The organism is Kitasatospora sp. NPDC094028 (assembly GCF_049543595.1).
Classification (GTDB): Bacteria; Actinomycetota; Actinomycetes; order Streptomycetales; family Streptomycetaceae; genus Kitasatospora.
On sequence record NZ_JBMVFA010000048.1, the window covers coordinates 1 to 47,585 of the forward strand.

Here is a 47,585-nt window from a genome sequence, read left to right on the forward strand (position 1 = left end):
ACCTGGACCCCTACGTCCACGCCTACAACGCGGACGGCAAGGAGATCTACAACCAGAAGACCCAGCCCAACGCCAAGGGCGCCCGCCAGTAGGCGTCACCCCAGACGCCCGTGCAGTCCGAGCAGCCGGGGCCCGCGGCGCGCCCGTGGCGGGAGCCGCGGGAGCCGTGCACCAGGGCGGCGGTGACGTGATCGCAACCGATCACTCCGGCCCGGCGACCGGCCGGTCGCCGGGCCCTCGGCGTCGAGTCCTTCCATGCGCGGGTCGGCGAGGCCGAACCGAAGAACCGACCGTCGCCCGTCCACTCGCCCGGACACCCATGACCGATCAGCAGGCTGCCGGTCGCTCCCTTCCCACTGCTCCCAGTTCGTTGAGCATCGAATGGACTGATGCCCTCCGGCTCAGGACGGGCAGGACCGGCGACCGGGCCGGCGACTACGGCCCCGTCCCGGTGCTGGCCTGCCGTCTGCCGTCTGCTGACGCTGGCCCAGGCCGGCTCCCTCGACGGCCAGCTGCTGGCCGAAGGGCGCTTCTACCAGACCGACTGCACCCGCCCGATGCTCTTCCTCGCCGACGGTTCCTACCTGACCGACCAGGCCACCGCACAGCACCTGGCCGGCGACCAGTGGGGCATGATGAACGAGACCGGGAACTACCCCGGGCAGGCCTGGCTGTGGCTGTACACGTTCTGGTACCGGATCGACCCGTTCAAGACCTCGAAGAACGCGGACGCGCTCATCTGGGCGATCATGGCGGTGCTCAGCCTCGCCCTCGTCCTGGTGCCGTTCATCCCCGGAGTCCGCTCGATTCCCCGCTGGACGAGGGGGTACCGCCTGATCTGGTGCGACCACTACCGCGGGCAGCCGTAACGCGACGACCGCCGCCCCGGGCGACCCGCTCAGTCGCGGAACACGACGACCGGGCAGTGCGCGTGCTGCACGCAGTGCTGGCCCACCGAACCCAGCATGGCGCCGTAGAACCCGCCGTGACCTCGGCTTCCCACCACGAGCAGCCGAGCCCCCGCCGTCCTGTCCAGGAGCACCTCCGCGGCATTGCCGAGGACGACGCTCTCCCGGATCTCCACCGGCGGGCTGTCCCCGACCACCTCGGCCACCGCCTGGGCGAGCATCTTCCCGGTGGCACCGGCGAGCTCGGGTCCGGCCCGGTCGTCCCCCAGCCGTACATCGACGGATACGCCCAGCAGGCGACCGCGTCCACGGCGGCGCCGGTCAACCGCGCCTGGTCGACCGCCCAGCGCAGTGCCTGCTTCGACGACGGCGAGCCGTCGACCCCAACCACGACCCGGCGTCCTGCCGGGATTTCGATACCCATCGCGCACCTCGCACATCGGTTGACAACGCAGGTCCATTGGACCCACCTCGCCGCTCAGGTACGGGTGAGCACCCTGCGCGCGCCGTAGGCGGCGGCGCCGAGCGTGATCACCGCGGCGCCCCACAGCACGGAGGCCGCCGGCAGGGCGAAGGCCAGGGCGAGGCACCCGACCGTGCCGACGACGGGCACGATCCTCGGCGGACGCCCCTCCTCGGCCCCGAGCGTCCAGGCGGAGGCGTTGGCGACGGCGTAGTAGGTGAGCACGCCGAAGGAGGAGAAGCCGATCGCACCGCGCACGTCGGCGACGGCCGCGAGGACGGCGACCACCGCGCCGACGGCCAGCTCGGCGCGGTGCGGCACCGCGAAGCGCGGGTGGACGGCGGCGAGTCGGTGCGGCAGGTGCCGGTCGCGGGCCATGGCGAGGGCGGTGCGCGAGACGCCGAGGATCAGCGCGAGCAGGGACCCGAGGGCGGCGACCGCCGCGCCGACCCGCACCACCGGGGCGAGGCCCGGCACCCCGGCGGCCCGGACGGCGTCGGCCAGCGGCGCCCCGCTGTGGGCCAGGCGCTCGGGGCCGAGCACCGCCAGGACGGCGAGCGCGACGACGGCGTAGACGGCGAGCGTGATGCCGAGCGCCAGGGAGATCGCGCGGGGGATCGTGCGCTGCGGCTCCCGGACCTCCTCGCCGAGGGTCGCGATCCGGGCGTACCCGGCGAAGGCGAAGAACAGCAGGCCGGCCGCCTGCAGCACCCCGTGGAAGCCGGTGTCCGCGCCGACCGTCCAGTTCCCGCTGTCGGCGTTGCCGCCGCTCAGGCAGGCGGTGACCACGGCGGCGAGGACGCCCAGCACGGCGGCGACGATCGCCCGCGTCAACCAGGCGGCCTTCTGCACCCCGAGGTAGTTCACCGCCGTCAGCGCCACCACCGCCGCGACCGCCACGGCATGGGCCTGCGCGGGCCACACGTACGAGCCGACGGTGAGCGCCATCGCCGCGCACGAGGCCGTCTTGCCGACGACGAAGCCCCACCCGGCCAGGTAGCCCCAGAACTCGCCCAGCCGCTCGCGCCCGTACACGTACGTGCCGCCCGACTGCGGGTAGCGGGCGGCGAGCCGTGCCGAGGACGTCGCGTTGCACCACGCCACCACGCCGGCCAGTGCCAGCCCGATCAGCAGCCCGGACCCGGCCACCGCAGCGGCGGGCGCGAGCGCGGCGAGGACGCCCGCGCCGATCATCGACCCCAGGCCGATCACGACGGCGTCGAACACGCCCAGGTGCCGCCGCAGTTCCTGCGGCCCGGCGGACGGTGCCGACGTACTCATTGACCTGTTGCCTCTCGACCGGGGGTTCCGACGTCGGTGCAGGCTACTGGACGGGTGCCGCGGGCTTCGGCTGCACCCGATCCGGACTGAGCAGGGTCGGATCACCGGAGCCGGCGCGAGAACGATCGGCCGGCGGCTCAGACCCCGGAGACGTGGGCGAGTTGGCCCACGGCCGCGGTGACGGCCATGGCGAGTCCGCCGCCGAGGAGGACGCGCAGGGTGGGCTGGAGGACCGCCGTGCCGGCGGCGCGGGCGGCGAGTACCCCGGCCAGGGCGAGGCCGCAGAGGGTGACGGCGACGATCAGCCACAGGCGGGCCGTGGCCGACCCGGCGAGGAGGCCGAGGAAGGGCGTGAGTCCGCCGGCGAGGAAGCTGGCCGCTGAGGCGAGGGCGGCCTGAACGGGCTGGGCGGCGGTGTGTTCGCTGTGGCCGAGCTCGTCGCGCAGGTGGGCCTGGAGCGGGTCGGCCTCGTGCAGGGCCTCGGCGACCTGCCGGGCGAGCGCGCGCGGGACCCCGCGCCCCTCGTAGATGGCGGTGAGCTCGTCCAGTTCGGCCTCCGGGGCCTCGGCGAGCTCGCGGGCCTCCTTCGCCCGGTCGGCGGTCTCGACGTCGACCTGGGAGCTGACGGACACGTACTCGCCGGCGGCCATCGCCATCGCACCGGCGGACAGGCCGGCCAGGCCGCCGGTGACGACGGTGGAGGTGCTCGCCCCGCTGGCGGCCAGGCCGACCATCAGGCTGGCGGTGGAGACCAGGCCGTCGTTGGCGCCGAGGACGGCGGCGCGCAGCCAGCCGGCTCGGCCGGCGGCGTGGCTCTCCGGGTGGGGGTTGAGCCTGTCGAAGAAGCTCATCGGGGTGGGGCTCCTGTCGGTCGTCGGGATCAGTGTCGCGGGGAAGTGCCCGGTTCGCCCGCTCGCAGCCGTTGTCGACGGCACCCGTTCGGCCTCGTCGGCGGCCGGCACGAAGCGGGGTGGCGTGCCGGCCGGCCGGCGTGCCGGACGCCAGAATGTGGCTGACTTGTCCGTGCGCGAGTCGTCACCCCAGGGAAGCGTTGAGGCGTGAGCACGCTGTCGGACGATCCGCGGACCCTGGCCCGCGAGGCGTACACCTACCTCGCGCCGAAGCCCGAGGTGCTCGACGGGACGTGGCACCCGCCCGCGGTCATCAGGGCGTGACGGGCCGGCGGAACGGAGGTGCTCCGAGGCCGCCGCTCAGGCCGTCCGGCGGCGCAGGGTGACCGCGCCGAGCGCGAGTGCCGCCACGGTGCAGCCGAGCACGACCAGCAGGTCCGTGAGCGTCCCGCCCGAGACGCCGGGCCGGGTGGTGATCCCGGTCATCGCGTCGACGGCGTAGGAGAGCGGGAGCACGTTCGACAGCGCGTGCAGCCAGCCCGCCATCGACCCCCGGGGGGTGAACAGCCCGCACAGCAGCAGTTGCGGCAGCAGGAACGCCGGCAGGAACTGCACGGCCTGGAACTCGGTGGTGGCGAAGGCCGAGACGGCCAGGCCCAGCGCCATGCCCAGCAGCCCGTCCGCGACCGCGACGGCGAGCAGGAGCCAACTCGGGCCCGCCACCGCCAGCCCGAGCAGACCGAATACCAGCAGGCCCTGGACGAGCGTCACCAGACCGAAGGCGAGGGCGTAGCCGAGCAGCAGGTCCGCCTTGCCGAGCGGCATGGTGAGGAGCCGCTCCAGGGTGCCGTTGCTGCGTTCCCGCAGTGTGGTGACGGCGGTGACCACGAACATCACCATCAGCGGGAAGATGCCGAGCACCGGGGCGCCGACGTGGTGGAACACCTGCGGCCGGTCGTCGAAGACGTACTTCAGCAGGGTGACCAGCAGGCACGGGACACCGAGCATCAGGGCCACCGTGCGCGGGTCGTGGCGCAGTTGGAGCAGGACGCGGCGGGTGGTGGCGAGCGTCCGGTGCGGGTTCATCGCGGCTCCGTCCTCGGGGAGTCGGCGATCCGGTCGGCGTCCGGGCGGCCGGTGCCAGCCACGAGCCGCAGGAACGCCTGCTCGACGTCCGCCGCACCGGTCGCCGCCAGCAGCCCGGCCGGGGTGTCGTGCGCGAGCAGCCGTCCCTCACGCATCAGCAGCAGCCTGGTGCACCGTTCGGCCTCGTCCATGACGTGACTGGAGACGAGCAGGGTCGCCCCGCCGGCCGCGAGACGGTGGAACAGCCACCACAACTCCTGCCGCAGCACCGGGTCGAGGCCGACGGTCGGTTCGTACAGCACCAGCAGCTCCGGTGTCCCGAGGAGGGCCGCGGCCAGCGACACCCGGGCGCGCTCCCCGCCCGAGAGGCGCCCCACCAGGTCGCGTTCCCTGCCTCGCAGCCCGACCAGCTCCAGCACCCGGGCCGGCTCGGTGCCGGGCACACCGAGCACCGCCGCGAAGTAGCGCAGGTTCTCGGCCGCGCTCAGGTCCGCGTACACGGAGGGGGCCTGGGTGACGTAGCCGACCCGCTGCCGCAGGCCCGGGCTGCCGGCGGCGGCGCCGAGGACCCGCACCAGGCCCGCCTCGACCTTCTGCACGCCCACGATCGCCCGCAGGAGCGTGGTCTTGCCGCAACCGCTCGGCCCCAGCAGGCCGGTGACCGAGCCGCGGGCCACCTCCAGGTCGAGCCCGTCCAGTACCGGCCGGCCTCCCCGCGACACCCGGAGGCCGCGGATCCGGACGGCCGCCGAGTCCGGCGCCTCCTTCCCGGCGGCCCCGCCGCCTGCGGGAAGTCGTCCCGTACGTCCCATCCCGGTGGCTCCAAGTCCTGGTGTGCGTGGCGGGCTGTCGGCGTTCGCGGCGCTCGTCGTGCCCGGCGCGCCGACCGGGGTCAGTGTCCGGCCGGCTGCGTGAAGTCGCACGGCACGGCGCGGGGCAGGCCGAGCAGCTTCAGCACCTTCGCGGGCTGCCGGGCGATGCTGCGCAGCAGGAGGCGGGTGCCCGCCGCCAGCTGCCGGTTCACCTGGAGGAAGCTGCTCGCGCCCGAGCTGTCGCAGAAACTGACGTCCGACAGGTCGAGCACCAGCTCCCGGTCGCCCTCCTGCGCCAGGCCCAGCAGGGCGGGGACCAGGTCGGAGGTGGTGAGCACGTCCAGTTCGCCGTGCAGTCGCACCACCGTGGTACGGGCCCGTGGATCACGGGTGATCGAGCGGATCACGCTCGCCGGCACCTGGGCCGACGCGGGAGTGACCGTCTCCGTCGTCCTGCTCACCACAACCTCCTGGAAGCTCCGCCGTCCGTGGTGTGCGGCCCGGCCACCCCGTTCTTGGCAGGAGGGCGGTCCGTGTCACACCGAAGCCAATCAACTGCCGGGCGCTGCGGAGCAGGTCCGTTCGGGCCAGAGTGGGCGGGCCAGTGGTCCCGGGCGAACGCCGGTTCGATGCCGGTGCGGTTCGTCGGCGACACGGCCGGACGGCCCGCGTCGCGCGGGGACGGGGACGGGGACGTGGACCGGGACGGTCGGCCGAGGCGTCGGTGGCACGGCCTGCGGCGGCGTGTCGGGACGCCCACGGGGCCGTGGCCGACCCGCAGCAGCAGCTGGGGTGTGCCGCGATGCGGGAGGGACCGGGCCAGCCGGTCGCGCAGGTCGGGCCACTCGACGGTCTGGTGGAGCATCGACGCGCGCAGCCCGTGGAGGGTGAGGATCAGGAGGGCGTGCTGCAGGGCCTGGCCCGCGCGTAACCAGTCGGCGGGACGGTCGCCCGGGGTGGCGAGCGCGAGGAGGTCCGGGCCGTCACCGTGCGCCGCCTCCTCGCCGAGGGTGCAGCGGTCACCCGGCCGGCGGACCCGGGTGCTGCGCTCGGGCACCCAGAGCGTCGCACCGTCCTGGTGCGCGGCCTCGGTGAGCTCGGCGAGGACGGCGGCGGACACCGGCTCGGCGGTGAACGGGAACGGGCCGCCGCGGTCTCGCCAGACGGCCTGGTACAGGTCCGGCCGGCGGGTCAGCGAGGCCCGGGGCCGCCCGGCGAGGCGAACGGTCGCGAGCAGGTCCGGGGCACCCGGGTCGGGCAGTAGCCGGACCACTGGTTCCCGGCCCAGCTGGACGGCGGCGACCCGGAGGTTGAACAGGGCGGCGCCGACCGACAGGTGCAGGGCCTGGCCCCGCGGGTCGGCGCGCGCCGGCCCCCGCACCGGGAGCGACACCACCTCGACGGTGTCGGCCTGCGTGCCGGTGCGGAACCGCCAGGGCCGGGTGGTGTGGACGGACGGGGCGGCGCACGCGGCGGCGAGGAGGACCCGGTGGACGGGGTCGCTGACCTCGGGGCTGCCGGCGGACTGTGCGGGCATGGTGTCCTCTCCTTCGGAGTTGTCCGAGCTGTCCGAGCTGTCCGAGTTGCCGGGGCGGCCGAAGCGGCCGGGGGTGGCCGGCACGCTCAGCCCGTCCGGTGGTCACGTGAGGCGCGGCCGCTCCACACGGGCTCCGTTCGGGCCCAGGAGCGCTGCCAGGCCAGGTCGGCTCGACGGTCCAGGACGTCGAGGCGGATGTTCAGGACGGCGACGGCGAGGACGCCGAGGCCGGTGAGGACGAACAGCCCCAGGCAGACCGCGTCGGCGGCGACCGCGGCCGTTCCGAGCGGCGGAGCCGCGGCGCGGCCGGCGTCGTCGATCCAGATGCCGACGGTCGAACCGGGGGCCGTGCCGCCCGGCACCCGGACGTCGCCCGTGGTGCGCTGCCCGGTGGGGGAGACCCAGGCGGCGCCGGCCTCGTACCGGCGTCCGCGAGTGTCGGCGCCCGATCGTCGCCGGGCCGGGGTGAGGACGACCGCTTGGACCTGGTGCAGCCGGGCCGCCGTCACCGAGGCCTGGTGCCCGGGGACGGCGAAGTCGGCCGCCGCCGCGCCCGCACCGCCGAACACGGCGAGTCCGATGCCCAGCACGGCCAGCACCAGGGCCCGGCTGCGCGAGCGGTCGATCGAGCGGCCCAACGGATTCCGGTCCTTCCCGAGCGCCTGCCGCAGGTGGCGACGGACGGGCGGCACCGGGCCGGCTTGCTCGGGCGTGGTGGTCATGTCCGGTTACTCCTTCGTGGACGGTCCGGCAGCCGGACGGCGCCGGGCGGCGGGAGGATCCGTCTGCGGGCCCGGGCCGGGGCGACCAGGCGGATCGTCACAACCCCTCCCCGCTCGGCGCGTCGGGCCGGCCCGGTGCCGCCCGGCTGCCCACCAATCTGGCGGCTGGCCCCGCCGGAGCCCAGGGGCCGACCGGTCCCCCCGTTGGGCCACTGGTCCCGACCGGGCGCGTCCGGCACTGCGTCACGCCCGGTGCGCGCCGGGTCTCCCCGGGGCCATCGGGCGGGTGGAGCAAGCATCGCCGACTCGGGGTCCTCGGCGAGCACGGGCCGCACCACCTTGAGCGCGACCGGACGCCCGGCGGGGGTGTAGGCGAGGTAGATGCGGCCCATGCCGCCCGCGCGGGTCATGCGATGGGGGCGGGCGCGGCCCGTCCCGTGCCCGTGTCAACTCACGCCCGATCAAGCCGCTTTGGGAACCGCTACCCAGCGGCGGGGTGAACCAGCCGGTCTGGCTGTGGTGGTCGCGCACCGGCGCCGCACCGGCCGACGTGGACCGCTGCTGGCAGGCGTTCCTGCGCAGGTTCGACATCGAGCACACGTTCCGCCTGCTGAAGCAGACCCTCGGCTGGACCCGGCCCCGGCTGCGGGAGTCGGCTGCGGCCGACCGCTGGACCTGGCTGGTGATCGCCGTCCACGCCCAGTTCCGCCTCGCCCGCCCGCTCGTCGCCGACCTCCGTCGGCCCTGGGAACGACCGGCGGAACGGAACAAGCTCACCCCCGCCCACGTCCGGCGCGGGTTCAGGAACCTCCACACGAAGGCCCCTCACCAGCGCGAGTGCCGAAACCCACCCGCCCCGGCTCGGGGCGCCCGCCCGGCTCGAAGAACAAGCGACCCGCCACCCGCTACGAGGTGGGCAGAACCTGGCCACCGGCGAGGCGTACGCCCGGCCCGCCCACCACAAGAAGGGCACCAAACCGGGAAGGACCGCGACGAAGTGCTGAATGCGGTGTTCAGCGCACCGGAAGAGGGGTCTTCGCAAGAACGCCGACGCCGCGTACACGCATCGACTCCGTCAGCGCGAGCGGGCTGATGCCCAGGGTGGTGGCGATCTCGGGGGCCATGTCGAACGCCCGCCACTTCCACTCCTCCTCGGCCTCGTCGTTGCGCTCGCTTTCGTTCCAGGTCGGTGGCAGCCCCATCCGCTGCCGCTCGGCCTGTTCCTGTGCAAGGGGCTGTCCCAGTGTGAGGAGTCCGTCGTCGATCTCGCCGGTCTCGCAGTACCGCCGCACCACCACACCGTGCTCTGCGATGAGCCAGGCCGAGCCGTCGTTCCGGGTGCCGAAGTAGTAGGCCTGGGCCACTCCGTAACGGGAGCTGAGATCGGCACACAGGCGCAGGACCTCGTCACTTCTGTCGGTGTCGCACGGGTCGCACCACGGGCCGATCACCAGAGTCCATCCCTCGATCTCCGGACTCACGTACACCCGGGCCAGTCCGTCCGGATTGTCCTCGGCCTCTCCGTGGCCGTCCTCGTCGATGACAGCCTCGGCCTCGGCGAACGTCACGGGTGCGGGTCGGGTGAGGCCCAGGGACGCCATCACTCCCGCTTGGTCACCGGTCGGTACGGCGATCCAGTAGAGCCAGCACGTCGACAGCGGCCTTGGCCGGTCGTCTCTCGCGATTCTCACGGCCACAGCCTGCCACGTCGGGGCCCGCTCGTTCGGAGCCGGACGTTAAACGACAAGCTCAGAGCTTGTAGCCGATCTGGCGCAGCAGGCTGTGGCGGTCCGCGGCGTCCTCGTCGCTCTCGACCCCGACCGGGGGCGCGCCGTCGATCACGCCGAGCACGCCGCGGCCCCGATCGGTGACGGCCAGCAGGACGTCGACCGCGTTGGCGGTCGCGCAGAAGACGCCGCACAGCTCGGGAACGAGTTTGACGGCGTTGAGGATGTTGACCGGGTATCCGCCTCGCAGCAGGATCACGAAGGAGTGGCCGGCGCTGATCGCCTGTGCGTTGCGTACCGCGAGCGCTACCAGCTCGTCGTCGTTTCCGGACCGGCGGACCAGGCAGGCGCCGGAGGCCTCGCAGAAGGCGATCCCGAAGCGCAGGTGCGGGCCCGCCCCTGCCATCGCCTCGTGCAGGTCCTCCACGGTCTTGATGAAGTGCGACTGCCCGATGATCACATTCACGTCATCAGGCTTCTCGACGCTCACGACGTCGAAGGACAATCCGGCAGCGGCCATGAGGAACCTTCCGTTCTCGCTGGTCAGCGGGCGGTGCGCGTCGTGCCGATCATGTCCGTCGGACCGGCGTGCCGTCTGGACGGCACGCCGGTCGCGCCGTTGCCGAGTCAGCGGGAAAGGGGTCCCACCAGGGCCGCCGAGCTGCTCCGGGTAGCCGTCGCAGTGGGTCGACACGTCGGCGCGATCCGCTATCGGCGGCCGGTGCTCGGACGGGAACTCCGCCGTCTCCTCTCGTGCGCGCTCATGAGGTGGGCCTCCCTGCGGGCTCCCGGCTTTCGCCCGGTGGGTTGCCCGTGCTGGTGCCGGTCGCCCTCACCTGGCCGGCGGACGGCCCAAATTCGGGGCGACAGCCCGTCGCACCGGCCGGATGCTGGAGGAGGGGCGCGATCATCTCCAGGCCCTACCGGGCGACGGTACCCCGGACGATGTGGATGGAGCCCGTCACGGACGCGGCCCGCTGACGCCCCCGCGCCACCGGCTGACGCTCACTGCTGCGCTTCGGCGGCCTGTTCCTCGGCGGCGCGGCGGATGGCCGAGGTGCAGCGGGCGAGCAGCGTGCGGAGCTGCGCGCGCTCGTCGGGCGTGAGATCCTCGGCCATCGCGCGTTCGATCGCTGTGGCGCGTTCGTCGGCGAGGTGCAGGGCGGCTCGGCCCTGCTCGGTGAGTCTGGTCTCCAGGACGTTGCCGTGCCAGGGGTGCGGCGCGCGCTCGACGAGCCCGCGCTCGTTCAGGTTCCTCAGCACCACGGCCATGGCCTGCGGCGTGACGTTGCAGGCGCGGGCGAGCGCGGCGCCGCTGATCCCGGCGTTCTCGGCCAGCACGAAGAGCGTGGCGTACTGCGGCACGGTGAGGCCCGCCGGCTCGACCGCCGCTCGCTTGGCCGCCATCAACTCCTGTTCGGCCCCCCGGATGTCGACTCCGAGGCGCTCGCCGATCGGCATTCCCATGGCGTGATCGTACAAGCCCACCATGTCCGGCAACTTCGTTGACAGTCATCAATACTTTGATGATGATCGACGTACTGATCATCGTGACAGCCTTGATGAGGGGGAGTCATGCCCATGCCCGCGTCCACGCCTACGCCGCACGTACTCGACCGTCCGAACGCCCGAATCGCCTACCACGCGACGGGGGAGGGGCCGGTGGCCGTCTACGCCCACGGTGCCCTCTCCAGTCGCGACCACGAAGGCCGGATGGGCTTCATGGACTGGTCGCCCGTGGCCGCGTCCGGCCGCCGCCTGGTCGAGTTCGACGCCCGCGGGCACGGCGGGTCCACCGGGCGGGCCGTCGAGGCCGACTACACGTACCCGGCGCTCGGGGACGACCTGCTGGCCCTCTGCGACCATGTCGCCCCGGGGAGCCCGATGGCTGCCCTGGGCTCCTCGATGGGCGCGGCGACCGTCCTCTGGGCGGCGGTGAAGGCGCCGCAGCGCTTCGACCGTCTGGTGCTGGTCATCCCGGGCCCCGCCTGGCAGGCGCGGGCCGAGCGCCGGTCGGGCCTGGAGGCGGCGGCGGACCTCGTCGAACGGGAGGGCGGGGCGGCGCTCGTCGCCGCGATGCGGCAAGTCGGCCCGCCGTCCGCGCTGGCGGGGGTCGAGGACTTCCCGCCGGAGTTCGACGTGCCGGAGCCCCTGATGCCGACGGTCCTGCGCGCGGCAGCCGCGAGCGACCTGCCGGACCCGGCGGTCCTGCGTGCCCTGCCTCACCCCGCCCTGATCCTGGCCTGGGAGGGCGACCCGTCCCACCCTGCCGAAACCGCAGAGGCCCTGGCGGATCTGATGCCCGCCGCCCGGCTCCACGTCTCCCGTGACCTGGCGGACATCCGCACCTGGGGCTCTCGGGCGGCGGCCTTCCTCTCCTAGATGATCAATTCCAAGGAGTCGGTGATCGTACGAAGTCAGCGAACGGAGGGTGTCTTGTCCGGTGTGGTCGTTGTGCCAGATCACGGCGGTCAGCGCGAGTATTCGCTGCATGGCGCGGGCGATGACACCGCGAGGTGTGCGCCCTCGGTGCTGTTCGAGGTCGAGCCGGCCCTTGAAGATCGGGTGACCTGGCGGAGCAGGTCGGCGGCCTTGCGCAGCCGCTTGTTGTAGCCGGGTTGCTGCGGCAGGTACGGGAAGAGGTGCCGCAGGTGGGCCCGGGCATGCCGGAGCCATCCGGCCGCGGAGGCGAAACCGAGCATGGCCTGCATCATCGCGAGTGTGACCAGTTCGGCGTCGGTGAGCTGTGGCGCGATCCCCACTGCCGGCCGCCACGGCGCCAAGTCCGGATGTTCCTTCAGCAGATCGTCGGTCTTCGCACAGAGTGCTGTCGCGAGGGTGTCCAGGTTGTTCGTCACGCAACGACCTTGGGCGCCCTCGTTTCTCGTCTCCACAAACACATGACTGAGCGCCATGCAGTTGGCCGTTTGAACACTTCTGGCATCTCCCTTGGTCGCGAGGAAGATCCCGCCGGTAGAGTCGGCTTGAGGACAGTGTCACCTGGGGGACTGATGACAGCAGCGAATGCAGTGCCCATAGTCTTCGTTCACGGGACGCGCTTCAGCGCGGGACAGTGGAGCATGCAGCTCGCCGCACTCCGGGACGAATTCCCGGTAGTCGCCATCGACCTGCCCGGCCACGGAGAGCGCTCGGCTCAGGCCTGGAGTCTGAGCACCGCGACGGAGATCATCGCTTCGGCGGTCGACTCGCTCAACCGCGGGCCTGCTCTGGTCGTCGGGCACTCGCTCGGCGGATATGCCTCGCTGGAGTTCGCGCGACGCCGTCCGGAACAACTGCGCGGGCTGATCCTCGCGGGAGCCAGCGCCTCAACCCGCGGCCTCCGGGCAGCACCCTATCGGGGGGTCGCCCGGCTGGTCCCTCGCATGCAGGCGGATCGCCTGGCCCGGTGGAACGACCGGTTGCTGCGGCGGCTCTACCCACGGGAAGTGGTGGAGGCGACCATCCATGCCGGCTACGCCTTCCATACCCTGCCAGCAGCCTGGGACGAGGTACTCGGACGCTTCGACGCGAGTGCGATGCGTCATGTGAAGGCTCCGGTTCTCATCCTGAACGGCGAGAAGGACGCTGTCTTCCGCGCCGGGGAGGCGGACTTCGCCCGCGCGCATCCGCACGCTCGCGTCGAATTGATCCCGAGGGCACGACACCTCGCGAACTTCGACGACCCCGATGCCTTCACTGATGCCGTCCGCCGCTTCGCCCGCCAACTCCCTGCCGTCAGCTGAGGACGCCACGGCCGGGATCACCTGGCGCCCCTGAACACCTCGACAGCGACCGTGCACTCAGCTGTGATGCTCAGTCACAAGACACCCCTTGGACTTGATCATCCAGGCAATTTCAGCGCAGTCTGATCACCCAAACCTGTCAGAACATCGAAAGTCGGGTCAGCCGGCGAAGTGGACCCGGCCGCCGAGCGCGGCCACCCCGGTCAGGCCCAGGCCCATGGTCGTCAGGAAGCGCCGACGGTTGAGGCTGTGCAGCCTACATTGAGGCAGTGATGGTTCATAGACCGACCGAGGATAGGGCTTATCTCAGGCGGCGTGCTGTTGTGCGATGCGGCCACCGATAGAGGTTTCTGGCCCGCCGAATCAGCGCGCGTATGGTGACGAATACGGCGGCCAGGTAGAGGTAGAAGTCGACTACTCGACCGTCTCGCTCAAAGCACCGCCGGATCTTTCCGTAGCCGTTCATCCAGGACTGGGTGTGTTCGACCACCCAGCGTTTGCCGACTTGGATCGGGGCGGGCACGCCTTTACGGGCGATCTCGCCGGTAAGGCCCTGCGCACCCAAGACCTGGCGACTGGGCTTGCCGTCGTAGGCGGAGTCGAGATGCACGGTGGCGTCGGCGGGGAGGTTCCCGACCTGGCGCCTCGCCGCGTCGATGGTCGGTCCGAGCAGGACGGATTCGTGTCGGTTCGCGCCGGCTGAAACCAGGCCGATCGGTATCCCGCCGCTGTCGACCAGGGTCGAACGCTTCAGGCCCTGCTTGGCGCGGTCGACCGGGGAAGGCCCCGCCTTGTCGCCTCTGCAAGGCGCTTTGGTCTGACAGCCGTCCACGGACAACTCGGAGAGGCCCAGGCCGATCATCTTGTCGTAGGCAGCCAACGCGATACGGTGCAGCTCCTGCGCCAGTCCCAGAGCGGACCAGTGCTTGACTCGGTTTCGGATGGTCCAGTCCGAACACCTGGTGGTGGCGACCCGCTCGTAGCCGGAGCCGTGCACCAGCGCCTCAACGACCAGGCGGAACACGGTTTCATCGGGTACGCGTCGGCGGTGGCAGCCCAGCGGGTGCGCAGGATCGAACTCGGGTCGCTTGGGCAGTAGCGCTGAGAATTGCTGCCAGAGCGGCTCAAGCAGGGATGACGGCATGGCAGGCATGGACCCTCCGACATGGCCACGATGGCAGGAATAGCGGAACCCGTGCTGTGCCTGCGCAGCACATGGCATAGAGCGGTTCCTCGGATACCGCCTACGGCAGGCTGCAGCGTGGGAGCCGCGGCAAGACCGCGGCTCCCACGTGGACGGATCCGGTCAGGGCAGCAGGTGGGTGGCCATGTGCTCCCACTGGCGGATGGGGGCGATGCCCGGTGCGGGGGTCATGAGGTGGAGGCTGACGTGGTCGGCTCCTGCGTCGAGGTGCTCGTGGACACGGCGGGCGATGTCCTCGGCATCGCCGTGGGCCACAATCGCCTCAACGAGCCGGTCGCCGAGCGCGTCCACGTCCTGGTACCCCAGGTCGTGCAGCAGCGTTCGCCGGTTCGGCAGGGCCGCCGCAGCCGTGGCGGCGGCCAGTTCGGCAGTGCGGGTGCGGTCGGGGCTCAGCACGCACAGTTGGGTCACGGCCAGGAGCGCGTCAGGTCCCAGCACCGGCCTCGCGGTGCGGGTGTACTCGACGGGCATGCCCAACACGGTGGCGCCCCAGGTGCGTTCGGCGGCGAGTGCGAGCATGCCCGGCGCCAGGGCCGCGAGCACATGGTGCCGCGAGGCTGTTGTGGCGGGCGGCCCGAACGGGGCGGCGTCGAGAGTGTCGAGGTAGGCGCCCATCGTGGCCGGCGGTGAGCCGAAGCGGTGACCGCGGATGTCCTCGGCGAGGCTCGGGTGGCTCTCCCACAGTCCGAGCAGGAATCGCCCGGGGAACGCCTCCTCCAGGGTGCGCAGGGCAGCGGCGGCGGTCACCGCGTCGCGTGCGTAGATGTCGGTCATGCCGGCGGCCACGGTGATCCGCCGGGTGGCGGACAGCAGGATCGCGGCCTGCGCCATGGCCTCCCGTCCCGTGGTCTCGGCGAACCAGAGGGTGCCGTAGCCGAGATCCTCGATCGCTGTCGCGGCCTCGCGAATTCCTGCCGCAGGGTAGCTGTCGAGGTCGCCCGCCCAGATCCCGATGCGCCCGAGATCGGGTGTACGGGCGCTCATGCGCGATGCCCGGCGGTGGGCTGGGTGGCCAGGAACGCGGCGATCTGGGCGGCGCCGGTGCGCTCCAGCCAGGTACGGAGATTCATCGCCCCGGGGTGGATACGGCGGGTTGCGGGGATGTCCGCGCGGTAGCCGCGTTCATTGAGCCACTCGTAGGCGAACGCGAAGTCCTCGCTGAGCGCCCGGATCGCTTCGATCGGGATCCGGACATACGGCAGCTGACGCCCGAGCACGCTCTCGATGGCCGCCGCGATCTGCACCGGCGTGAGTTCGTCCGCCGCCAGGGCCACTGCGCGTCCGATCCACTCCTCGGGCCGGGAGAACGCCAGCGCGGTGACGAAGCCGACGTCGTCCACCGCCATGATCTGCTGGGGAACCTCGGGGGCGAGGGCAGTGGTCAACGCCCCGCCTTGCAGGGCGTATTCGCCGGTGAAGTTCTCCATGAAGGAGACCGGTCGCAGGATCGTCGCGGGCAGGGCGAGCCCCGCGATGTGCTGCTCGATGCGCCACTTGCTGACCAGGTTCTGCGGCAGCGTTTCACTGCCGTGACGGTCCGCGCCGGCGACCGAGGTGAAGACGAGGTGCTCGACGCCGGCGGCACGTGCGGCTTCGGCGACGTTGATCCCCCAGCGGACCTCGTCCTCGGTGCTGAAGCCCGGTGCGGTTCCGGGGGAGCCGACTGTGGGCTGGACGCTGAACATGCCGTATGCGCCGTTGGTCGCGGCGATCAACGAGGAGACGTCCTCCATCTGCGCGCGCACGATCTGCGCGCCTGTGCTCGCCAGTGCCCGGGCCGGCTCCCCGTTCGGGTCGCGGGTGAGTGCGCGTACCTGCCAGCCGCTGCTGAGCAGGTGCCGTGTGACTGCCCGGCCCTGCAGGCCGGTCGCCCCCACCACGACGACGGTCTTTCCTGTCGGTTCCACGAATCTCCCCGTATCGCATGCCGACGAGGGGCCACACCCAGTAACTGGGGTGCCCCTCCGGTTATCGGTCGATACAATATGGAGGGCCACCCCAGTTAGCAAGCCGTCAGGAGTTCCCGTGCCCAAGAGTGCAGCTGGCCCTGCTCCGCGGCCGATGCGTGCCGACGCGCGCCGCAACTACGACCGGATCGTGGCCGCCGCCGAGAGCCTGGTCGCCGAGCACGGCGCCGAAGCCTCGCTGGAACAGATCGCCCGGCACGCTGGAGTCGGCTCAGCCACACTCCACCGACACTTCCCCTCCCGGCAGTTGCTCTTGGAAGCCGTCTTCAAGGGCCGGGTGGAGGCCCTCTGCACCAAGGCCCACGACCTGCTGCCCGCGCCCGATCCCGGGGCCGCACTCGTCACCTGGCTCCGCGCCGTCGGCGCACACGCCGTCGCCAACCGGGGCCTGGGAGCATCTCTCATGCACGGCGCCCGCGACGGCGACCCGACACTGGGAAGCACCTGCCACGCAATGATCACCAGCGCCGGCAACGAACTCCTCGACCGCGCCCGCCACATGAATGCCGTACGCCCCGACGTCACCATCACCCAACTGCTCAAACTCGTCAGCGCCATCGCTTTGGCCACCGAGGAGGAACCCGACGGCCCAGGCGAGGCCGACCGGCTGCTCAACCTGGCTATCGACGGCGTGCGCGCACGCTGAAGCTCCCATCCCGCAGCCAAGGAGCGCAGCGCCTATCCTCGGTCGGTCATAGGAGGCATCGATGGCTTAGGCGCCTGTGTGCGTGCGCCGGCTGTGGATCGCAGTGCTCCGGGCGTGGCAGTGGTGCGGCAGCAGGCCTCCCCCCTGCCAGTGGCGGGCGGGGAGGCCTGAGACCAGTCGGACCGCTCCACCGCGCGCCCGGTCCCGGAAACGGTCAGACCAGGGAGGCGCCCCAGCTGCGGGCGCGGTCGAGCTCGCCCGTGCGCAGCGGGCCATCGGTGCCCTCGACGATGAAGCCCTGCGGTTCGGCGACCACGTCGTAGTGGTGGCGGGAGAGCCGGTGGGCGATGCCCTCGGCGGCGCCGCCCGCCCGGGGCATGTCGACGCGGGTGTCGAACGCGGCGGCGTAGGTGCCGGATTCGGTCTGCGGCAGGTCGTGGAACCAGGCACGCAGGCCCGGTCCCTCGGCGGTCTCCCGGGCTTCGGCGGCGGCGTCCTCGTGGCCTTCCTTGTGGCCCTCGGCCGTGGCGGCCATCCGGCGACTGAGGCCGGAGGACATGCCGCGCATGTGGGTCGGTCCGCCGACCACCAGCAGGTCCGCCGTGCGGGTCGTCTCGGTGTCGGCCTCAGCCACCGGGAGACAGTCGACGGACGCGGCGGGGTCGGCCTGGTGGACGCCTTCGGCGATGGCCTCGGCGATCTCGCGGGTGTTGCCGTACATGCTCTCGTACACGATCACGGTGTGCATGGTCTCCACCTTTCGTTACCCCCCAGGCTCGCGCCGGAAGTGCGGTGCGGGTGCGGGTCGTTCGGCCCGGATCGCGGGCCCGTTCGGTCCGGATCAGCCGTGCGGGACGACGACGACCGGGCAGTGCGCACGGTGCAGGAGGCCGTGCGGGACGGAACCGAGCCGCATGCCGGTGAAGCCGCCGCGCCCTCGGCGGCCGACGACCACGGCGAGGGCGTGCTCGGAGGCGGCGCCCAGTTCCTCGACCGGGTGGCCGTGCACCAGCTCGTGGCTCACGACCACGTCGGGGTGGCGCTCGTGGTGGCCGGCGGTGGACTCGAAGAGCAGGCGGCGCAGGGTCTGCTCGGTGGTGCGCTCGTCCAGGTTGCCGATGAACGGGCGCTGCCAGGCCCAGACGGCGCGCAGGGCGGCGTGCCGCTCGGCGGCCAGGTCGAAGGCGAAGTCGACGGTGGCCGTCGCGGTCGGGCTGCCGTCCACGCCGACCACGACGTACGGCGGGTCCTGGGTGACGTGCTCGGGGTCGCGGACGACGACCACCGGGCAGTGGGCCTGGGCGCTCACCGGGACGGCCACCGAGTAGGCGCTGAGCATCTCCTCGGCCCGGCCGAGTCGGCGGGAGCCGAGCACGACGAGCGCGGCGTGCCGGGACTCCTGGCACAGTGCGGGCGCCGGGACGTCCTCGGCCACGACGCTGGTGACCGTCAGCCCGGGGTGCCGGTCCCGGGCCACGGCGGCGGCCCGGTCGAGCGCGCGGTCGGCGCGCTCGCGCAGAGCCTGGTGATAGCGGCCCTGGTCGAAGGCTCGGAACTCGCGGTACAGCGAGGGGACGGCGTGCACCAGTCGCAGCGGCAGACCCCTGCGGTCGGCTTCGTCGGCGGCCCAGGCGGCGGTCATGCTGCCGGTGTCGCGCGCGTCGACGCCGAGGACGACGGGACGGGCCCCGTCGTGGGAACTCGCGGATGTCATGGCCACTCCTCGGGTACGGCAGCCGGACCCCTGTTCTCACGCTAGGCGGGCCCGGCAGCCGTCACGAGGGTCGACCGGCCCTGGAGCCCGAGCCGTACGGCCCCGCCCCGGACACTCCGACCGGCGGCCGGCCAAGGCCCGGCCGCCCCTGGGGCCCGGGTGCCGTAGGCGGCAGGTTGGAGGTCGAAGCGAACGAGGAGGTGGCCACGATGGTCCGGAACAAGGTCGTCACCCGGCCCACCCGCCCGCACGAGCCCCCGCCGCTGGACCTGCGCACGCCGTCCGGCCGCCGACTGCCCTACTGAACGGCGCGGACCCTCATGGGGCCGGCGCAGCGGATTCAGGTAGCTGCTCACTGGGCGCTGTCGAGCGCTACCCAGCGCTGACGTTGGTTGGCGTCATTGCACTGGTGCGTGGAGACATCGGTGCCGTTGGCATCCAGGCACAGGTTGGTTCCCGGATTGATCACAACGCCATGAGGATTGGGCGGACCAACAGTCACCGCTGGGCGGCTGGGGTGTGTCCGGCGGACCAGGCGTGCGTGTGATCCGCCGGATTCCAGGACGTCAGGCGACAGTGAACTGGGCGATGTACTCGGCGTAGGGTGGGATTCCCACCTCTGCACGGCGCTCGTCCATGTGCTCGGGTTCCTCGCAGGGCCACGGGATCGGCGAGCCGTCCCCCACGCCGGCGATCTGCGTGCCGTAGATCTGCTCCCGCCCCTCGTTCACCAGCGTGCGATCCCGCAGGAAGGCGAGGTCTCGCGGGCTGGCGGCGCCGTCGGCCACGGCCTGCTCCATCAGTCGCAACGCGCGCCGCTGAACGTCGAGCTGCCGGTCGGCATGTTGCGCGATCAGCCACGCGGCCCGGGCCGCTTCCTCGCCGACCAGTTCCGCGGTCGGCCATCCGTGCGCGTCCATGATCTCGCTGAGACGGTCCGCGTGCCGCGCGGTCAAGCGCCGCCAGGCCAACTGCTCCGCCGGGTCATCGCTGTTCGCATCGCGAGCGGCCTGGTGATCGGCCGCAACCATCATGTTGAGCTCCGCAGCCACTGCGGCAGTGTCAGATGCCATCCCGACTCCAAGTCAGATCGAGTTTCTCGCTGGTCATCCGCAACCTTAGGTGTGCAAATCACGACAAAATCTCCTCCCGCAGGACGGTGACAGGCACGTCCGGATCTTGAGATACTTGATCTACTCACGGAGCCGGAGCCGGATCGGCGCGACGCTGAAAGTCCGGTGGAAGACGTGGGCCCGTTCGCCGGAGCGCGTCGCAACGGCGCGGAAGTGCTTCAAGTGATTGATCGTGTGCTCGACTTCACTGCGGCGCCTGTACACCTCCTTGTCGAAGCCTGCCGGCCGACCACCCTGACCGCCTCGACGTCGCCCGCCCAGCGCGCGCAAGGCGTTCCCGTCGTCCTGGCGGTCGGCGGAAGGCACGTGACGCATGGCTCGGCAACTCGGAGGACGTCTCGGTCGGGAGCCCGGCGGGGGAATAGCCTTGAGTCTCCAGTGACTGGAGACAGCAGAGTGGGGGACATGGACGGTACGACCCTCTACTCGATCGGGGAGCTTTCCCGGCGAACCGGCTTGCCCGTGAGGACCATCCGGTTCTACTCCGATTCGGGGGTGGTAGCGCCGACCACCCGAAGTCCCGCCGGTTATCGGCTTTACGACCTCGACGCATTGCTTCGTCTGGAACTCCTGCGCACACTGCGCGAGCTGGGCGTGGACCTGGCCACGATTCAACGCGTCCTGGACCGCGAACTCTCGGTGGCGGAAGTCGCCGCGGCGCACGCCGACGCCATGGACGTCCAGATCCGGATGCTGCAACTGCGTCGGAGCGTTCTGCGAGTCGTGGCCAGACGCGGGGCCAATCCCGAGGAGACCAAGCTCGTGCACAGGCTCACGCAGTTGTCCGGCGAGGAACGCCGACGTCTGATCGACGATTTCATGGATGGCACCTTCGGCACGGTGGGTGCCGACCCGGCCATGGCGGCCATGGTTCGCGCTGCCACTCCCGACCTCCCCGATGATCCGTCCAGCGAGCAGGTCGCCGCGTGGGTGGAGCTCGCCGAACTGGTCGGCGACGAGGACTTCCGGGCCCGGATCCGCCGAACGGCCATGTGCCAGGCCGCCGGGCACACGCCCCAGATCGAGAGCGAGGTTGGCGAGGAGCTGATGGAGTTCACCCGTCAGAAGGTGGCCGAGGCCCTGGAATCGGGCATCGACCCACTCGGCGACAGAGTCGCACCCGTCATCGACGACCTCGTACACCGCTTCGCCGAGGTGTTCGCACGCACCCCTGACACGGAATTCCGGGACTGGATGGCCCAGCAGTTCGAAGAGGCGCACGATCCCCTGGTGGATCGGTACTGGCGGCTGGTGTGGATCGTCAACGGCTGGCAGGTAGTACCGAACCTGATCCCGGTGTACTCCTGGCTCATCCAGGCCCTGCGAGATGACCGCGACGCATAGTCACCGCAGTGGAAACCACCCCGGAGCCCAGAACGAGTCCAAGGGATTGCATGCGGACATGAAGCGAGGGCGTCCATGATCCGTTTGTGACGACAGACCTGGACACCCTCGCAACCGCACTCTAAGCCAAGATCGATGACGCTTTGAAGGCATCGCCGAACCTGGCGCCGTGGCGCCCCGCGATCGGGATCACATCCACGCTCAGTGACGCCGAACTTGTCACTCGCGGACACCTCCCTGTGGAGCGACGACGTATGGGTGGTCGACTCCACGCCGGTTGGCTGCGGCTGCTCCCGTGAGACCGTCAAGCGATCGCTGACCGCCTACGGTCACTGACCGCGACAGCACCCCTTGGACTCATTCATCTAGGATTCCCAACCGTGCCTACCACCTTGATGACGTATGCCGGTCCGGTCGACGACCAGGCGCTGGTGACACGCACCGGGGGCGTGCCACTGGTGCCAGCCGGGTTCACCTGGCCGCAGTGCGAGGCGTGCTCGGGGCCGATGCAGTTCCTCGCGCAGCTGCTGGTCGACGCTCCCGGAGGCCAAGGGGCCGTGCCGGCCGAGCGCGTGCTCTCGCTCTTCATGTGCCAGAACGATCCGGGGGCCTGCGACGAGTGGGAATCGGGCGGGGGTGGCAACCGGGCACTGCTGTTCCCCCGGGCCGGACTCAGCGCCGCCCCGGTGCCGTCGGAGGGCGTGGCCCTGCTGCCGGAGACCTCTGGCGTCGACTTCACGGTGGTCGAGACGGTCCCCTACGGGGAGGCGCGCATCGGCTGGGCAGAGGCGAACGGCCGATCCCCGCGGGACGTCCTCGGCCAGCTGGGCGGCGCCCCGTCCTGGCTGCAACACGACCAGACGCCGGCCTGCCCGTCCTGCGCGCAACCGATGAGCTTCGAGGCCCAGCTCGAACAGGGCCACGACTACGAGACGGAGATGAACTTCGGCGGAGGCGGCTGCGGATACACCTTCACATGCCAGCCCTGCGCGCAAGGGTCATTCCTGTGGCAATGCTGATCATCAGGCTATCCGGCTGAGAAAACCTTAGTGGCCGACAGTCGCCTTCCCCGGTCAGATGGACTTTGCTCGTCGGACCGCCCCGGGGGCGCCCGAGTCTCTCGTCGGGGCGGTGCTGCCGAGGCGTCGATCCTTTCCGGGTGGATGCCGGTAACCGCTGGTGTCGAGGTGAGGCCCTGCGCAGCTCCCGCCGGTGACGGTCGACAGATCGACGCCTACGTCTACGCGAACGACCCGATCAAGGTCCCTGCGGAGGAGTGTGCTCAGTTTCGCCAAGTCGACCAGCAGCGCCGCGGCCTCGGTGAGCCGGGCGTCGGCCGGCACGATGTCCCCCTCCGCGAGCGCGATCACGTCGCCCGGCACCAACTCGGCGGCCGGCAGCCGGTGTTGATCGCCGTCGCGGAACACCCGCGCGGCCGGGGCGGAGAGCCGGGAGAGCGCCGCGACGGCGCTCTCCGCGCGGACCTCCTGGACGACCCCCACCGTCGTGTTGACCACGATCACCAGGGCGATCACCACCGCGTCGGGGTGGTCGCCGATGGCCAGCGTCAGCGCGGCGGCCGCCAGCAGCACGGTGATCAGGGGGTCGCGCAGCTGGGCGCCGACCCGGGCCCACAGCGGGACCCGGCGGTCGGCGGCGACCTCGTTCGGCCCGTACTCGGCGAGCCGCCGGGCGGCCTCGGCCGAGCTCAGGCCGGGCGTCGTGGCACAGGCGGCGGTGGCCACGGCGAAGGTCCGTCAGTCCGCGAAGAGGTGCGGGCCGGGCGGTACCGTCACGCCCTCGGGCTCGTGGCCGTAGTGGTGGATCCGGGCGTCGGGGCCGGGGAAGTACTCGGTCACCCGGTCGTCGTCGGCCCAGCGCACGTCGTACGGCGGGCTGCCGTCCGGATGGTGCAGGCTGACGATCTCGCCGTCCCGGCGGGCCGCGCGCGGCCGGGTGCCCTGGACGATGATGCGGTCTCCCACGGCGGCTTTCATGCCGTCCTCCCTGGGCCGATGGGGGCCGGGCGGGGCTCGGCCGTCCGTACCTCCAGGGGACCACCGGGGAGCGGACCCCGGCAGGGGCCGGATGGTCCCCGACCGGGGGCCCGCACGGCCCTGGGGCGGCAGCCGGGCCGGCGAAACACTGGCTCCAAGGCCCCCGGGCACCGAGGAGGCTGCCATGTCCGCCACCGCCACCACGCACCGACCACCGGTCTCGCGCACGCTCCTGAGCCAGCACGTCCGCCGGGCCGTAGGCCGGGACCGCAACCCGCTCTGCCGCCCGCTCGACCGGGCGTACAGCCGCCTCGTGTCCGCGCTCGCGCTGACGATGCTCCTCACCCTCGCCGCGGCCACGGCGGTCGCGCTGCTGGTGTACCGCGCGGAGACGCACACCGCGCAGCTGGCGGCCCGGCACCGGCACGTCGTCACCGCCGTCACCACCGGCCCGGCCCTGCCGGACGACTCCCGGACGGGCAGCACGCGGGCGCACGCCCCGGCCCGCTGGACGTACCCGGTCGGGCCGGGCACCGGGACCATCCCGATCGCGGACGGCACCCCCACGGGAACGGCCGTCCCGGTCGGCCTGGACGACACCGGACGCCCGGTCGGCGCGCCCAAGCCGACCGATCTGATCCTCTCCGACGCCGTCCTCGCCGGCCTCGGCACGGTCACCGTGCTCGGCTTCGGCGCGGAGGGCGCCTTCGCCCTGCGCCGCCGCGCCCTGGACCACCGGGCGGAGCAGGGGTGGGAGGTCGCCTGGGAGCAGGTGGAGCCGCGCTGGTCGGGGCGGAGGTAGCCGCCGGGCGCGGCACGGTTCAGTGCTCGCCGAAGAAGATCTCGCGGACCTCGCGGGCGGCGTAGTAGACCAGCACGTACCCGGCGGCCGGGTCCGCCCACCACCAGCCGAGGGTGCTGTTGAGGACGAGGCCGAGCAGGACGGCGGCGGCGAGCAGGCCGTCGATCAGGGTGACCCGGCCCTCGGTCCTGAGCACCGGGTTGTCCAGGGCCGCGCCGGTGCGGGCCTTGCCGTAGGCGAGCGCGAACATCACGGCGGCGGTGACGGCGGTCCAGGCGATCCCGAGCGGCGAGTGGTGCGGGTGGAAGCCGCTGACCAGGACGATCGTCGACTGCGCCAGCAGGTAGAGCCCGAGCAGTGCGAAGCCGGCCCCGATCAGCTTCAGTGCCCGCTTCTGCCGGTCCTCGCCGGTGCCGGACAGTTCCCAGATCACCACGGTGGAGGCGCCGATCTCGATCAGGGAGTCCAGGCCGAAGCCAGCCAGCGCGACCGAGCGGGCGGCGATCGCGGCGAACGCGAGGACCACGATGCCGATCACGTTCCAGCCCAGGGTGGCGTATTCGAGGGCGAAGCCACGGCGGAGCAGGGTCTGGCGGGAGGTCGTGTTCACGGTGTCCACCGGGGGATCCTCCCAGACCCGGACGGCGGCGCTCCGCGCGTCCGGGGGAGTCATCCGCAGGAGTCAGAGGTGGAAGCGTCGGGTCTCGCCCGGCCGGCACCCCCGGCCGCGTGGGATCGGAGGATGGTCCCCTCGGTGCCGCGCGGCCGGATCCGCACCGGCCCCTGGCGGTCCTCGCGCAGACTCACCGTGACCGTACGGCGGTCGACGGCGATCGCCAGGCCCCGGTGGCCCCGGTAGCGCAGCTCCAGCGCCAGCCGGCCGAGGGCGGAGGGCAGACGCGGATCGAGCCAGAGGGCTCGAGTTCGGTGAGCCGTTCGTAGCCGGCGAACTGGCTGAGCACGCTGTCGTGGAAGGGGACGTGCAGGTGGCGCCCGACCTCCTGCCAGCGGTCCAGCTCCGGGCCGTCGAGAGCCAGCCGCTCGCGGAGTTCGTCGCGCCGGTAGCTGGGCAGGGCCTCCAGGGCGTCCTGGGCGCGGGCGAGCACCCAGGACGCCAGCACGTTGGTGCAGGCGTTGTCGTCCAGGCCCGGAAGGGCGGCCCACGGGTAGGCGTCGTGGCACTCGTCGGGGCCGAGCACGCCGCGGATCGACCAGCGTTGGCGTCCCGTGTCGTAGGCGGCGGCGGAGGACCAGAAGCGGGCGATCTCCAGCAGGGTCTCGGCGCCGGCCTCGGCGAGGAAATCCCGGTCGCCGGTGGCCTGGTAGTACTGCCAGACGTTGTACGCGACCGCCGAACCGACGTGCCGCTGCAGGCTGCTGTGGTCGGGCAGCCAGCGGCCGGACAGTGGGTTCAGGTGCAGCTGCTGGGACTCCTCGCGGCCGTCGCTCGCGCTCTGCCACGGGTACATCGCGCCGTGGATCTCGGGAAGCCCGACTGCTTCGTCCGCTGCCACGGCGTGACCTCCGTACCGACTGCCCCGCCTCCAGTCCGCGCACGGGGTGGCTGAGGCGCCCGCGCATTCCCGTGCGGGCGTGCGCCGCCGATCGGCGGGCCGGTCGGGGCCGGTCGGCCCTCGCGGGGTGCGGTGCCGGCGGAGACGCTGGAGGGGTAGCACGGCGACGGCCGAGGAGGCGCCATGTCCACCGTCCACCCGCCCCGCAGCACCGCCGAGGCCCTGCTCGCGGACGGCACCACGGTCGTGATCCGGTCGTTGGGGCCCGCCGACCGCCAGGCGGTGCTCGACCTGCACACCGCCGGGATGTCCGAGCAGAGCCGCCGGATGCGGTTCTTCGGGGTGAGTCGCAACGCGCCGCGGCAGGCCGCCGACCGGCTGTGCGGGCCGTCGCACCCCGGCCTGCTGGCCCTCGGTGCCTGGGCGGGGGAGGAACTGGTCGGCGAGGCGGACTGCGAACTGCTGGACGACCCTCCGGAGACGGCGGAGCTGGCGCTCGCGGTCGCGGACTGCTGGCACGGGAGGGGCGTCGCCACCCTGCTGCTGGAGCACCTGGTGCACGCCGCGCGGGCGGCCGGCATCCGCTTCTTCGAGGCCGACACCCTGTTCGGCAACCGGGCCGTCCACCGGGTCTTCGCCGACCTCGGGCTGCCGGTCGAGCGCCGCTTCGGGCAGGGTGAGGTCAGGGTCCGGGTGCCGCTGGAGGAGGCGGACGAGCGCTACCGCTCGGCCGTGGACGAGCGCGGGCGCCGGGCGGACGTCGCGAGCCTGGGGGCGCTGCTGCGTCCCGCGTCGGTCGCGGTGGTGGGGGTGTCCCGGCGGGCGGGCTCGGTCGGGCGGACCGTCTACGGGAGGATCCGGCGCGGCGGCTTCGCGGGCGCGGTGTGGGCGGTCAACCCGCACACCAGGGAGATCGACGGCGAACCGGTGTACCGGTCCGTCCGGGCGCTGCCCGGTGTGCCGGACCTCGCGGTCCTGGCCGTGCCCGCCGGCGCCGTGCCCGCAGTGGCCGAGGAGTGCGGCGCCGCCGGGGTCCGGGCCCTGGTGGTACTCGGCTCCGGGCTCGGGGCGGACGAGGCCCGTGGGCTGATGCGGGCCTGCCGCCGGCACAGCATGCGGCTGGTCGGCCCGAACGCCCTCGGGATCGCCCAGACCGATCCCGCCGTCCGGCTGGACGCCGAGTTCGGCGGGGCGTTCCCGAGGCCCGGAAGCGCCGGTGTCGCCGTCCAGAGCGGCGGCGTCGGGATCGCGTTGCTGCAGCGGTTGGCCTGGCTCGGGATCGGGGTGTCGAGCTTCGTGTCGCTCGGCGACAAGTACGACGTCAGCGGCAACGACCTGCTGCAGTGGTGGGAGTCGGACGGCCGTACCGACCTCGCCCTGCTCCACCTGGAGTCCTTCGGCAGTCCGCGCGCCTTCGCCCGCACCGCCCGCCGCGTCACCCGGACCATCCCGGTGCTCACCGTCGACGCCGGCCGCTCCGCCGCCGGGCGCCGGGGCTCCGCCTCGCACACCGCGGCCGCCGCCACCCCGACCGTCACCCGGGAGGCGCTGTTCCGGCAGGCCGGCATCACCGCCACCCGCAGCATCGAGGAACTCGTCGAAGCCGCCGCCCTGTTGCACGCCCAGCCGCTGCCCGCGCCGCGCGGGGCGGTCGCCGTGGTGTCGAACGCGGGTGGCATCGGCATCCTGGCCGCCGACGCCTGCGTCGAGGCCGGCCTGGTGCTCCCCGAACTCCCCGAGCAGCTGGCCGGGTTGCTGCCGCCGGGTGCGTCCGTCCGCAACCCGGTGGACACCACGGCCGCCGTGGGGCCGGTCGAACTCACCCACGTCCTCCGAGCGTTGGAACGTGAGGAGGCGGTCGACGCGATCCTGGTCTGCCTGGTGCCCACGGCGCTGTGCGAGACCCCCGGGCAGGATCCGGTGCGCGCCCTGCTGGAGGGCCCGGCCCGGCGGCGCGTCCCGGTCGCGGCCGTCCTGCTCGACCAGCAGGTGCCCGTCCGCTACCGCGGCTGCGCGGACGGAGGCGCGCTGCCCGTCTACTCGGACACCGCCGCGGCCGCCCGCGCCCTCGGCCACGCCCGGGACCGCGCCCGGTGGCTCGCGGAACCGCCGTCCGCGCCGGCCCGCGCCGAGGACTGCGACACGCGGACGGCCCGCAGCCTGGTCGACGGCTACCTCACCGCCCACCCCGAGGGCGGGTGGCTCGACCCGCTGTCCACCGCCGACCTGCTGGAGGCCTACGGGCTGCCGCTGACCACCACGGTGTGGGCCCGCGACGAGCACACGGCGTCCGTCGCGGCGGCCGGCCTGCGGCGGCTCGGGCACGAGGGCGAGGTGGCCCTGAAGGCGTACTGGCCCGGGCAGGTGCACAAGAGCGCGGCCGGCGCGGTGCGCACCGGCCTGGCCACCGACGCCGACGTGCGCGTCGCCTACCGGGAGTTCACCCAGCGGTTCGGCCGCGAGCTGGCCGGAGCGGTGGTCCAGCCGATGGCCGCGCCCGGGGTGGAACTGCTCGCGGGCGTCGTCCAGGACCAGGTCTTCGGCCCGCTCGTCGTCCTCGGCGCGGGCGGCACCGACGCCGACGTCCTGGCCGACCGGGCGGCCCGGCTCGCCCCGCTCAGCGAGCGCGACCTGACCGCCATGGTCGCCGAACTCCGCAGCGCGCCACTGTTGTTCGGGCAGCAGGGCGGCCCGGCCGTGGACCTCGCTGCGGTACGGTCCGTGCTCACCCGGCTGTCCCGGCTCGCCGACGACTTCCCGGAACTCGTCGAGGCCGACCTCAACCCCGTGATCGTCCGCCCGGACGGCGCGCTCTGCGTGGACGCCCGCGTCCGGCTCGAACGCCGCCCGTCCTTCGACCCCTACCTGCGACGGCTGCGGTACCCGGCGGCCGCCGAGGGGGAGTGAGCACCGTGAAGCACAGCATCCTCGACGGCACGCCGGCCGACACCTTCCCCGCCGCCGACCTCGAACGACGTCCCAGCCTGGTCCGCGACTGCATGAGCCGGCCCGGCGCCGCCGTCGTCCCCGGCACCGACTTCGCCACCATCGCCGCCGTGCTCAGCGCGACCCAGCGCGGCATCGTGCCCGTGGTCGCCCCGGACGGCACGGTCCTCGGCGTCGTCGCGGCCTCCGACCTGCTCACCGCCTACGCCGAGCAGGACCCGGAGCGGGAACTGCTCGCCCGCGACCTCATGACCACCCCGGCGGTCACCGTCACCGAGGACACACGCGTCACCGAGGCGCTGTCCCTGCTGAACGAGAATGCCCTGCACCACCTGCCCGTCCTGGACGACGACGGCCGCCTCGTCGGCCTGCTCACCACGCACGACCTGCTCGACGCCCTGCGCCGCGACGACGACGCCCTCCGCTCCGACGCGCTCGCCCTCACCCCCGGCAGCGGCCTCGCCCCGAACTCGCTGCACATCCGCTGCGAACGCGGCCTGCTCTCGATCACCGGCCGCACCCGCACCCGCACCGACGCCGCCGCCCTGATCCTCCAACTCGCCCGCCTCGACGGCCTGGTCGACCTCGCCGACCACCTCACCTGGGACCTGGAGGACGTGGAGCAGGCACCGTCGCTCTGACAGCGCGTCGGCCGAGCGAGAGCGCCCCCTCGACCATGCCGTTCGCAGCGTGGCCGCGGAGCGCGCCCGCGCTCGGCCGGGCATCGGCCCGGCCGGACGCCGGCCCGGCCGGACCGAGTCAGCGCACGAGCACCCGCTCGCCCGAGCGCGGGACCACGGCCGTCCACCCCAGCTCGCGGTCGATCCGGTCACGCAGGGCCTGCGAGCCCTCGGGTTCGCCGTGGACGAGGTAGACCGCGCTGGGCGGCGGGGCGGCGCGCAGCCATTCGACGATCTCGGTGGCGTCGGCGTGTGCCGAGAAGGCGGGGACGTTGACGACCTCGGCGCGCACCGGCACGTAGCTCCCGTACATCTTCAGCGTGCGGGCGCCGTCGACCAGGTCGCGGGCGCGGGTGCCCTCGGCGGCGTAGCCGACCACGACGACGGTGTTGCGGGCGTCGGGCAGCAGGCGGGCGAGGTGGTGGACGACGCGGCCGCCGGTGGCCATGCCGGAGGCGGAGACGATGACGGCGGGGCCGTGGGCGCGGTCGAGGGCGAGCGATTCCTGCAGCGAGTGGATGAGGGTGAACGGTTCCGGGTCGAGGGCGGTCGGGCCCTCGGCGAGGACGTCGGGGCGCAGCTGGTCGGAGCCGGCCGCGAAGGCCTCGCGGTAGATCTCCAGGGTGGCCATCGCCATCGGACTGTCCACGTACACCGGCACGTTGGCCGGCAGGCGGCCCGACCGGCGCAGCTCGGTGAGCTGGTGCAGCACCACCTCGGTGCGGTCGACGGCGAAGGACGGGATGACGACGGTGCCGCCGCGCGCGAGGGTGCGCTCCAGCGCCCGCGCGAACCATTCGCGGGCCGCCGTCTCCTCGTGGTGCCGGTGGCCGTACGTGGACTCCATCAGCAGCACGTCGGCGCCGGTGAAGGGCTCGGGCGGGCGCAGCAGCGGGTGGACGGGCCGGCCGAGGTCGCCGCTGGCGGCGATGGTGTGGCCGTCCTCCAGCGTGAGGTGGGCCCAGGCGGAGCCGAGGATGTGCCCGGCGCGGCGCAGCCGCAGCACGATGCCGGCGGCGATCTCGACGTCGGTGTCCAGTGGGACGGGGTCGAACATCCGCAGCGCGTTCTCGACGTCCTTGTCGTCGTAGAGCGGTTGCGCGGGGCGGTGTTTGGACCAGCCGTGCTTGTTGGCGTGGTCGGCTTCCTCCCGGAGCAGGTGGGCGCTGTCGCGCAGGATCAGCTCGGCGATCCGGGCGGTGTCGGGGGTGGTGAGCACCGGGCCGCGGAAGCCGTCGCGCACGAGGCGGGGCAGGTAGCCGCAGTGGTCCAGGTGGGCGTGGGTGAGCACCACCGCCTGCACGTCGGCGGGGTCGAGCGGCAGCGGACGCCGGTTGCGGCGGCGCAGTTCGGCCAGGCCCTGGAACAGGCCGCAGTCGATCATCAGCCGGGCGTGGTCGGTCTCGACCAGGAACTTGCTGCCGGTGACGGTGCCCACGCCGCCGAGGAAGGTCAGCAGCCCGGGGCGGGGCGTGGGGGTTTCCGTACTCATGGCCGCCTCCAACGATGGACCGGATCCCTCCCATGCTCCCGCCGTCCGGACACGGCGGGACAGGGCCGGACCGGCCCTGGCGGCAGGGACCGTACGGCCCTGTCCGGAGTCCTCCGGCGGGCGGACAGTGAAGGCGGGACCATCCGAGGAGGAGTGAGGACGATGCAGCACCGCAGCGTCAACGACGTGATGACCCATGAGGTCGTCACCGCCCGCCCCGACACGCCGTTCAAGGAGGTCGCGGAGCTGTTCCACCGCAACGACATCACCGCGATCCCGGTGATCGACGACCAGCGCCGCCCGCTCGGCATGGTCTCCGAGGCGGACCTGCTCCGCAAGGAGGCCGTCCTGCCCGACCCGGAGGGCCGCTTCCCCGGCCGCTGGCTGGACGCGAAGGACCGCGCCCGCGCCGAGGCCGAGACCGCCGGCGGGCTGATGACCAGCCCCGCCGTCACCGCCCGCCCCGGCTGGTCGGTGCCGGAGGCCGCCCGCGCCATGGACAAGCACAAGGTCAAGCGGCTGCCCGTGGTCGACGAGATCGGCCGCCTGGTCGGCATCGTCAGCCGCCGCGACCTGCTGCAGGTCTTCCTGCGCCACGACGCGGCCATCCGGGACGAGATCAACCACGACGTGCTCGGCCAGACCCTCTGGCTCGCCCCCGGTGACGTCCAGGTGGCGGTGCACGACGGCGTCGTCACGCTGAAGGGACGGCTCCCGCGCCGCAGCCTGATCCCGGTCACCGAACAGCTCTGCCGCGCCGTGGACGGCGTGGTCGCCGTCCACCACACCCTCGACTGGACCGAGGACGACACCGACCCGGCCCTGGAACACCCGCGCGCCTACCGCGCCGCTTCCTAGGAGGCCGCCGTGACCCCCACACCGAGCACCGTCGCCGACGTCATGACCCACGCGGTCGTGGCGGTCGGCCGTGACGCCGACTTCCGCGAGATCGCCGAGACCCTGCAGCGCTGGCGGGTCAGCGCGCTCCCCGTGCTGACCGGGGACGGCCGCGTCGTCGGGGTGGTCTCCGAGGCCGATCTGCTCCTCGCCCGGGACCGGGACGGCGAGCGCGCCGAAGCCCTGACGGCCGGGCGGATGATGACCGTCCCGGCCGTCACCGTGCACCCCGGCAGCCCGCTGGGCGAAGCCGCCCGGGCGATGGCCCGCGGCCACCTCAAACGGCTCCCGGTGGTGGACGGGGAGGACTACCTGGTCGGCATCGTGAGCCGGGGCGACCTGCTCAAGGTCTACCTCGGCGACGACCGCGAACTCGCCGACCGGGTCCGCTTCGAGCTGGTCGCCACCCTCGGCCCGGAGGCCGGTCTGGGCACCGACGTCCGCTCCGAGAGCGGCCGGATCACCCTGACCGGCGGCCTGCCGGACAGCGTCTCCGCCGCCGTCCTGGAACGCCTGGTGCGCTCCGTGCCCGGCGTCGCCGACGTGGAACTGCGGCTCACGGCCCCGGCCTGACCGGGGCCGTACCCGTCGGCCGGCCGGCACCGGCGGACCGGCCCGCTCGTGCACCGTGCTGCGGACGAGCACAATCGGTGGTGTCACCGCCCGCGCACCCCAGGGAGCAGGCCAGTCATGGACACGCCCCGGCCCGTACGGCTGTTCCTGCTGGACGACCACGAGGTCGTCCGGCGCGGCGTCCGCGACCTCCTGGAGGCCGAACCGGACATCGAGGTCGTCGGCGAGGCGGCCAGCTGTGCGCAGGCCCTCGCCCGGGTACCCGCGTTGCGCCCCGACGTCGCCGTCCTCGACGTGCGCCTCCCGGACGGCGACGGGGTGAGCGTCTGCCGGGACCTGCGGGACAGGATGCCCGAACTCGTCTGCCTGATGCTCACCTCCTTCGACGACGACGACGCCCTGCTCGACGCGATCATGGCCGGGGCCGCCGGCTACGTCCTGAAGCAGGTCAAGGGCGCCGACCTGGTCAGCGCGGTCCGCACGGTCGCCTCGGGCCAGTCCATGCTCGACCCGGCGACCACGCACAAGCTGATGGAGAGCCTGCGCCACCACGAGGAGAGCGCGACCGACGCCGCCCTCGCCGCTCTCACCCCCCGCGAACGGGAGATCCTCGCCCTCGTCGGGGAGGGCAGGACCAACCGGCAGATCGGCCAGGAGCTCTACCTCGCCGAGAAGACCGTGAAGAACCACGTCTCCCGCCTGCTCGCCAAACTCGGCGTCGAACGGCGCCTCCAGGCCGCCGTCCTCGCCGCGCACGCCGGGGCCGAGCCCGAGCCGCACCAGCATCAGCAGGCGCACCCGCGCTGAGCCCGTCCGGCCCCGGACCTTGAGCCGAACGGCCCAAGCGCGGCCCCCGGCCCCGGGCGCACGGTGGAAATGCCCCCATTCCCCTCCGGCCGAGGAGCCCGCGATGATGTACTGGAACGACGGCATGAACGGCTGGGGCATCGGCCTCATGACCGTCAGCATGCTGCTCTTCTGGGGCCTGGTGGTTTTCGGCGTGGTCGCGCTGGTGAGGCACCTCGGGCGCACCGAGCAGCACCACCCGGCGGGCCGGCCGCCGGCCGTGCCACCGCCACCGATGACACCGCCCGAGCGGCCCACACCGGAGCGACTGCTCGCGGAACGCCTCGCCCGCGGCGAGATCGACCCCGACGAGTACCGCAGCCGCCTGGCCACCCTGCGCGGCTACGGCCCGCCCGCCTCCGGCTGACGGTGCACTCCGGAGGCGGTCATGCCCACCCTCGCCCTCGACGCCGACGCCCTGGAGAGGCTCGTCTCCGCAGCGGTCGCCGCGCCCTCGATCCACAACAGCCAGCCCTGGCGCTTCCGGCTCCAGCCGGCCACCTCGACCCTGGAGGTCCGGGCCGACCGGGCCCGGGCCGTCCCGGCCGCCGACCCGCAGGGCCGGGCCCTGCACATCTCGGTCGGCGCGGCCGTGCTCAACCTGCGGGTCGCCGCCCGCCACCTCGGCTGGGCGCCCGAGGTACGCCTGCTGCCCGATCCGGCCGAACCCGACCTGCTCGCCGCCGTCCGGCTCGACGAGGTGGCCGCCGCGCCGCTTCCGAGTACCGACAAGCTGTACCAGGCGATCTTTCACCGGCATTCCATCCGCACCCCGTTCACCAGCGAACCCGTCCCGCCGGCCGTCCTCGACGAACTCGCCACCGCCGCCCGCGCCGAGGACGCCACTCTCCACCTGCCCGATCACACGGAGACCGACCGGCTGCTGCACCTCACCGCCGAGGCCGAACGCCGCAACACCACCGACGAGGGCCAGCGCACCGAGAGCCGCAGTTGGATCCGCACCGGCGACGCCCCGCCCTACGGCATCCCGCTCGCCGCGCTCGGCCCGCAGGACCTGGCCGGCCGCCTGCCGATGCGGGACTTCGCCGCCATCCACGCCGCCGAACACCAGGCCCCTGCCCGCTTCGAACGCGAGCCGCGCATCGCCGTCCTCATCACCGCCCACGACACGCCCGCGGACTGGCTGCGTGCCGGGCTCGCCCTGGAACACGTCCTGCTCGTCGCCACCGTCCACGGCGTCCGCGCCTCCCTGCTGCACCAGGCGATGGAATGGCCCTACCTGCGCTGGGAGACCCGCGACCCGCACCAGGGCCCCGGCTACGCCCAGATGCTCATCCGCCTCGGCTACGGCCCCGAGGGCGCGCCCGTACCCCGGCTGGCGGTCGGTGACGTGCTGGACCGGCCTTGACCGGTCACGGACGGTCCGCCAGGAACTCGCCCCGGCAGTACCAGCCGTGGCCAGAGCCCGGTACGACCTCGACGGCCGGGCCCGGGCACGAGATCGCGCACAGCGGAGACCTGACGCCTAATCGTCGGGCAGCAGGACCCGCCAGACCAGTTCGGCGCCGCCCTCGGGGCGGGTGCGGGCGGTGAAGGCGCCGCCCAGGGCGGCGGCGCGGTCGGCGAGGTTGGCGAGGCCGCTGCGGCGGCCGTGCTCGGGCAGGCCGACGCCGTTGTCGGTGACGGTGAGGGCCAGCTCGGTGTCGGCGATGACGGACACCTCGACGGAGGTGGCCTCCGCGTGCCGGGCGGCATTGGACAGGGCCTCCTCCAGGACGGCGACGGCGGCGTCCGCGAGCTCGGCGGGGACGGTCGCGTCGAGCAGGCCGGTCATCCGCAGCGCCGGGGTGAAGCCGAGGGCACGGGCGGCGCGCTCGACGACGTCGACGAGCCGGGCGCGCAGGCCGCTCGCGACCGGGCCGGACTCGCGCAGGCGCAGGCCGAAGATGGTGGCGCGGATGGTCCTGGCGGTCTCGTCCAGGTCGTCGATCGCGCGCAGCACCCGGTCGGTGGCCTCGGGGTGCTCGATGAAACGGGTGGCGCCCTGGAGGGTCATCCCGGTGGCGAAGAGGCGCTGGATGGCCAGGTCGTGCAGATCGCGGGCGATCCGGTCCCGCTCCCGCAGCAGTGCCACCTGCTCGGAGTCGCGGCGGCGCTCGGCGAGTTCCATCGCGACCGCCGCCTGGCCGGCGAACCCGAGCAGCGGCCCGGACTCGCCCTCGTCGAAGAGCGGCGCGCCGGCCGCGCGGGCCAGCATCAGCACGCCGCGGATCCCGCGCTCGGCGGTGCCGATCGGAACCGCGACCGCCGGGCCCAGACCCTCCCAGCGCGGCGGACCAGCCGTGATCCGGGGGTCCTTCTGGACGTCGGGGCTCACCACCAGGCCGCCGGTGCGGACGGCCGCGCCCACGAAGGAGCCCTCGACCGGCAGCACCAGGCCGCGGTGCCGCCGATCACCGAGGCCGGTGGCGATCCGCACCTCCAGCTCACCCGTGCCCGGCAGCGGGACGGCGACGACCGCCAGGTCGGCGCCCGTGATCTCGGTGGCCAGGGCGAGCAGCAGGTTCAGCACCTCCTGCTCGTCGCTTCCCGACAGCAGACTGCTGGTGATCTCCGCGCTCGCCTCCAGCCAGCGTTGCCGCCGCCGGGCCCGGTCGTAGAGCCGGGCGTTGTCGATCGCCACCCCGGCGGCGACGGCGAGGGTGGCGAGCACCGACTCGTCCTCGGCGTCGAACTCCCCGCCACCCCGCTTCTCGGTCAGATAGAGATTGCCGAACACCTTGTCCCGGATCCGGATCGGCACCCCCAGGAAGGAGCCCATCGGCGGGTGGTGGGCCGGGAAACCGTAGGAGGCCGGATGCTCGGAGATGCGGGGAAGCCGCAGTGGCTCGGGACGACGGATCAGCTCGCCGAGGATGCCGTGCCCGGACGGCAGCGCACCGATCCGCTCGACCTGCGCGTCCGTGACACCGACCGGGATGAACTGGGACAGCCGCTGGTCCTCGCCGATCACCCCGAGCGCGCCGTACTCGGCGTCCACCAGGGCGACCGCCGCCTCCACGATGTGCCGAAGCGCCTGGGACAGCTCCAGGTCGCGCCCGACCGCCAGCACGGCCTCCAGCAGGCTGTGGACCCGGTCGCGCGTTCCCCGGGCCGCGTCGAGGCGGGCTTGGAGCTCCTCCAGCAGCTCGTCCAGCCGGAGCTTCGGCACGGGGGCGCCCGGCTCCGGTGCGGCCGGGTCCGGTGCGCCCGGCTCCGGTGCGGCCGGGTCCGGTGCGCTCGGCTCCGGTGCGCTGGCCAAGGGATCCTCCACGGCTCGCTCGATGCCCCTGACCAGCGTAGGCGCGGGGCCGGTGTCGCGCCGGGCGCGAAGGGGCCCATCGGCCCAGCGGGAGGACCTACCGGACCCCTGGCGGGCGGCGAAGCCGAGCCGGACCCTGGAAGGGCAAGCGGAACATCCGGCTCCGCCGTTCCGGGGCTCCGCTCTACCCGAGGAGTGATCGCGGCATGAAGGCGCTGACCTACCACGGACCCGGCCGCCGCACCTGGGGCGACGTCCCCGACCCGGTCGTCCGCGACCCGGAGGACGCCGTCGTCCGGGTGGACGCGGTCACCATCTGCGGCACCGACCTGCACATCCTCAAGGGCGACGTCCCCGAGGTCACCCAGGGCCGCGTCCTCGGCCACGAAGCGGTCGGCACCGTCACCGACACCGGACCGGGCGTGCGAACGGTCACGGCCGGCGACCGCGTCCTGATCTCCTGCATCTCCGCCTGCGGCCGCTGCGCCTACTGCCGCGCCGGGACGTACGGCCAGTGCACCGGCGGTGGCGGCTGGATCCTCGGCCACCTGATCGACGGCTGCCAGGCCGAGTCCGTCCGCACGCTCTTCGCGGACACCTCGCTCCACAAGCTGCCGGCCGGCGTCGGCGACGAGGACGCCCTGCTGCTCGCCGACATCCTGCCCACCGCGTACGAGGTCGGCGTCCGCAACGGCCGGGTCGGACCGGGCGACACCATCGCCATCGTCGGCGCCGGCCCGATCGGCCTCGCCGCGATCCTCACCGCCCGGCTGTACAGCCCTTCCCGCGTCATCGCCGTCGACCTCGCCCAGAGCCGCCTCGACGCGGCCGGACGCTTCGGCGCCGACACCGCGCTCACCGCCACCGAGGCCACCCCGGAGGCCGTACGGGAGCTGACCGGGGACGGCCTCGGCGTCGACGTCGCGATCGAGGCGGTCGGCGTACCCGACACCTTCGAACTGTGCACCCGCCTCGTCCGCCCCGGCGGCCGCGTCGCCAACGTCGGCGTCCACGGCAAGCCTGCGGTGCTCCACCTGGAAGACCTCTGGATCCGCGACGTCACCATCACCACCGGCCTGGTCGACACACACAGCACCCCGATGCTGCTCGACCTGCTGGCCGCCGGCCGGCTCGACGTCGCCGGGCTCGTCACCCACCGCTTCGGCCTCGACGAGATGCAGGACGCCTACGACGTCTTCGCCGACGCCGCCGACACCGGCGCCCTCAAGGTCGCGCTCTTCCGGACGTGACCCCCCACCCCTGGAGGAGCCGTGACCATGACCGAACGCCCCGACCCCGCCGCCATCGCCCGCCGGATCGTCCAGCGCCGCGACCAACTCGGCATGACCGAAGAGATGCTGGCCTACCAGGCGAACATGGCCCCGGCCTACCTGCGGCAACTCCTGCGCGCCGGACCGGAGTTCGACGAGGAAGCCTTCCTCCGGATCGCCTTCGCGCTCGGGATGCCCTGGCCCGAGCTGCTGTCCGGCCATCGCCCCGACGCCCCGCCCGGACAGGCCGACGCCGCCGCGCGACCGCTGCTCCTCCACCTGACCGAACCGCAGTGCTGGGACCTTCTCGGCACCCACGGCGTCGGCCGCATCGGCCTGCCCGCCGTCCCGGCACCGGTCGTGCTCCCGGTGAACTACGCGGTGGACGCCCGGACGATCGTCTACCGCACGGCCCCCCGGGGCGCGGCCGCCCCGGAGGACGGCTCGCCCGTCTCGTTCCAGGTGGACCACATCGACGACCGCCGCAGCCGCGGCTGGAGCGTCCTCATCCGCGGCGAGGCCCACCGCATCGACGACCCGGGGGAGGAACAGCGCCTCGCGGAACTGCCCGGTGCGGTCCCGTGGGCAGGCGGGTCCCGCCCGCTCTGGGTGCGGATACGCCCCGGCGAGGTCACCGGCCGCCGGATCGGCACCGGGTGAACACGCGCCGCCACAGGTGTCCAACTCGATCGCCGGGAACGGTGGTTCGCGACGCGATCGACGAGGTGCCGGTGGCAGGGTCTGACGGGTGTTCCGCTTGGTACTGCGGCCGAACCCGCTGACCGTGGCACCGCAGTCGGTGTACGACGCGAAGGCCGAGCGGTGGACGGGGGAGTGGCCGCAGCTGACCAAGCCGCCCCGGGCGGAGCCGGTCGGCTCCGCCCGGGCACGGTCCAGCACCGCGGCGGGCAGCCCGACCCCGAGGAGCTGTCCCGCCTGACCGGCGTGGCGCAACCGGCCGGCCCCCGGCCGGCCGTGTTCCTGGCCACTGTGCTGGACCCGGCGCGAGGAGTCCTCCGGCGGGGCGCGAGCCGCCTCCCGGCGGTAGGCGTGTCAGGCGGGGTCAGGGGGCCCCGGACAGGACCTCCACCGCCCCCGTGTCCAGCGAGTAGTAGGCGCCGACGACGGCCAGGGCGCCCTTCGCCACGAGGGGGGCCAGGTCGGGGTTCGAGCGCAGGTCGGCGGCCGTCAGGGTGACCTGGGCGCGGGACATCGTCTCGACCGGGTCGGCGCCGCCCTCCCGGACCGCCTGGTCGTACGCCGGCCGCAGGGCCTTGGCGATCGCGTCCAGGTTGCCGGGCAGCGGCTTGCCGTCACGGAAGGACCCGTACGCCGCTTTGACCGCGCCGCAGCGCTGGTGCCCGAGGACCACGATGAGGGGGGTGTCGCTCGTCATGGGCCCGTACTCGACGGATCCGGTGACGACCGGGTCGACCGCTTCACCGCCCGTGCGCATCACGTACAGGTCGCCAAGGCCGGTGTCGAAGAGGAGCTCGGGCGGGACCCGCGAGTCGATGCAGGAGAGGATCGACCCGAACGGCTCCTGCTCCTGGGACACCAGCTGACGCCGGTCCGGGTCCCGGTCGGGGTGTTGCAGATTTCCGCTGACCCAGCGCCTGTTGCCGTCCATCAGCCTCGTGAACGCAGCGGCAGGCGTGGTGGGCCGTGCTTCCGGTGTCGATGACTGCGTGGCACTGCGCGTAGGCGGCGCGGGCGAGTCCGCCCTGGTCGTCGTGCATCCCGCGAGCGCGAACGCGGTGCTCACCAGCCCACCGGCGAGCAGCGCTCGACGATTCGGGCGACCGGCTCCGTCCATCGGTTCGTTTCCTTCACTGCCGCTCGGATTGTCCCTGTGTCCAGACCAAGCCGATTGTTCGCGCTGAGACGGATGCCGTGGCGGCAGGCGCACACGGGCGCGGGGCGAATTGCTGCGGACGGCCCATTGGCCATCTGAGAGCTCACACAAGGCCCGGACGGGTCGGTGGGCGTTCACACAGCCGGCCGGTCAGTGTGATCGCCCAGTGACTGTGGCCCGCACAGAGCAGGGCCTCCTGGCAGCTCGAAGGTTGTCTACGCCAACAGGCTGTCCAGAAGGCCCTGCTGCCCCGCTCCTACGCTCCCGCCGCCGATCGCGACACGTGCTGCGGCGTGTCGTGCGACCCGACGCGGCTCAGGTCGGTGCGCACGGCGGTCGGAGCGCCGAGGACGTTCGAGTGCTTCGCGGCATCGACGGAACCGAGATCGTGGACGGTGAGCTCGAAGTCACGATGCGCCTTGGCGTCCAGGGCCAGCGGCAGGTGGATACGTCCGTCCCTGACCATGCGTTGTATTCCACTGCGGCTGAGACCGAGCCCGAGCATGAGCAGTCGTTCGACCCGGACCGGCGCGGGCAGCTCGAAGCTGACCAGGACCTTGAGCGGTGCCGGGTCGTCGAGTGCGTAGAGGGGCGTGCGGGTCTCCACCTCCCACGTACCGGTCCAGTCGAGGCGGTATCCGTTCCTCGCGGCCAGCGACGCACTCATCGTCAGCTCCCGTACCACGGCCGGGTCGTTGTTCTCGTACGCCACCAGGCGAGCGGGATCCAGCGACGAGACGTGGGCGCGCTCGTGGACGGGCACCTTCGAGGTCCGGTCGCATCCCGCACAGCTCAGGAGAAGCCAGACGTCGAGGAGTTTGCCGCTCGCGTTGACACGGATCTTGCCCGAGGGACGGTGCCGGCTGCCGGAGCAGTCCGGGCAGGGGCGCACGACGGTGGGCAGCGCGGACTCACGCACGGCCCACAGGGCCTTGCGGTCGGTATTCATGGAAGTGTTTGCTTTCAGGACTGGCCAGGAGCTCTCGCCGGCGAGGCTGCGGCTCCTGGGCTATGACGGATGCACACGAGGGCGCGAGTCATCGCCTCGGGGCCGATTCGTCAGGCTCCGGGGTCAACCGCGCGACAGGTTGGGCTTTGCTACGTGGCAGCCGTTACAGGTCCATGCAGACGATCATGATCGAGGCCACGGCCGGCGAACAACTCGTTTTTCCGGCTCGCACAGGGAGTCGCGACGCCTTGACAGCGCGTCATCGGCTGAGAACCCTCGTTGCTGTACTCCAGGGACGAGAGGGGCACGGAATGCCATGGGTTGACGAGAGCGGGAGCCACCGGGGTTTCCCGGCGGCGGTGTTGGCGGACGGCAGCGAGCCGGCGCCGTTGCCGGACGGGCGCACCACCTGGTGGCTCTACAACGGCGCGGACGGTCCTCGGGCCGCTGCGGTGCGCGGAGGATGCAGCTGTGGCTGGCGGGGTGAGCGGGTGCACCAGTTGGACTTCGGCAACGACGTGGCGACCGAGGCGGTGGGCGAGGCCACCGGGCCGTTCGCGGACTGGGAGTGGCACGTCGACCTGGCCGAGGGAGTGGTGCCGCGCGAGGTCGAGGAACTGGTCGCGGCGCTGGTGGACCGGATCTGCGACCTGATGGAGAGCAGGCCGTACGCCGCCGCCCGTGCGGCCGCCCGGTTGGAGCGCGCCGCGGGTTCGACCGCACTGCTGGCCGGCCGCAGGGCCCGTAGCAACATGATGACCTGGGAGTACATCGGCCGCGCCTTCGGCTGCGAGCCTCAGGAAGCGCTGGAGAGGTTCGGGGAGACGCTGCCCGACATCGACCTGGGCGACGAGGCGTAGGTCGTGAGCCTTCACGCGCCGCGCAGGCGGCCGGAGGCGGGCACCGACTGACCGATCGCAGGCCCGGACGCCGGTCCGGGCCCACCAGAACCTTGTCGAGCAGCTCGGCATCGCACCCGCCGGGGCAACGGCCCGGGCACCGCGGAATTCCATCACCGCAGGCCAGGCAAGGAGAGCCGAGCTCCAGTACCGCCGTCGCCGTCGCCCCGGGCCCGTGACAATCTCGACCGCCCCGCACTGGGGTTGGGGACCGGAGCCCGATACCCGGTGCCCCTCGGGCGAGAAGGTGCTTCGGCTCGTGTCCGTGACGAAGGCCGGCCGGCTGTCGCCGACACGGCCTTGGCGGAAGCGGTGACCACGGGAGCCGGGCCGAGGTCGTCGTACGTCGGCCCGTGCAGCGCCTCGGCCGTGGCCCGGACCAGGCGCGGGACGAGGTGAGACACCGGGCCGGCCTCCCAGGAGCGGTCGCGCACCAGCCGGGCGAGGTGATCGGGCACGGACCTCCCGTCGTCCTCCAGCCGCGCCATCCGGGCGGCCAGCAGGGGCCACTGGCGGGCGTTCACCAGAAGCGCCGCCTCCCGCCCCCTGCCCGGCAACGCCTGGTGGAGCCGGCGAACACAGCGGGCGTTCTCGGCCTCGCTCACACCCAGCTGCGCCAGCGCCCTTCGGCGGTTGCCGAGGTCGAGGTCCGGCGGCAGGTCCAGTCCTGCCGTCAGCGGACCGTAGGAGCGCACCGAATCGCGGCTCGCCGCGACCACTGGACGGTTCCCGGCGTGGACCACGCGGTCGACCGCCCGGTCGACGCCGACGCCCTCGGCGTGGGCGGCCGCCAGAATCCGCCGGACGTCGACGCCACGTTCGTGCAACGCCTTCATCGCGGCGGCGAGCCCGGGCCAAGCGGGGGAGGACAGGATCGCCTCGCGCACCGGCCCGGCCGGCATCGTCGAGCGCAGCAGACGCGCCCACTCCTCCGTCCCCTCAGCCGCGGTCCGCGCCGCGTCGGCGGCGACGGAGTCCCGCACCAGGACCGCGATCTCACCCACCCGCGGAAGGAACTGCTCCAGATCGACACCCGCCTGCCGCAGCGCGACCAACTGCTGCGCCATGATCGGCCAGTCCGCACCGGACATCAGGGCCCACGCCACATCGGGAGCGACCGACGCTTTGAGATCGCCGGCCGCCTCCGGCACGGCCCGGTCCGGCGGCGGCAACGGCAGCCCGACGCCCGCTCTCCGCTGCGCCGCGCGCCGCACCGCGTCCGCGACGGCCAGGACCAGGCGGACGGCCATGGCGGACGTCTGCACCGCCTCGCCGACCGCCTCCGCGAAGGGCTCGCCCGGATAGGGCATCGTCATCCCGCTCTCCCGTCCCTCAACGGACCCGCCTGGGCCCCTGCTGATCACTCCGAAGGTTCGGTGCTGCCTCGGCCGCACGACGCGAGGTCGCATTCGGCCGCGAGGGCGGCGCCCCGGCCGGTGCCGCAGACGGCGAATCCAGCGGAACGCCATGAGCGGCAAACCAGCCGTCCAGGCGCCAGACCAGCACCTGAGCGACGGACCCCGCCGAGCGGAGCTCGCGCCGAGCCACGACGGCCGTCAGGACCGACCCGGCGTCGACGCCCAGCCGCTCCAGCGCGGCAAGACGCAGACACAGGGCCGGCCACGCGGGATCCACCAGCACCGTCGACGCATGGGCAGGAAGCACCTTCGTCACCACCGCGGCCCGCAGGACCGACCGGTCCGACTCCGCCGCGCCCGACCCAGCCCGCCGGGCACGCGGCAGCGCCCCGGTAGCCGCTGCCGCTCCCGTGCTCACCTCCGCGGCCTCCCGCAGCACCCGCCCGGCCTTCGCCGCGGCCTCGGCCTGCAGCCCGAACCCCTGCTCCTCATGCCAGCGCTGCGCCTCCGCGACCGCCGTGACCAGCGCGAGAAGGAAACCGAGGAAGGCAGCGGCGTCGTTGCGACCCGACTGCGCGGCCGCCGAGGAGAGAAGCCGCGCCGACGAACGGAACAGTGTCCGCGCCTGTCCGTCGAGGTCGCGCCTGCCCGGAGCGCGAGCGGCCCGCTCGAACGCCGTCGCCGAGTCGCGCAGGTGAGGCCTGGCGAGGGCGGGCGCGGCGCCGGGCGCCACGACGAGAAGATCGCCGAGCGCGGCCACGTCGCCGGCTCCCCGGGCCGCGCCGGTCCGGCCGAGGCGTTCGGAGGCCGCGCGCACGTCGCGTTCGAGCGTCCGCCAGAGCGCGGAAGGCGGCACATCCGGCGTCGGGACCGGCTCCTGCCAGCGCTCGCGGACCCGGGGGAGCGACAGGTCGTAGGCCAGACTCGAACCCCCGAACCACACCGCCCGGTGCCCCCGATCCCGGTCGCCCGGCAGCGCCACCGCAAAGCCCGTGGGGGAGCCGCCGCCGGAGGCGGCACGGCGCGCGACGCGGACCCCGGCGGAACGGAGCCGGGCGAAGAAGTCCTCCTCGTCCGCCGCGGAGGCGGCAGCCACCCGGACGGTCCGTTCGAGCTGGTCGCGCACGCTCTCGGACCGCCGGCGGCGCGTCGCCTTCCGCGTCTCGCCGGTCGTCGGCCACCGCTTGGCCGTCCGATCCCCGGACGCCAGACGACGCAGACCCCACCTCACCTCGAACCGCCGGGCGAGCTGCTGCATCCGTACGATGTCCTGCCGCAGATTCGGCTGGATCCCGTCCTGCCGGGCCTTCGTCGCCACGATGTGGATGTGGTCATCCGCGTGACGAACCGCCACCCAGCGGCAACCCCACGCATCGCCGCGCGGGGCGATGCCCGCCGCATCCATCATCTCCCCGGCCACCTCCGCCCACTGCTCGTCCGTCAGCAGAGGATCACCGGGCGCGACCCGCACGGCGACGTGGTAGACGTGCTCGGCCGGCACACTGCCCCGCAACGCCCGCACCGGAGCATCGAGCAGCAGCGCCAGATCCCCGATCGTCACGTCGCCCGACCGCGCCGGATCGGGCACCCACGGCGCCCAGGACGCCACCATCCGAGGGTCCTCGTGCTCGTCCCGCTTGCCCGGTCCGTACAGGTAGGACAACAGCCCCGCGGTGTCACTCCCACCCCTCGCCCGCTTGGGAATCACCAGCGCGCCGCCCGCTCCCGCATCACCTGAAGGGTGGCGCGATCGATCCGCCGCACAGCCTCCTCGACGAATCCCACGACGGAACCGGCACCGGCCTTTGCGTCCGCCAGGCCCGCTACGTCCGCCCCGATCGACTCACCGATGCGGACCAGCTCGCCACGCGAACGGATGAGCTCCGCGAGCACGTCGCGGGCATCCGCCGACACCGGCACGAGCTCGTCCATGGCCACGGCCAGAGCCTTACGAGCGGCCCACGCCGAAACCGCCATCCCATCGCGCTTCGCAGCCTCCTGCACGATGGTCAGCTCCGCCTCGTTGTACGCCAGATTCACCCGGCGCGACCGCGGCGACTCCATCTGCCGCTCCCGTCGCCGCGCTCCCTGCCTCGCAGTCACCCCGCCCCTCCTCCGCCTCGCACGATCGGTGTACGGAAGAGCCGTCGACGCCAGGCCCTCCCGCTGCGCCACTCTGCTGTGTCGTCGAATTGATCGGCGGCAGATACGCCGCTGGGCCAACCGAAAATCGCTGACACGAGTGACCCCGGTGGAGTCGGTCCGTGATCGGCGCGGATCGTGTCCGTACGATCCGCGCCATGACGAGAGAAGACGAGTTCCTGCAGCGGATGCGCGAGATCCAGGCCGACCGGGAGAAGGCCATTGTTCCGCTCGCCGCCATCATCTCCGAGCGCCGGCGCCTGAAGGACCTGCTGGCCGAAACCGAGGCGCCGTACGGGCGAGCCTATGCGGCCGCCGAAGCCGCAGGCTGGAGTACGGAGGAACTCTCCAGGCTGGGTGCGGAAACGCCCGCCCGCCGACCCAAGGGAAGGCCTCGGAAACACGCCTCGGTCACTACTCACGCGATCCCGGGCCCCTTGTCCGGCGGCACGCAGAGCGCGCCGGCGCAGGCGCACGCCGCGGCCGACTGACGACGGAGCGGTCGGAGCGGACAGGGCAGGGGAGAGGAGAGAGCGAGTTAGTGGTATTTGATGCATCGGCCATCGGCTGGAGGCCGGTCAGGGCATGGCAGACGTGGAGCGCGAGGCCCGTTGACGGGTCGCTCAACTCGGCGGCGGCGATGAAGATCCAGGAGCGGCGCTGCCAGGGCTGTCGGGCATTCGGTGGCGACAGGCAAGGCGGGCAGGCCGATCGGCGGAGGTGGATGACGACGGCCGGAGCGGGCCTCAGCCGGTGCTCGCCCGGCCGTTCGAAGTCCCTCCGGGGCCCCGGGGCCCGCTCTGGGACAGGCTCGTACCCCCGCGCTATGCGGGAAGGGAGGCCAGCGCGGTGAGTTCGGCCGCGGACAGGCGCAGGGCGCCGGCGGCCACGTTCTGGGTGAGGTGGTCGGGATCCCCGGTGCCGGGGATGGCCAGGACGTGGGGCCCGCGGTGCAGGGTCCATGCCAGCCGAATCTGCGCGGTGCTCACTCCGCGGGCGCGGGCGAGGGAGTGAAGCATGCTGCTGTCGTCGCCGGTGGCGCCGACGGTGCGTCCGGTGCCGGCGATCGAGTAGAACGGGACGAACGCGATGCCCTGTTCGCCGCAGGTGAGCAGGAGCTCTTCCTGCTCGGGTGAGGCCCCGATGCCGTGCATATTCTGGACGCAGACCACCGGTGCGATGGCCTGGGCCTCGGCGAGGTGGTGGGGACGGATGTTGGACAGGCCCAGATGGCGGATGAGCCCGGCATCCCGCAGATCGGCCAGTGCGCCGAAGCGCTCGGCGATCGAATCGGTTCCCACGATGCGCAGGTTCACCACGTCCAGGTGGTCACGGCCGAGTTGGCGCAGGTTCTCCTCGACCTGCCCGCGCAACTGCTGGGGGGTGGCATGGGGCAGCCAGTTGCCCGAGGGGTCGCGGCCCGGCCCGACCTTGGTGACGATGACGAGATCGTCGGGGTAGGGGGACAGCGCCTGGTTGATCAGTTCGTTGGCCGACCGGAGCGGTGAGAAGTAGAACGCGGCGGTGTCGATGTGGTTCACGCCGAGCTCGATCGCGCGGCGCAGCACGCGGATCGCCTGGTCGCGGTCGCGTGGAGCGGCGTCGGGTACCAGTGCCTCGCCATGCTGCGGCAGCCGCATCGTGCCGAAGCCGATGCGGTTGACCACCAGGTCGCCGAGTGTCCAGGTGCCCGATGCCGCTGCGGTGATCGTTTCCGAAGTCATGCAGGAAGGATCTCCACTGGCTAGAGTGGCTGCCATTCATTCAACTATGTGTGAATCCTGGGGGTGGTCATCCTGGCGGAACTCGCGTTCTCGGCGAGCGATCTGGCGCAGGTGCGGTTCGCCGTCTCGCCGATGTGGCAGGTGGTGACCAGCTTTCGGCTACTGTCCAACCCCGCCTCCGCATCGCCTGTCCACCGCCCCTGGATCGAGCAGGTCCTGCCACGGGCGGCTGCTGCCGGGCTGGATCGGGGCCGGCTTGCGGAGCTGATCCCGCAGGCGGGCTTCTTCCCCTACTTCCTCAACCCCGCCCCCGCCGGGCCGGCTCCGGCGCTCGCCGCGGAGCTGGCCGCCATCGAGGACACCCCCGCCGAGCGGGTCCGCCGCGACCTCGATCACCTGGAGTACCACCAGGGACGTCTCAGCCCCCGGCTGCGGTCGCTGCACCACGACCCGCACACGGGCTTGGCCCGCCTCACCCAGGAGATCCGCACCCACTGGGAGCTGGCCCTCGCCCCCTACTGGGCACGCATCCGTGCGGTGCTGGACACCGACGTCTTCCACCGGGCCCGTCAGGTCGCCGAACACGGCGCGGGCCACGTACTCAACGACCTGCACACCGCGCTGACCTGGGACGGCAGCGCGCTGCACCTGAACCGCCGGACCAGACCCCTGTCCCGCAGCACAGCGGGACCGGGGCTCCTGCTGATCCCCTCGGCCTTCACCGGACCGCGGCTGCCCACCCGAGTCGCACCGCCCGAACCACCACAACTCGTCTATCCGGCACGCGGCATCGGCTCACTGTGGGCCCCTGCGCCCGCCGGCGGCACCGACGCCCTCGCCGCCGTCCTCGGCCGCTCACGAACCCGCCTGCTGGCCGAACTGGACACGCCGGCCTCCACCACCCAGCTGGCACACCGCACCGGCCTGTCACCGGCCGGGGTGTCCCAGTACCTGACCGCGTTGCGCGGCGCGGGCCTGGTCAGCGCCCACCGAGCCGGTCGCGCCGTTCTCTACGCCCGCACCGCCGCCGCCGAAACCCTCCTCGAAGCCGCCTCCACCACCTGAGGCCCGGTCACCCCCGAAGGACTTCCGCAGCCGACCACCAACGACGTGGGGAGCGATAGAGGTGGGTCCTCGGTCATGACGTCAACGACCCGGGACTAAAGTCCCGGGCTTGAGGTTAACCATGTGTCCGATGAGTCGCCCCACCGGTGGTCACCTCGTCTCAGCAGCGCGAGGC

The 47,585-nt window shown here is 72.8% G+C and carries 48 protein-coding genes and 7 pseudogenes; 23 read left to right on the forward strand and 32 right to left on the reverse strand.

Annotation, left to right across the window (positions count from 1 at the left end; translation table 11 throughout):
* Positions 1–389: 389 nt before the first annotated feature.
* On the forward strand, positions 390–869 hold the full coding sequence (locus ACPC54_RS38700) for a hypothetical protein (protein WP_498971842.1): 480 nt from the start codon (positions 390–392) through the stop codon (positions 867–869).
* A gap of 29 nt (positions 870–898) precedes the next feature.
* On the opposite strand, the pseudogene ACPC54_RS38705 reads toward ACPC54_RS38700, so the two are convergent.
* The 8 genes and pseudogenes from ACPC54_RS38705 to ACPC54_RS38740 all read right to left on the reverse strand — a co-directional run bounded on the left by ACPC54_RS38705 (position 899) and on the right by ACPC54_RS38740 (position 7,660).
* Positions 899–1,332: pseudogene (locus ACPC54_RS38705) on the reverse strand (universal stress protein).
* A 54-nt stretch (positions 1,333–1,386) separates the two neighbouring features.
* Positions 1,387–2,652: an APC family permease gene (locus ACPC54_RS38710; protein WP_498971844.1), complete on the reverse strand. Its 1,266-nt coding sequence runs from the start codon at positions 2,650–2,652 to the stop codon at positions 1,387–1,389.
* A gap of 137 nt (positions 2,653–2,789) precedes the next feature.
* Positions 2,790–3,503 (reverse strand): VIT1/CCC1 transporter family protein, encoded by a 714-nt coding sequence (locus ACPC54_RS38715; protein ID WP_498971846.1) that lies wholly within the window; start codon positions 3,501–3,503, stop codon positions 2,790–2,792.
* A 360-nt stretch (positions 3,504–3,863) separates the two neighbouring features.
* Positions 3,864–4,589, reverse strand: a complete 726-nt coding sequence (locus ACPC54_RS38720; RefSeq protein WP_498971848.1) for an ABC transporter permease — start codon at positions 4,587–4,589, stop codon at positions 3,864–3,866.
* Positions 4,586–5,401 (reverse strand): ABC transporter ATP-binding protein, encoded by an 816-nt coding sequence (locus ACPC54_RS38725; RefSeq protein WP_498971850.1) that lies wholly within the window; start codon positions 5,399–5,401, stop codon positions 4,586–4,588. The genes ACPC54_RS38720 and ACPC54_RS38725 overlap by 4 nt, the downstream gene beginning before the upstream one ends.
* 80 nt (positions 5,402–5,481) lie before the next feature.
* Positions 5,482–5,862: an STAS domain-containing protein gene (locus ACPC54_RS38730; RefSeq protein WP_498971852.1), complete on the reverse strand. Its 381-nt coding sequence runs from the start codon at positions 5,860–5,862 to the stop codon at positions 5,482–5,484.
* Positions 5,859–6,938: a hypothetical protein gene (locus ACPC54_RS38735; RefSeq protein ID WP_498971854.1), complete on the reverse strand. Its 1,080-nt coding sequence runs from the start codon at positions 6,936–6,938 to the stop codon at positions 5,859–5,861. Before ACPC54_RS38735 ends, ACPC54_RS38730 begins: the two co-directional genes overlap by 4 nt.
* 86 nt (positions 6,939–7,024) lie before the next feature.
* Positions 7,025–7,660, reverse strand: coding sequence for an Rv1733c family protein (locus ACPC54_RS38740; protein WP_498971856.1), 636 nt, complete (start codon positions 7,658–7,660; stop codon positions 7,025–7,027).
* 481 nt (positions 7,661–8,141) lie between these two features.
* Between ACPC54_RS38740 and ACPC54_RS38745 the strand changes: the two are divergent.
* Positions 8,142–8,584: pseudogene (locus tag ACPC54_RS38745) on the forward strand (NF041680 family putative transposase); the annotation flags it as partial.
* An 89-nt stretch (positions 8,585–8,673) separates the two neighbouring features.
* On the opposite strand, the gene ACPC54_RS38750 reads toward ACPC54_RS38745, so the two are convergent.
* The 3 genes from ACPC54_RS38750 to ACPC54_RS38760 form a co-directional block, all read right to left on the reverse strand.
* Complete coding sequence (locus tag ACPC54_RS38750; protein WP_498971858.1) at positions 8,674–9,228, reverse strand: hypothetical protein; 555 nt, start codon at positions 9,226–9,228, stop codon at positions 8,674–8,676.
* Between the two features lie 181 nt (positions 9,229–9,409).
* Complete coding sequence (locus ACPC54_RS38755; protein ID WP_498971860.1) at positions 9,410–9,907, reverse strand: adenosine-specific kinase; 498 nt, start codon at positions 9,905–9,907, stop codon at positions 9,410–9,412.
* 485 nt (positions 9,908–10,392) lie between these two features.
* Positions 10,393–10,854 carry a MarR family winged helix-turn-helix transcriptional regulator gene (locus ACPC54_RS38760; RefSeq protein WP_498971862.1) on the reverse strand — a complete coding sequence of 154 codons (462 nt, stop codon included), beginning with the start codon at positions 10,852–10,854 and terminating at the stop codon, positions 10,393–10,395.
* A 108-nt stretch (positions 10,855–10,962) separates the two neighbouring features.
* Here ACPC54_RS38760 and ACPC54_RS38765 point away from each other — a divergent pair, with 108 nt between their 5' ends.
* Positions 10,963–11,769: an alpha/beta fold hydrolase gene (locus ACPC54_RS38765; protein WP_498971864.1), complete on the forward strand. Its 807-nt coding sequence runs from the start codon at positions 10,963–10,965 to the stop codon at positions 11,767–11,769.
* Positions 11,770–11,790: 21 nt separating this feature from the next.
* On the opposite strand, the pseudogene ACPC54_RS38770 reads toward ACPC54_RS38765, so the two are convergent.
* Positions 11,791–12,245 (reverse strand): annotated as a pseudogene (locus ACPC54_RS38770) (hypothetical protein); the annotation flags it as partial.
* A 153-nt stretch (positions 12,246–12,398) separates the two neighbouring features.
* Here ACPC54_RS38770 and ACPC54_RS38775 point away from each other — a divergent pair.
* A complete protein-coding gene (locus ACPC54_RS38775; protein ID WP_498971930.1) occupies positions 12,399–13,130 on the forward strand; it encodes an alpha/beta fold hydrolase in 732 nt (243 codons plus the stop codon).
* A gap of 301 nt (positions 13,131–13,431) precedes the next feature.
* On the opposite strand, the gene ACPC54_RS38780 is transcribed toward ACPC54_RS38775, so the two are convergent.
* The 3 genes from ACPC54_RS38780 to ACPC54_RS38790 form a co-directional block, all read right to left on the reverse strand.
* Positions 13,432–14,283 (reverse strand): IS5 family transposase, encoded by an 852-nt coding sequence (locus tag ACPC54_RS38780; protein WP_498971866.1) that lies wholly within the window; start codon positions 14,281–14,283, stop codon positions 13,432–13,434.
* Positions 14,284–14,436: 153 nt separating this feature from the next.
* The gene (locus ACPC54_RS38785) at positions 14,437–15,318 is read right to left on the reverse strand and encodes a TIGR03620 family F420-dependent LLM class oxidoreductase (RefSeq protein ID WP_498971868.1); all 882 of its coding nucleotides are present in this window, start codon (positions 15,316–15,318) and stop codon (positions 14,437–14,439) included.
* Positions 15,315–16,331, reverse strand: coding sequence for an NmrA/HSCARG family protein (locus tag ACPC54_RS38790; protein WP_498971870.1), 1,017 nt, complete (start codon positions 16,329–16,331; stop codon positions 15,315–15,317). Before ACPC54_RS38790 ends, ACPC54_RS38785 begins: the two co-directional genes overlap by 4 nt.
* 28 nt (positions 16,332–16,359) lie before the next feature.
* Between ACPC54_RS38790 and ACPC54_RS38795 the strand changes: the two genes are divergently transcribed.
* The gene (locus tag ACPC54_RS38795) at positions 16,360–16,947 is read left to right on the forward strand and encodes a TetR/AcrR family transcriptional regulator (protein WP_498971872.1); all 588 of its coding nucleotides are present in this window, start codon (positions 16,360–16,362) and stop codon (positions 16,945–16,947) included.
* Between the two features lie 214 nt (positions 16,948–17,161).
* Here ACPC54_RS38795 and ACPC54_RS38800 read toward each other — a convergent pair whose 3' ends face one another.
* Both ACPC54_RS38800 and ACPC54_RS38805 read right to left on the reverse strand, forming a co-directional pair.
* Positions 17,162–17,695: a flavodoxin family protein gene (locus tag ACPC54_RS38800; protein ID WP_498971874.1), complete on the reverse strand. Its 534-nt coding sequence runs from the start codon at positions 17,693–17,695 to the stop codon at positions 17,162–17,164.
* A 93-nt stretch (positions 17,696–17,788) separates the two neighbouring features.
* Complete coding sequence (locus ACPC54_RS38805) at positions 17,789–18,661, reverse strand: universal stress protein (RefSeq protein ID WP_498971876.1); 873 nt, start codon at positions 18,659–18,661, stop codon at positions 17,789–17,791.
* A gap of 176 nt (positions 18,662–18,837) precedes the next feature.
* On the opposite strand from ACPC54_RS38805, the gene ACPC54_RS38810 reads away from it, so the two are divergent.
* A complete protein-coding gene (locus ACPC54_RS38810) occupies positions 18,838–18,966 on the forward strand; it encodes a hypothetical protein (protein ID WP_498971878.1) in 129 nt (42 codons plus the stop codon).
* A 261-nt stretch (positions 18,967–19,227) separates the two neighbouring features.
* Here ACPC54_RS38810 and ACPC54_RS38815 read toward each other — a convergent pair whose 3' ends face one another.
* Positions 19,228–19,734 (reverse strand): DUF6624 domain-containing protein, encoded by a 507-nt coding sequence (locus ACPC54_RS38815; RefSeq protein WP_498971880.1) that lies wholly within the window; start codon positions 19,732–19,734, stop codon positions 19,228–19,230.
* A 465-nt stretch (positions 19,735–20,199) separates the two neighbouring features.
* On the opposite strand from ACPC54_RS38815, the gene ACPC54_RS38820 reads away from it, so the two are divergent.
* The 3 genes and pseudogenes from ACPC54_RS38820 (at position 20,200) to ACPC54_RS38830 (ending at position 22,157) form a co-directional block, all read left to right on the forward strand.
* Entirely contained in the window at positions 20,200–21,138 is a 939-nt protein-coding gene (locus ACPC54_RS38820) for a helix-turn-helix domain-containing protein (RefSeq protein ID WP_498971882.1), read from the forward strand.
* 131 nt (positions 21,139–21,269) lie between these two features.
* Positions 21,270–21,453 (forward strand): annotated as a pseudogene (locus tag ACPC54_RS38825) (IS982 family transposase); the annotation flags it as partial.
* A gap of 65 nt (positions 21,454–21,518) precedes the next feature.
* The gene (locus tag ACPC54_RS38830; RefSeq protein WP_498971884.1) at positions 21,519–22,157 is read left to right on the forward strand and encodes a DUF1963 domain-containing protein; all 639 of its coding nucleotides are present in this window, start codon (positions 21,519–21,521) and stop codon (positions 22,155–22,157) included.
* A gap of 28 nt (positions 22,158–22,185) precedes the next feature.
* Here ACPC54_RS38830 and ACPC54_RS38835 read toward each other — a convergent pair.
* From ACPC54_RS38835 to ACPC54_RS38845, 3 genes and pseudogenes are all read right to left on the reverse strand, one after another.
* Positions 22,186–22,293: pseudogene (locus ACPC54_RS38835) on the reverse strand (IS5/IS1182 family transposase); the annotation flags it as partial.
* 191 nt (positions 22,294–22,484) lie between these two features.
* Positions 22,485–22,883 (reverse strand): annotated as a pseudogene (locus ACPC54_RS38840) (cation-transporting P-type ATPase); the annotation flags it as partial.
* A gap of 12 nt (positions 22,884–22,895) precedes the next feature.
* Complete coding sequence (locus ACPC54_RS38845; RefSeq protein WP_498971886.1) at positions 22,896–23,135, reverse strand: DUF1918 domain-containing protein; 240 nt, start codon at positions 23,133–23,135, stop codon at positions 22,896–22,898.
* A 184-nt stretch (positions 23,136–23,319) separates the two neighbouring features.
* Here ACPC54_RS38845 and ACPC54_RS38850 point away from each other — a divergent pair, with 184 nt between their 5' ends.
* A complete protein-coding gene (locus tag ACPC54_RS38850; protein WP_498971888.1) occupies positions 23,320–23,937 on the forward strand; it encodes an Rv1733c family protein in 618 nt (205 codons plus the stop codon).
* A 19-nt stretch (positions 23,938–23,956) separates the two neighbouring features.
* Here ACPC54_RS38850 and ACPC54_RS38855 read toward each other — a convergent pair whose 3' ends face one another.
* The 3 genes and pseudogenes from ACPC54_RS38855 to ACPC54_RS38865 all read right to left on the reverse strand — a co-directional run.
* Complete coding sequence (locus ACPC54_RS38855; RefSeq protein WP_498971890.1) at positions 23,957–24,556, reverse strand: cation efflux transmembrane domain-containing protein; 600 nt, start codon at positions 24,554–24,556, stop codon at positions 23,957–23,959.
* A 50-nt stretch (positions 24,557–24,606) separates the two neighbouring features.
* Positions 24,607–24,945: a glycosyl hydrolase family 65 domain-containing protein gene (locus tag ACPC54_RS38860; RefSeq protein ID WP_498971932.1), complete on the reverse strand. Its 339-nt coding sequence runs from the start codon at positions 24,943–24,945 to the stop codon at positions 24,607–24,609.
* Positions 24,846–25,412: pseudogene (locus tag ACPC54_RS38865) on the reverse strand (glycoside hydrolase family 65 protein); the annotation flags it as partial. The pseudogene ACPC54_RS38865 and the gene ACPC54_RS38860, both read right to left, overlap by 100 nt.
* A 222-nt stretch (positions 25,413–25,634) precedes the next feature.
* Between ACPC54_RS38865 and ACPC54_RS38870 the strand changes: the two are divergent.
* Positions 25,635–28,358, forward strand: coding sequence for a bifunctional acetate--CoA ligase family protein/GNAT family N-acetyltransferase (locus tag ACPC54_RS38870; protein WP_498971892.1), 2,724 nt, complete (start codon positions 25,635–25,637; stop codon positions 28,356–28,358).
* A gap of 5 nt (positions 28,359–28,363) precedes the next feature.
* Complete coding sequence (locus ACPC54_RS38875; RefSeq protein WP_498971894.1) at positions 28,364–29,038, forward strand: CBS domain-containing protein; 675 nt, start codon at positions 28,364–28,366, stop codon at positions 29,036–29,038.
* 118 nt (positions 29,039–29,156) lie between these two features.
* Here the strand turns inward: ACPC54_RS38875 and ACPC54_RS38880 are convergent, their stop codons facing one another.
* Positions 29,157–30,569, reverse strand: coding sequence for an MBL fold metallo-hydrolase RNA specificity domain-containing protein (locus tag ACPC54_RS38880; protein ID WP_498971896.1), 1,413 nt, complete (start codon positions 30,567–30,569; stop codon positions 29,157–29,159).
* A gap of 162 nt (positions 30,570–30,731) precedes the next feature.
* Here ACPC54_RS38880 and ACPC54_RS38885 point away from each other — a divergent pair, with 162 nt between their 5' ends.
* The 5 genes from ACPC54_RS38885 to ACPC54_RS38905 all read left to right on the forward strand — a co-directional run bounded on the left by ACPC54_RS38885 (position 30,732) and on the right by ACPC54_RS38905 (position 34,254).
* Positions 30,732–31,427 (forward strand): CBS domain-containing protein, encoded by a 696-nt coding sequence (locus ACPC54_RS38885; RefSeq protein WP_498971898.1) that lies wholly within the window; start codon positions 30,732–30,734, stop codon positions 31,425–31,427.
* Between the two features lie 9 nt (positions 31,428–31,436).
* Positions 31,437–32,039, forward strand: a complete 603-nt coding sequence (locus tag ACPC54_RS38890; protein ID WP_498971900.1) for a CBS domain-containing protein — start codon at positions 31,437–31,439, stop codon at positions 32,037–32,039.
* A gap of 117 nt (positions 32,040–32,156) precedes the next feature.
* Positions 32,157–32,846: a response regulator gene (locus ACPC54_RS38895; protein ID WP_498971902.1), complete on the forward strand. Its 690-nt coding sequence runs from the start codon at positions 32,157–32,159 to the stop codon at positions 32,844–32,846.
* Positions 32,847–32,949: 103 nt separating this feature from the next.
* Entirely contained in the window at positions 32,950–33,252 is a 303-nt protein-coding gene (locus ACPC54_RS38900; protein WP_498971904.1) for an SHOCT domain-containing protein, read from the forward strand.
* 21 nt (positions 33,253–33,273) lie between these two features.
* The gene (locus ACPC54_RS38905; RefSeq protein WP_498971906.1) at positions 33,274–34,254 is read left to right on the forward strand and encodes an Acg family FMN-binding oxidoreductase; all 981 of its coding nucleotides are present in this window, start codon (positions 33,274–33,276) and stop codon (positions 34,252–34,254) included.
* Between the two features lie 117 nt (positions 34,255–34,371).
* Here ACPC54_RS38905 and ACPC54_RS38910 read toward each other — a convergent pair whose 3' ends face one another.
* Positions 34,372–36,057: a GAF domain-containing sensor histidine kinase gene (locus ACPC54_RS38910; RefSeq protein ID WP_498971934.1), complete on the reverse strand. Its 1,686-nt coding sequence runs from the start codon at positions 36,055–36,057 to the stop codon at positions 34,372–34,374.
* A gap of 296 nt (positions 36,058–36,353) precedes the next feature.
* Here ACPC54_RS38910 and ACPC54_RS38915 point away from each other — a divergent pair, with 296 nt between their 5' ends.
* The 3 genes from ACPC54_RS38915 to ACPC54_RS38925 all read left to right on the forward strand — a co-directional run bounded on the left by ACPC54_RS38915 (position 36,354) and on the right by ACPC54_RS38925 (position 38,358).
* On the forward strand, positions 36,354–37,397 hold the full coding sequence (locus tag ACPC54_RS38915; RefSeq protein ID WP_498971908.1) for a zinc-dependent alcohol dehydrogenase family protein: 1,044 nt from the start codon (positions 36,354–36,356) through the stop codon (positions 37,395–37,397).
* 27 nt (positions 37,398–37,424) lie between these two features.
* Positions 37,425–38,078 (forward strand): helix-turn-helix domain-containing protein, encoded by a 654-nt coding sequence (locus ACPC54_RS38920; protein WP_498971910.1) that lies wholly within the window; start codon positions 37,425–37,427, stop codon positions 38,076–38,078.
* 88 nt (positions 38,079–38,166) lie between these two features.
* On the forward strand, positions 38,167–38,358 hold the full coding sequence (locus ACPC54_RS38925) for a hypothetical protein (RefSeq protein ID WP_498971912.1): 192 nt from the start codon (positions 38,167–38,169) through the stop codon (positions 38,356–38,358).
* Positions 38,359–38,481: 123 nt separating this feature from the next.
* On the opposite strand, the gene ACPC54_RS38930 is transcribed toward ACPC54_RS38925, so the two are convergent.
* Entirely contained in the window at positions 38,482–39,048 is a 567-nt protein-coding gene (locus tag ACPC54_RS38930; RefSeq protein WP_498971914.1) for a carbonic anhydrase, read from the reverse strand.
* 481 nt (positions 39,049–39,529) lie between these two features.
* On the reverse strand, positions 39,530–40,222 hold the full coding sequence (locus ACPC54_RS38935) for a DUF1062 domain-containing protein (RefSeq protein WP_498971916.1): 693 nt from the start codon (positions 40,220–40,222) through the stop codon (positions 39,530–39,532).
* 311 nt (positions 40,223–40,533) lie between these two features.
* On the opposite strand from ACPC54_RS38935, the gene ACPC54_RS38940 reads away from it, so the two are divergent.
* Positions 40,534–41,082 (forward strand): hypothetical protein, encoded by a 549-nt coding sequence (locus ACPC54_RS38940; protein ID WP_498971918.1) that lies wholly within the window; start codon positions 40,534–40,536, stop codon positions 41,080–41,082.
* 152 nt (positions 41,083–41,234) lie between these two features.
* Here ACPC54_RS38940 and ACPC54_RS38945 read toward each other — a convergent pair whose 3' ends face one another.
* The 3 genes from ACPC54_RS38945 to ACPC54_RS38955 are packed head-to-tail and all read right to left on the reverse strand — an operon-like array spanning position 41,235 to position 44,543.
* A complete protein-coding gene (locus tag ACPC54_RS38945) occupies positions 41,235–42,437 on the reverse strand; it encodes a hypothetical protein (protein ID WP_498971920.1) in 1,203 nt (400 codons plus the stop codon).
* Positions 42,438–42,453: 16 nt separating this feature from the next.
* Positions 42,454–44,142: a relaxase/mobilization nuclease domain-containing protein gene (locus ACPC54_RS38950; RefSeq protein WP_498971922.1), complete on the reverse strand. Its 1,689-nt coding sequence runs from the start codon at positions 44,140–44,142 to the stop codon at positions 42,454–42,456.
* Positions 44,143–44,183: 41 nt separating this feature from the next.
* A complete protein-coding gene (locus ACPC54_RS38955) occupies positions 44,184–44,543 on the reverse strand; it encodes a hypothetical protein (protein WP_498971924.1) in 360 nt (119 codons plus the stop codon).
* A 236-nt stretch (positions 44,544–44,779) separates the two neighbouring features.
* Between ACPC54_RS38955 and ACPC54_RS38960 the strand changes: the two genes are divergently transcribed.
* Positions 44,780–45,112, forward strand: coding sequence for a hypothetical protein (locus ACPC54_RS38960; protein WP_498971926.1), 333 nt, complete (start codon positions 44,780–44,782; stop codon positions 45,110–45,112).
* 333 nt (positions 45,113–45,445) lie between these two features.
* Here the strand turns inward: ACPC54_RS38960 and ACPC54_RS38965 are convergent, their stop codons facing one another.
* Complete coding sequence (locus ACPC54_RS38965) at positions 45,446–46,345, reverse strand: aldo/keto reductase (RefSeq protein WP_498971928.1); 900 nt, start codon at positions 46,343–46,345, stop codon at positions 45,446–45,448.
* Between the two features lie 69 nt (positions 46,346–46,414).
* Here ACPC54_RS38965 and ACPC54_RS38970 point away from each other — a divergent pair, with 69 nt between their 5' ends.
* The gene (locus ACPC54_RS38970) at positions 46,415–47,410 is read left to right on the forward strand and encodes an ArsR/SmtB family transcription factor (protein ID WP_498971935.1); all 996 of its coding nucleotides are present in this window, start codon (positions 46,415–46,417) and stop codon (positions 47,408–47,410) included.
* Positions 47,411–47,585 lie beyond the last annotated feature (175 nt).

Coding starts and splice junctions, on each gene's coding strand:
- ACPC54_RS38710 (WP_498971844.1), bottom strand. CDS start 2,652: ATGAGTACGTCGGCACCGTCCGCCGGGCCGCAGGAACTGCGGCGGCAC.
- ACPC54_RS38930 (WP_498971914.1), bottom strand. CDS start 39,048: ATGGACGGCAACAGGCGCTGGGTCAGCGGAAATCTGCAACACCCCGAC.
- ACPC54_RS38815 (WP_498971880.1), bottom strand. CDS start 19,734: ATGGCATCTGACACTGCCGCAGTGGCTGCGGAGCTCAACATGATGGTT.
- ACPC54_RS38920 (WP_498971910.1), top strand. CDS start 37,425: ATGACCGAACGCCCCGACCCCGCCGCCATCGCCCGCCGGATCGTCCAG.
- ACPC54_RS38870 (WP_498971892.1), top strand. CDS start 25,635: ATGTCCACCGTCCACCCGCCCCGCAGCACCGCCGAGGCCCTGCTCGCG.
- ACPC54_RS38850 (WP_498971888.1), top strand. CDS start 23,320: ATGTCCGCCACCGCCACCACGCACCGACCACCGGTCTCGCGCACGCTC.
- ACPC54_RS38765 (WP_498971864.1), top strand. CDS start 10,963: ATGCCCATGCCCGCGTCCACGCCTACGCCGCACGTACTCGACCGTCCG.
- ACPC54_RS38845 (WP_498971886.1), bottom strand. CDS start 23,135: ATGAAAGCCGCCGTGGGAGACCGCATCATCGTCCAGGGCACCCGGCCG.
- ACPC54_RS38775 (WP_498971930.1), top strand. CDS start 12,399: ATGACAGCAGCGAATGCAGTGCCCATAGTCTTCGTTCACGGGACGCGC.
- ACPC54_RS38905 (WP_498971906.1), top strand. CDS start 33,274: ATGCCCACCCTCGCCCTCGACGCCGACGCCCTGGAGAGGCTCGTCTCC.
- ACPC54_RS38940 (WP_498971918.1), top strand. CDS start 40,534: ATGCCATGGGTTGACGAGAGCGGGAGCCACCGGGGTTTCCCGGCGGCG.
- ACPC54_RS38955 (WP_498971924.1), bottom strand. CDS start 44,543: ATGGAGTCGCCGCGGTCGCGCCGGGTGAATCTGGCGTACAACGAGGCG.
- ACPC54_RS38780 (WP_498971866.1), bottom strand. CDS start 14,283: ATGCCTGCCATGCCGTCATCCCTGCTTGAGCCGCTCTGGCAGCAATTC.
- ACPC54_RS38715 (WP_498971846.1), bottom strand. CDS start 3,503: ATGAGCTTCTTCGACAGGCTCAACCCCCACCCGGAGAGCCACGCCGCC.
- ACPC54_RS38945 (WP_498971920.1), bottom strand. CDS start 42,437: ATGACGATGCCCTATCCGGGCGAGCCCTTCGCGGAGGCGGTCGGCGAG.
- ACPC54_RS38965 (WP_498971928.1), bottom strand. CDS start 46,345: ATGACTTCGGAAACGATCACCGCAGCGGCATCGGGCACCTGGACACTC.
- ACPC54_RS38895 (WP_498971902.1), top strand. CDS start 32,157: ATGGACACGCCCCGGCCCGTACGGCTGTTCCTGCTGGACGACCACGAG.
- ACPC54_RS38720 (WP_498971848.1), bottom strand. CDS start 4,589: ATGAACCCGCACCGGACGCTCGCCACCACCCGCCGCGTCCTGCTCCAA.
- ACPC54_RS38960 (WP_498971926.1), top strand. CDS start 44,780: ATGACGAGAGAAGACGAGTTCCTGCAGCGGATGCGCGAGATCCAGGCC.
- ACPC54_RS38880 (WP_498971896.1), bottom strand. CDS start 30,569: ATGAGTACGGAAACCCCCACGCCCCGCCCCGGGCTGCTGACCTTCCTC.
- ACPC54_RS38900 (WP_498971904.1), top strand. CDS start 32,950: ATGATGTACTGGAACGACGGCATGAACGGCTGGGGCATCGGCCTCATG.
- ACPC54_RS38885 (WP_498971898.1), top strand. CDS start 30,732: ATGCAGCACCGCAGCGTCAACGACGTGATGACCCATGAGGTCGTCACC.
- ACPC54_RS38755 (WP_498971860.1), bottom strand. CDS start 9,907: ATGGCCGCTGCCGGATTGTCCTTCGACGTCGTGAGCGTCGAGAAGCCT.
- ACPC54_RS38735 (WP_498971854.1), bottom strand. CDS start 6,938: ATGCCCGCACAGTCCGCCGGCAGCCCCGAGGTCAGCGACCCCGTCCAC.
- ACPC54_RS38915 (WP_498971908.1), top strand. CDS start 36,354: ATGAAGGCGCTGACCTACCACGGACCCGGCCGCCGCACCTGGGGCGAC.
- ACPC54_RS38935 (WP_498971916.1), bottom strand. CDS start 40,222: ATGAATACCGACCGCAAGGCCCTGTGGGCCGTGCGTGAGTCCGCGCTG.
- ACPC54_RS38800 (WP_498971874.1), bottom strand. CDS start 17,695: ATGCACACCGTGATCGTGTACGAGAGCATGTACGGCAACACCCGCGAG.
- ACPC54_RS38725 (WP_498971850.1), bottom strand. CDS start 5,401: ATGGGACGTACGGGACGACTTCCCGCAGGCGGCGGGGCCGCCGGGAAG.
- ACPC54_RS38760 (WP_498971862.1), bottom strand. CDS start 10,854: ATGGGAATGCCGATCGGCGAGCGCCTCGGAGTCGACATCCGGGGGGCC.
- ACPC54_RS38820 (WP_498971882.1), top strand. CDS start 20,200: ATGGACGGTACGACCCTCTACTCGATCGGGGAGCTTTCCCGGCGAACC.
- ACPC54_RS38740 (WP_498971856.1), bottom strand. CDS start 7,660: ATGACCACCACGCCCGAGCAAGCCGGCCCGGTGCCGCCCGTCCGTCGC.
- ACPC54_RS38785 (WP_498971868.1), bottom strand. CDS start 15,318: ATGAGCGCCCGTACACCCGATCTCGGGCGCATCGGGATCTGGGCGGGC.
- ACPC54_RS38805 (WP_498971876.1), bottom strand. CDS start 18,661: ATGACATCCGCGAGTTCCCACGACGGGGCCCGTCCCGTCGTCCTCGGC.
- ACPC54_RS38700 (WP_498971842.1), top strand. CDS start 390: ATGCCCTCCGGCTCAGGACGGGCAGGACCGGCGACCGGGCCGGCGACT.